The organism is Mesorhizobium sp. Primo-A, assembly GCF_003997175.1.
GTDB lineage: Bacteria > Pseudomonadota > Alphaproteobacteria > Rhizobiales > Rhizobiaceae > Mesorhizobium > Mesorhizobium ciceri.
This window is the reverse complement of sequence record NZ_RZTG01000008.1, coordinates 1-56,499: the sequence shown is the minus strand read 5'-3', so window position 1 is coordinate 56,499 and position 56,499 is coordinate 1. Positions and strand designations below refer to the sequence as shown.

At 64.4% G+C, this 56,499-nt stretch carries 55 protein-coding genes, 2 tRNA genes and 2 riboswitches (1 of these 59 only partly in view); of the genes, 34 read left to right on the top strand and 23 right to left on the bottom strand.

All coding sequences use genetic code 11. The annotated features are described in order from the left end of the window. Both EOC83_RS15780 and EOC83_RS15775 read left to right on the top strand, forming a co-directional pair. Positions 1-736 carry the 3' portion of an endonuclease/exonuclease/phosphatase family protein gene (locus EOC83_RS15780; RefSeq protein ID WP_013531067.1) on the top strand. Its footprint begins 377 nt before the window's first position, so the window shows 736 of its 1,113 coding nt (coding positions 378-1,113); its start codon lies beyond the left edge, outside the window; it ends in the stop codon at positions 734-736. A 3-nt stretch (positions 737-739) separates the two neighbouring features. Next, on the top strand, positions 740-1,456 hold the full coding sequence (locus EOC83_RS15775) for a hypothetical protein (RefSeq protein ID WP_063168256.1): 717 nt from the start codon (positions 740-742) through the stop codon (positions 1,454-1,456). Here the strand turns inward: EOC83_RS15775 and EOC83_RS15770 are convergent. The 4 genes from EOC83_RS15770 to EOC83_RS15755 form a co-directional block, all read right to left on the bottom strand. Next, a complete protein-coding gene (locus tag EOC83_RS15770; RefSeq protein WP_013531069.1) occupies positions 1,453-1,695 on the bottom strand; it encodes a hypothetical protein in 243 nt (80 codons plus the stop codon). The two genes, EOC83_RS15775 and EOC83_RS15770, sit on opposite strands and share 4 nt — an antisense overlap. Before the next feature lie 131 nt (positions 1,696-1,826). Then, positions 1,827-3,044, bottom strand: a complete 1,218-nt coding sequence (locus EOC83_RS15765; protein ID WP_063168255.1) for an ABC transporter permease — start codon at positions 3,042-3,044, stop codon at positions 1,827-1,829. Further along, a complete protein-coding gene (locus EOC83_RS15760; RefSeq protein ID WP_127325957.1) occupies positions 3,041-3,754 on the bottom strand; it encodes an ABC transporter ATP-binding protein in 714 nt (237 codons plus the stop codon). Before EOC83_RS15760 ends, EOC83_RS15765 begins: the two co-directional genes overlap by 4 nt. A 4-nt stretch (positions 3,755-3,758) precedes the next feature. After that, positions 3,759-5,051 (bottom strand): efflux RND transporter periplasmic adaptor subunit, encoded by a 1,293-nt coding sequence (locus tag EOC83_RS15755; RefSeq protein WP_063168253.1) that lies wholly within the window; start codon positions 5,049-5,051, stop codon positions 3,759-3,761. Between the two features lie 101 nt (positions 5,052-5,152). Between EOC83_RS15755 and EOC83_RS15750 the strand changes: the two genes are divergently transcribed. Together EOC83_RS15750 and EOC83_RS15745 are read left to right on the top strand one after the other, a co-directional pair. Continuing rightward, positions 5,153-6,061: a PhzF family phenazine biosynthesis protein gene (locus EOC83_RS15750; RefSeq protein WP_063168252.1), complete on the top strand. Its 909-nt coding sequence runs from the start codon at positions 5,153-5,155 to the stop codon at positions 6,059-6,061. Between the two features lie 106 nt (positions 6,062-6,167). Then, a tRNA-Lys gene (locus EOC83_RS15745) sits at positions 6,168-6,243 on the top strand. Between the two features lie 113 nt (positions 6,244-6,356). On the opposite strand, the gene EOC83_RS15740 is transcribed toward EOC83_RS15745, so the two are convergent. From EOC83_RS15740 to EOC83_RS15705, 8 genes are all read right to left on the bottom strand, one after another. Further along, positions 6,357-6,617 (bottom strand): hypothetical protein, encoded by a 261-nt coding sequence (locus EOC83_RS15740; protein WP_063168251.1) that lies wholly within the window; start codon positions 6,615-6,617, stop codon positions 6,357-6,359. An 89-nt stretch (positions 6,618-6,706) separates the two neighbouring features. Beyond that, a complete protein-coding gene (cobT, locus tag EOC83_RS15735; protein WP_063168250.1) occupies positions 6,707-7,717 on the bottom strand; it encodes a nicotinate-nucleotide--dimethylbenzimidazole phosphoribosyltransferase in 1,011 nt (336 codons plus the stop codon). A 52-nt stretch (positions 7,718-7,769) separates the two neighbouring features. Then, a complete protein-coding gene (cobS, locus tag EOC83_RS15730; protein ID WP_063168249.1) occupies positions 7,770-8,546 on the bottom strand; it encodes an adenosylcobinamide-GDP ribazoletransferase in 777 nt (258 codons plus the stop codon). A 3-nt stretch (positions 8,547-8,549) separates the two neighbouring features. Next, complete coding sequence (locus tag EOC83_RS15725; protein ID WP_063168248.1) at positions 8,550-9,863, bottom strand: cobyrinate a,c-diamide synthase; 1,314 nt, start codon at positions 9,861-9,863, stop codon at positions 8,550-8,552. Further along, positions 9,860-10,678, bottom strand: coding sequence for a uroporphyrinogen-III C-methyltransferase (cobA, locus tag EOC83_RS15720; protein WP_063168247.1), 819 nt, complete (start codon positions 10,676-10,678; stop codon positions 9,860-9,862). Before cobA ends, EOC83_RS15725 begins: the two co-directional genes overlap by 4 nt. Further along, a complete protein-coding gene (gene cobM, locus EOC83_RS15715) occupies positions 10,675-11,439 on the bottom strand; it encodes a precorrin-4 C(11)-methyltransferase (RefSeq protein WP_024501374.1) in 765 nt (254 codons plus the stop codon). Before cobM ends, cobA begins: the two co-directional genes overlap by 4 nt. Continuing rightward, positions 11,436-11,822 carry a cobalamin biosynthesis protein gene (locus EOC83_RS15710; RefSeq protein WP_013531079.1) on the bottom strand — a complete coding sequence of 129 codons (387 nt, stop codon included), beginning with the start codon at positions 11,820-11,822 and terminating at the stop codon, positions 11,436-11,438. Before EOC83_RS15710 ends, cobM begins: the two co-directional genes overlap by 4 nt. Next, positions 11,819-13,048, bottom strand: a complete 1,230-nt coding sequence (locus EOC83_RS15705) for a bifunctional cobalt-precorrin-7 (C(5))-methyltransferase/cobalt-precorrin-6B (C(15))-methyltransferase (RefSeq protein WP_063168246.1) — start codon at positions 13,046-13,048, stop codon at positions 11,819-11,821. Before EOC83_RS15705 ends, EOC83_RS15710 begins: the two co-directional genes overlap by 4 nt. Position 13,049: 1 nt before the next feature. On the opposite strand from EOC83_RS15705, the gene EOC83_RS15700 reads away from it, so the two are divergent. Further along, a complete protein-coding gene (locus EOC83_RS15700; protein WP_063168245.1) occupies positions 13,050-13,826 on the top strand; it encodes a cobalt-precorrin-6A reductase in 777 nt (258 codons plus the stop codon). Here EOC83_RS15700 and EOC83_RS15695 read toward each other — a convergent pair. From EOC83_RS15695 to EOC83_RS15660, 8 genes are all read right to left on the bottom strand, one after another. Next, positions 13,790-14,554, bottom strand: a complete 765-nt coding sequence (locus EOC83_RS15695) for a precorrin-3B C(17)-methyltransferase (protein WP_063168244.1) — start codon at positions 14,552-14,554, stop codon at positions 13,790-13,792. The two genes, EOC83_RS15700 and EOC83_RS15695, sit on opposite strands and share 37 nt — an antisense overlap. Then, positions 14,551-15,309, bottom strand: coding sequence for a precorrin-2 C(20)-methyltransferase (locus EOC83_RS15690; protein WP_013531083.1), 759 nt, complete (start codon positions 15,307-15,309; stop codon positions 14,551-14,553). The genes EOC83_RS15695 and EOC83_RS15690 overlap by 4 nt, the downstream gene beginning before the upstream one ends. Next, positions 15,306-15,938, bottom strand: a complete 633-nt coding sequence (locus tag EOC83_RS15685; protein WP_063168243.1) for a precorrin-8X methylmutase — start codon at positions 15,936-15,938, stop codon at positions 15,306-15,308. Before EOC83_RS15685 ends, EOC83_RS15690 begins: the two co-directional genes overlap by 4 nt. A gap of 2 nt (positions 15,939-15,940) precedes the next feature. Further along, on the bottom strand, positions 15,941-17,434 hold the full coding sequence (cobG, locus tag EOC83_RS15680; RefSeq protein ID WP_063168242.1) for a precorrin-3B synthase: 1,494 nt from the start codon (positions 17,432-17,434) through the stop codon (positions 15,941-15,943). Beyond that, complete coding sequence (cobN, locus tag EOC83_RS15675; RefSeq protein ID WP_063168241.1) at positions 17,431-20,793, bottom strand: cobaltochelatase subunit CobN; 3,363 nt, start codon at positions 20,791-20,793, stop codon at positions 17,431-17,433. Before cobN ends, cobG begins: the two co-directional genes overlap by 4 nt. A gap of 18 nt (positions 20,794-20,811) precedes the next feature. Then, the gene (cobW, locus tag EOC83_RS15670; protein WP_127325955.1) at positions 20,812-21,849 is read right to left on the bottom strand and encodes a cobalamin biosynthesis protein CobW; all 1,038 of its coding nucleotides are present in this window, start codon (positions 21,847-21,849) and stop codon (positions 20,812-20,814) included. A gap of 2 nt (positions 21,850-21,851) precedes the next feature. Further along, on the bottom strand, positions 21,852-22,280 hold the full coding sequence (locus tag EOC83_RS15665; RefSeq protein WP_013531088.1) for a DUF1636 family protein: 429 nt from the start codon (positions 22,278-22,280) through the stop codon (positions 21,852-21,854). 38 nt (positions 22,281-22,318) lie between these two features. Continuing rightward, positions 22,319-22,523, bottom strand: a riboswitch (cobalamin riboswitch). A gap of 30 nt (positions 22,524-22,553) precedes the next feature. Then, complete coding sequence (locus tag EOC83_RS15660) at positions 22,554-23,753, bottom strand: winged helix-turn-helix domain-containing protein (RefSeq protein WP_063168239.1); 1,200 nt, start codon at positions 23,751-23,753, stop codon at positions 22,554-22,556. 331 nt (positions 23,754-24,084) lie between these two features. Between EOC83_RS15660 and EOC83_RS15655 the strand changes: the two genes are divergently transcribed. The 23 genes from EOC83_RS15655 (at position 24,085) to EOC83_RS15545 (ending at position 48,970) form a co-directional block, all read left to right on the top strand. Then, positions 24,085-24,450: an NADH-quinone oxidoreductase subunit A gene (locus EOC83_RS15655; protein ID WP_010910112.1), complete on the top strand. Its 366-nt coding sequence runs from the start codon at positions 24,085-24,087 to the stop codon at positions 24,448-24,450. Beyond that, positions 24,441-25,022, top strand: a complete 582-nt coding sequence (locus EOC83_RS15650; protein WP_013531090.1) for an NADH-quinone oxidoreductase subunit B — start codon at positions 24,441-24,443, stop codon at positions 25,020-25,022. Before EOC83_RS15655 ends, EOC83_RS15650 begins: the two co-directional genes overlap by 10 nt. 4 nt (positions 25,023-25,026) lie before the next feature. Further along, a complete protein-coding gene (locus tag EOC83_RS15645) occupies positions 25,027-25,629 on the top strand; it encodes an NADH-quinone oxidoreductase subunit C (RefSeq protein WP_013531091.1) in 603 nt (200 codons plus the stop codon). Then, positions 25,630-26,820 carry an NADH-quinone oxidoreductase subunit D gene (locus EOC83_RS15640; protein WP_024501361.1) on the top strand — a complete coding sequence of 397 codons (1,191 nt, stop codon included), beginning with the start codon at positions 25,630-25,632 and terminating at the stop codon, positions 26,818-26,820. Continuing rightward, a complete protein-coding gene (locus EOC83_RS15635; RefSeq protein ID WP_063168238.1) occupies positions 26,821-28,101 on the top strand; it encodes an NADH-quinone oxidoreductase subunit E in 1,281 nt (426 codons plus the stop codon). Between the two features lie 10 nt (positions 28,102-28,111). Further along, positions 28,112-29,416, top strand: a complete 1,305-nt coding sequence (gene nuoF / locus EOC83_RS15630; RefSeq protein WP_013531094.1) for an NADH-quinone oxidoreductase subunit NuoF — start codon at positions 28,112-28,114, stop codon at positions 29,414-29,416. Positions 29,417-29,487: 71 nt separating this feature from the next. Continuing rightward, positions 29,488-30,177 carry an NADH-ubiquinone dehydrogenase gene (locus EOC83_RS15625; RefSeq protein WP_063168237.1) on the top strand — a complete coding sequence of 230 codons (690 nt, stop codon included), beginning with the start codon at positions 29,488-29,490 and terminating at the stop codon, positions 30,175-30,177. Between the two features lie 73 nt (positions 30,178-30,250). Beyond that, the gene (nuoG, locus tag EOC83_RS15620) at positions 30,251-32,332 is read left to right on the top strand and encodes an NADH-quinone oxidoreductase subunit NuoG (protein WP_013531096.1); all 2,082 of its coding nucleotides are present in this window, start codon (positions 30,251-30,253) and stop codon (positions 32,330-32,332) included. Between the two features lie 2 nt (positions 32,333-32,334). Then, positions 32,335-33,378: an NADH-quinone oxidoreductase subunit NuoH gene (nuoH, locus tag EOC83_RS15615; RefSeq protein ID WP_013531097.1), complete on the top strand. Its 1,044-nt coding sequence runs from the start codon at positions 32,335-32,337 to the stop codon at positions 33,376-33,378. Then, positions 33,378-33,869: an NADH-quinone oxidoreductase subunit NuoI gene (gene nuoI, locus EOC83_RS15610; protein WP_013531098.1), complete on the top strand. Its 492-nt coding sequence runs from the start codon at positions 33,378-33,380 to the stop codon at positions 33,867-33,869. The genes nuoH and nuoI overlap by 1 nt, the downstream gene beginning before the upstream one ends. A 122-nt stretch (positions 33,870-33,991) precedes the next feature. After that, positions 33,992-34,612 (top strand): NADH-quinone oxidoreductase subunit J, encoded by a 621-nt coding sequence (locus tag EOC83_RS15605; RefSeq protein WP_013531099.1) that lies wholly within the window; start codon positions 33,992-33,994, stop codon positions 34,610-34,612. A 1-nt stretch (position 34,613) separates the two neighbouring features. Continuing rightward, the gene (nuoK, locus tag EOC83_RS15600; RefSeq protein WP_010910101.1) at positions 34,614-34,922 is read left to right on the top strand and encodes an NADH-quinone oxidoreductase subunit NuoK; all 309 of its coding nucleotides are present in this window, start codon (positions 34,614-34,616) and stop codon (positions 34,920-34,922) included. A 10-nt stretch (positions 34,923-34,932) separates the two neighbouring features. After that, positions 34,933-36,906: an NADH-quinone oxidoreductase subunit L gene (gene nuoL / locus EOC83_RS15595; RefSeq protein WP_063168236.1), complete on the top strand. Its 1,974-nt coding sequence runs from the start codon at positions 34,933-34,935 to the stop codon at positions 36,904-36,906. Then, positions 36,906-38,411 carry an NADH-quinone oxidoreductase subunit M gene (locus EOC83_RS15590; protein ID WP_063168235.1) on the top strand — a complete coding sequence of 502 codons (1,506 nt, stop codon included), beginning with the start codon at positions 36,906-36,908 and terminating at the stop codon, positions 38,409-38,411. The genes nuoL and EOC83_RS15590 overlap by 1 nt, the downstream gene beginning before the upstream one ends. 18 nt (positions 38,412-38,429) lie before the next feature. Further along, positions 38,430-39,866, top strand: a complete 1,437-nt coding sequence (nuoN, locus tag EOC83_RS15585) for an NADH-quinone oxidoreductase subunit NuoN (RefSeq protein ID WP_063168234.1) — start codon at positions 38,430-38,432, stop codon at positions 39,864-39,866. A gap of 5 nt (positions 39,867-39,871) precedes the next feature. Beyond that, positions 39,872-40,693 (top strand): biotin--[acetyl-CoA-carboxylase] ligase, encoded by an 822-nt coding sequence (locus EOC83_RS15580; RefSeq protein WP_063168233.1) that lies wholly within the window; start codon positions 39,872-39,874, stop codon positions 40,691-40,693. 117 nt (positions 40,694-40,810) lie between these two features. Further along, a complete protein-coding gene (locus tag EOC83_RS15575) occupies positions 40,811-42,481 on the top strand; it encodes a ribonuclease J (RefSeq protein WP_013531104.1) in 1,671 nt (556 codons plus the stop codon). Between the two features lie 110 nt (positions 42,482-42,591). After that, positions 42,592-42,996, top strand: coding sequence for a methylmalonyl-CoA epimerase (mce, locus tag EOC83_RS15570; RefSeq protein WP_063168232.1), 405 nt, complete (start codon positions 42,592-42,594; stop codon positions 42,994-42,996). After that, positions 42,993-43,277: a DUF1467 family protein gene (locus EOC83_RS15565; RefSeq protein WP_013531106.1), complete on the top strand. Its 285-nt coding sequence runs from the start codon at positions 42,993-42,995 to the stop codon at positions 43,275-43,277. Before mce ends, EOC83_RS15565 begins: the two co-directional genes overlap by 4 nt. A gap of 632 nt (positions 43,278-43,909) precedes the next feature. Then, complete coding sequence (proS, locus tag EOC83_RS15560; RefSeq protein WP_063168231.1) at positions 43,910-45,238, top strand: proline--tRNA ligase; 1,329 nt, start codon at positions 43,910-43,912, stop codon at positions 45,236-45,238. Continuing rightward, on the top strand, positions 45,235-46,521 hold the full coding sequence (locus EOC83_RS15555; protein WP_013531108.1) for a lipoprotein-releasing ABC transporter permease subunit: 1,287 nt from the start codon (positions 45,235-45,237) through the stop codon (positions 46,519-46,521). The genes proS and EOC83_RS15555 overlap by 4 nt, the downstream gene beginning before the upstream one ends. After that, a complete protein-coding gene (locus EOC83_RS15550; RefSeq protein WP_027160544.1) occupies positions 46,518-47,201 on the top strand; it encodes an ABC transporter ATP-binding protein in 684 nt (227 codons plus the stop codon). The genes EOC83_RS15555 and EOC83_RS15550 overlap by 4 nt, the downstream gene beginning before the upstream one ends. A 518-nt stretch (positions 47,202-47,719) precedes the next feature. Then, entirely contained in the window at positions 47,720-48,970 is a 1,251-nt protein-coding gene (locus EOC83_RS15545; RefSeq protein ID WP_024501354.1) for a peptidase M50, read from the top strand. A 20-nt stretch (positions 48,971-48,990) separates the two neighbouring features. Here the strand turns inward: EOC83_RS15545 and lipB are convergent, their stop codons facing one another. Then, the gene (gene lipB / locus EOC83_RS15540) at positions 48,991-49,734 is read right to left on the bottom strand and encodes a lipoyl(octanoyl) transferase LipB (protein ID WP_027160542.1); all 744 of its coding nucleotides are present in this window, start codon (positions 49,732-49,734) and stop codon (positions 48,991-48,993) included. 234 nt (positions 49,735-49,968) lie between these two features. Between lipB and EOC83_RS15535 the strand changes: the two genes are divergently transcribed. The 3 genes from EOC83_RS15535 to EOC83_RS15525 all read left to right on the top strand — a co-directional run bounded on the left by EOC83_RS15535 (position 49,969) and on the right by EOC83_RS15525 (position 52,205). Then, positions 49,969-50,053: transfer RNA gene (locus EOC83_RS15535), tRNA-Leu, on the top strand. Between the two features lie 189 nt (positions 50,054-50,242). After that, positions 50,243-51,661, top strand: a complete 1,419-nt coding sequence (gene mgtE / locus EOC83_RS15530; protein WP_013531112.1) for a magnesium transporter — start codon at positions 50,243-50,245, stop codon at positions 51,659-51,661. 157 nt (positions 51,662-51,818) lie between these two features. After that, complete coding sequence (locus EOC83_RS15525; RefSeq protein WP_013531113.1) at positions 51,819-52,205, top strand: MerR family DNA-binding transcriptional regulator; 387 nt, start codon at positions 51,819-51,821, stop codon at positions 52,203-52,205. An 85-nt stretch (positions 52,206-52,290) separates the two neighbouring features. Here EOC83_RS15525 and EOC83_RS15520 read toward each other — a convergent pair whose 3' ends face one another. Both EOC83_RS15520 and EOC83_RS15515 read right to left on the bottom strand, forming a co-directional pair. After that, complete coding sequence (locus EOC83_RS15520; protein ID WP_024501351.1) at positions 52,291-52,767, bottom strand: isoprenylcysteine carboxylmethyltransferase family protein; 477 nt, start codon at positions 52,765-52,767, stop codon at positions 52,291-52,293. Further along, the gene (locus tag EOC83_RS15515) at positions 52,764-53,762 is read right to left on the bottom strand and encodes a DUF1624 domain-containing protein (RefSeq protein WP_063168230.1); all 999 of its coding nucleotides are present in this window, start codon (positions 53,760-53,762) and stop codon (positions 52,764-52,766) included. The genes EOC83_RS15520 and EOC83_RS15515 overlap by 4 nt, the downstream gene beginning before the upstream one ends. 223 nt (positions 53,763-53,985) lie before the next feature. Here EOC83_RS15515 and EOC83_RS15510 point away from each other — a divergent pair, with 223 nt between their 5' ends. The 3 genes from EOC83_RS15510 (at position 53,986) to EOC83_RS15500 (ending at position 56,448) form a co-directional block, all read left to right on the top strand. Then, positions 53,986-55,185: an MFS transporter gene (locus tag EOC83_RS15510; RefSeq protein ID WP_013531116.1), complete on the top strand. Its 1,200-nt coding sequence runs from the start codon at positions 53,986-53,988 to the stop codon at positions 55,183-55,185. Positions 55,186-55,250: 65 nt separating this feature from the next. Next, a riboswitch (cobalamin riboswitch) is annotated at positions 55,251-55,447 on the top strand. 35 nt (positions 55,448-55,482) lie between these two features. Then, the gene (locus EOC83_RS15505; RefSeq protein ID WP_013531117.1) at positions 55,483-55,662 is read left to right on the top strand and encodes a CbtB domain-containing protein; all 180 of its coding nucleotides are present in this window, start codon (positions 55,483-55,485) and stop codon (positions 55,660-55,662) included. Between the two features lie 15 nt (positions 55,663-55,677). Beyond that, entirely contained in the window at positions 55,678-56,448 is a 771-nt protein-coding gene (locus tag EOC83_RS15500; protein ID WP_013531118.1) for a CbtA family protein, read from the top strand. The last annotated feature ends 51 nt before the right edge of the window (positions 56,449-56,499 follow it).

The following is a 56,499-nucleotide window of genomic DNA, read 5'->3' as shown; positions in this document are numbered from 1 at the left end:
CCAGGGCCAGCCGATCGAATTCGTGCGCATGACCAGCCACGCCTATGTCACCTACGAGCAGTTCGGGCTGCACACGCCGGAACTCGAGGCACTGGGCAATCAGGCCAATGAGCGCATTTTCCGGCGCGACTGCCTGGAGATCGACGTCACCGTGGGCGGCGTGCCGCTGACGCTCTATCTCGTGCATTTCAAGTCGATGGGTTCGCCGCGCAACGGGCTCGACGGGCGCGAGGCGACGATGCCGGTGCGCATCGCGGAGGCGCAGGCCGTGCGGCGCATCATCGAGGAGCGCTTCGGCAAGGACTATGCCGCCGACAAACGCTGGGCAATCTGCGGCGACATGAACGATTACCGCCAGCGTGTGAAGGTGGCCGGCGATGCGATCGACGGCTATCGCTTCGAGGTGGTCGACGAAGCCCTGTCCTGCATCAACGTGCTGACGGCCGGCGGCTTCTGCGAAAACGTCGTCGAGCGGCGGCCGGAGATGAACCGCTGGAGTTTCTACCACACGCGCGGACCGGAAGAGCGGCATCTGTGCCAGCTCGACTACATCCTGCTGTCGAAGGGGCTCGCCGCCAGCAACGCGACGGCTGTTCCCGACATCATCCGCAACGGCCAGCCCTGGCGCACCATTTTTCCGCCGGGGCAGGAGGTCGACCGCTTTCCGCGTGCCGGCTGGGACCGGCCGAAGGCGTCGGACCATTGCCCGGTGGCGATCACGCTGGACATGACCTGACGCATGAGTTTCGACCTGCCACGCAACGTCATCCTGCCGGTCGACGCCATCGACGTCCGGCTCGATCCCGGTCCGCACCCGTTCGCAAGGGACAATGCAGAGGCGATCGCCGAGAACTGGCAGCACGAAATCGCTGCCAATCCGGCGCTGTTCGACGGCATGGTGGTGCTGCTGTCGCAGCTTGCCTACCGCGACAACCGTCTCGCCGGCCGCTGCCATGCGGTCAACTATTCGACTTTCATGCTGTGGCGGAAGCGGCGCGAGAATTCGGGCGCCGAGCATGCCTATGCCCATGCCATGCTGGTGGCTGCCGACAATGCGCTGGTGGCGATCCGCATGGGTCCGCACACGGTCAACGCCGGCCGCGTCTATTTTGCCGCCGGCTCATTCGAGCCGGTCGATTTTCGCGATGGCCTGGTCGATGTCGATTTCAACATGATCCGCGAAGTGCGCGAGGAAACCGGTCTTGACCTGTCAGCCGCGGAACGCGGCAAACGCTACCACGCCATGTCGACCAACAGCGGCACGGTGATCTTCCGCCGCTACCACGCGGCGGCGCCCGCCGACGAGATCGCCCAGCGCATCTCAGCCTTCGTCGCCACCGAAACCGAGCCGGAGATCGACGGGCCAGTGATCATCCGCCATGCCGCCGACCTGCCGGTCGGCCTGTCACCGCACATGAAGCCGCTGATCGAGTGGCATTTCGCAAACGGGAGTTAAGGGCGCGTCTTGTTCTGTGCCGCGTTGCGATCGTTGCGGGCGGCGACGAGGAACAGGATGAAGCCGATGCCGAGCAAACCGCCCATCGCCATTCCCATGGTCTGGCCGACGACTGCCTGAAAATCGGCTGTGACGCGATCGGGATTGGCCATGCCGAAGCGGGCGAGATACCACCAGATGCCTGCAAGGAAGGCCTCGATGACGACCATCGTCAGGATCAGTCGTGCCTTCTTGCTCATTGGCTATTCCTCCACCCAAGCGTGAATTGCCCTAGCATCATGAACGGCGCGGCGACAGTGGCGGGTAGGGTGGAAACGTCTAAGGCTGTGCAAAACCGGTCTGAGCGCCGGCCGCGTTTCGGCCGGTTGCCCTATTCGTGCCTAAGTGCGTCGATCGGGTCGAGCCTGGCGCCGCGCAGCGCCGGGAAGAAGCCGAACACCATGCCGATCAGGGCGGAAAAGCCGACGGCGAGCAGGATCACCGCCGGGCTCGGCGCAAACGGGATGGTCAGCGTCACCGCGGCGAGGCCGGCCAGCGCCAGCCCGATCAGGATGCCGATAATGCCGCCGAGCAGCGACAGCACCGTCGCCTCGACCAGGAACTGGATGAGGATGTGCTTTTCATGCGCGCCGATGGCGAGCCTGATGCCGATCTCGCGGGTGCGTTCGGTGACCGACACCAGCATGATGTTCATGATGCCGATGCCGCCGACCAGCAGGCTGACGCCGGCGACGGCGCCCAGCATGCCGGTCATGGTGGTGGTGGCGCTGGCCATGGCGTCGGCGATCTGGGTCATGTCGCGGATGGCGAAATCGCTTTCACGATCGGGCGTGATGCGTCTGGCGTCGCGCAGAATGTCCTCGACGCGCGGCTGCAACTCGCTGGTCGGCGTGCGGTCATCGGCGGCGATGTAGATGTTGTCGATGTCGCGGTTGCCGGCGATGCGGCGCTGGTAGGCGTGCAGCGGCATCAGCACGACATTGTCCTGATCCTGACCGAAGCCGGTATAGCCCTTGGGCTCGAGCAGGCCGATGATCTTGCAGGAGGTGCGGTTGACGCGGATGATCTCGCCCTCGGGATCGCCAGCGCCGAAGAATTGTTGGCGCACCGTCTCGCCGATCAGGCACACGCCTGTGCCCGAGCGGGTTTCGGAATCGCTGAACGGGCGGCCCGACACCAGTTTCCAGTCGCGCGCATCGAGATAGGCGCTGTCGGTGCCGGTGACGCCCGAGGTCAGGCTCTCGGTGCCGAAGATGACCCGGACCTGCTTTTGCGAAGCCGGCGAAATGGCGCGGGCGCCAGTCAGATGCGCAACCAGCGCCGCCAGCTCCTTTTCGGCCAGCGGACGCACCACCTGGTCGAGCCCGCCCGGGCCACCGGGACCGGCCGGGCGACCGGAGCGGACGACCAGCAGATTGCTGCCGAGCTTGGAGATGTCGGCCTTGACCTTCTGCGTGGTGCCCGACCCGATGGTGAGCATGGCAATGACGGCGGCAACGCCGATGACGATGCCGAGCAAGGTCAGGAACGAGCGCAGCACGTTGCGGCGGATCGAGCGCAGCGACAGGCGGACGGTTTCCCAGATCATGGTTGTGCGATCTCCAGCTTCCTGGAATCGGAGGCGACGTGGCCGTCGAGGAAGCGGATGGTGCGTTCGGCATAGTCGGCGACGTCGGCCTCGTGGGTGACCATGGCGATGGTCAGGCCAAGCTCCTTGTTGAGCCGCGTCAGCAACTCCATGATCTCGTGCGTGCGGGCGGTGTCGAGGTTGCCGGTCGGCTCGTCGGCGACGAGCAGCGTCGGGCGCGTGACGATGGCGCGCGCGATCGCCACGCGCTGCTGCTGGCCGCCGGACAGTTCGGCCGGCGTGTGGTGCTCGCGGCCGACAAGGCCGACCTCCGCCAGGGCCTGCATGGCAAGGTCGCGGCGCTCGCGGGCGGCCACGCCGCGATAGATCAGCGGCAGTTCGACATTTTCGGCCGCCGTGGTGCGGGCCAGCAGATTGTAACCCTGGAAGACGAAGCCGACATAGAGGTTGCGCAGCATGGCGCGGCGGGTGCGGTCGAGGCGGCCGGCGTCGATGCTCATGAAGGAATAGGTTCCGGCCGTCGGCGTGTCGAGGCAGCCGATGATGTTCATCGCCGTCGACTTGCCGGAGCCGGACGGCCCCATGATGGCGACGAATTCGCCACGCCGGATGGCAAGATCGACGCCGGCCAGCGCATGCACCTTGGCCTCGCCCTGGCCATAGCTCTTCCAGACCTTGTCGAAGGTGATGAGGGCAGCACCGGCAGCCACGGTATCAGCTCCGCTGCTGCGACGCGGTGATGACCTGTGCGCCTTCGTCGAGGCCAGAAATGATCTCGGTCAGTTCGCCGTCGGTCGAGCCGATCTTGACGTTGACCGGGTGCGGACGCCCGTTCTCCAGCACATAGAGCGTGCGCGAGCCGTCGGTGGGCACTGTGGCGGCCTGGCGCTGGCGGTTGCCGCCGGGGCGGCCCATGCGGCCGGTGAACAGGTCGCTGAGGCTCCAGCCGCGTGCGGCCTGCTGGACCGGGCGAAAGCGGAAGGCGGTGGCCGGCACGGTGAGCACGTCCTTGGCCTGCTTGGTGACGACCGAAACGGTGGCGGTCATGCCGGGCCGCAGCAGCAGCTCGTTGTTGTCGACCTCGAGCCGCGCATTGTAGGTGACGACGCCGTCGGTGGTGACCGAGGCATAGGAGATGTCGCGGATCTCGGCATCGAACGGCCGCTCGGGGAAGGCATCGACGGTGAAGCGGGCATGCTGGCCGGATTTGACCGCACCGATGTCGGCCTCGTCGACCGCCGCCACCAGTTCCATGTTCCTGAGATCGGCGGCGATGATGAACAGCACCGGCGCCTGCAGCGAGGAGGCGACCGTCTGGCCGGGATCGACCGAGCGCGTCAAAACGATGCCGTCGATCGGCGCATAGATTGTGCTCTTGGCAAGGTCGGTCTGCTGCGCCTTGAGGTCGGCCTGGGCGATGGCGAGGTTGGCCTGCGCACTGTCGAGAGCTGCCTTGGAACGGTCGCGCGTGGCGGTTGCCGCTTCAAGCGACTGGTCGGTCGCCATGCCGCGCCTGGTCAGTTCGGCGGCGCGCACCAGCGCCTTCTCGTTTTCGGCCAGCGTAACCGTGGCGTCCTCGACATTGGCGGCGGCGGCCTTGGCCGAAGCTTCGGCGCGCTCGATCTGGACTTCGAGTTTCACCGTGTCGAGTGTCGCCAGCACGTCACCCTTCTTGACCTGCTGGTTCTCCTCGGCCGAGACCGAGCGGATGATGCCGGACAGTTCGCTTGAAATATCGACCTGGGTGAGTGGCTGCAACGTGCCGGTCGCCGACACCGCGACGGTGAGGTCGGCCTTGGCGGCAGGCACTGTGGTGTAGTCAATCCTGGCCGGCGAGCCCGCATACCATTGATAGAGGCCAAGCGCGGCGGCGAGCACGATCAGCGCCAGCAACGCATAGAGCCACCCACGACGGCGCGATCTGCGCCGGCCTGTCTGGTCGAGCCCAAGCGCCGTCTCGATGGCGGAATCCGATTCCGTCTTTGGCAGATTGACAATCTGGTCCACGCTGGACCCCTATAATGCGCAATGTCCCTATCTGTGCACAGATCAGGCTTACCGGTTCAAATATCAAATTAAATTTCGCCCATGTTGGGATTGAGGCAGGAATGAAAACCCGGAATTACTTGCTTTACGATGTGTTTACGACCGAGCGACTGGCCGGCAATCCTTTGGCCGTCGTGCTCGACAGCAAGGGATTGGACACGGCCGCGATGCAGGCCATCGCGCGCGAATTCAACCTGTCCGAATCGGTGTTCGTCCTGCCGCCGGCCAATCCCAAGCACAAAAACCGCATCCGCATCTTCACGCCCGACTATGAAATGCCGTTCGCCGGCCATCCGACGGTCGGCGCCGCGATCGCGCTGGCCGAACTGGCGGAAGAGGGCGGCGCCGGCATCTTCGTGCTGGAGGAAAACATCGGTCCGGTGCGGTGCGCCGTCAGCAAGCATGACGGCAACACTTTTGCCGAGTTCGACCTGGCCAAGCTGCCGGAGCCGCTGAAGCTCGATGCCGATCCGGAGGCGATCGGTGCCGCGCTTGGGTTGACGCCGCATGAGATCGGCTTCGAGAATCACCGCGTCGCGTTCTGGTCGGCGGGCGTGCCCTATGTCACCATCCCGGTTGCCAATCTCGAGGCGGCGGGTCGCATCCGGCTGGACAACCAGGCCTGGTCGGAACTGGCGCCGCGCAAGAGCGAATGGGCCTTCGCCAGCCCCTATGTCTACTGCCGCGAGACGGTGAACCACGAAAGCGCCTTCCATGTGCGCATGATCGTGCCTGGCACGCCTTCCTATGAGGATCCGGCGACCGGCTCGGCGGCAGCCGCCTTTGCCGGCGCCATCATGCATTTCGACGCGCCGACCGATGGCATTTCACAGCTGTGGATCGAGCAGGGGCTGGAGATGGGCCGGCCATCGCGCATCCGCCTCGAACTGACCGTGCAAGGCGGAAAACTGGCCTCGGCGCGCATCGGCGGCAACGCAATCAAGGTGGCGGAGGGCAAGCTGTTCGTTTGATCGAACGCATGCTCGGTCGATTTGTCGGGAAATGATTCCGGCAGGGCTGGACAGGACCGATGGTGGCGGCTATATGCCCGCCAACGCCGGTTTTTGCCGGCCGAGTGGGTGCGTAGCTCAGTTGGTAGAGCAGCTGACTCTTAATCAGCGGGTCCACAGTTCAATCCTGTGCGCACCCACCAAATTCCTAGAAGAGTTGGTGGAAAGACCCTGAAAGCGAGACGCGTTTGGCGCATCTCGGGCAAGGCTGTCCGACCGTGATTCTTCAAACGCGCTATCCGGATCTTGTGGCGATTTAGCCGAGTTGAAAAATGCGGCTCAGAAACCGGCCGAATCGAAAAGCAAGGCTCTTTTCCCCGGCTGCAGCATCGCTGGCGCCAATTCCGTCTTTTCCCCCGGAGAAATCGCTGATGGGCCACCAGAAGAAGACCAGGAAGACAACGAAAATGCCGGTGTCGATCGGGCCATGACTTGAATAGCTGCTGTGACGGAACACAACAGCGACCGCCCCGGCGATAACACCGCAGCTGCGGCAGGATGAAATTTCTTCATCCACAAAAATCTATTTGAGAATCGCCGTTACGGTAAGATGCCTCCTTTGTCGTGACAACGGCATCTTTGTCGGCCGATACGGGGAATGAATAATTACTTCTCCGAAACGCCAGCCTCGGCAAAACTCGCCATGCGGGCATGGCACTCCAGCGCCGAGCGGACGATGTTGACGGCGAGGCAGGCGCCGGAGCCTTCGCCGAGCCGCATGCCGAGGTCGAGCAGCGGCGGCAGGCCGAGCGCTTCGAGCAGGCCGCGATGGCCTGACTCAGCGGAGACATGGGCTGCGATGGTGTGGGCGAGGCCGGTCGGGTGCAGCTTCGACAGCGGGGCTGCGGCGGCGGTGCAGACGAAGCCGTCGAGCAGCACGGGTATGCCGAGATGTCGGGCGGCGAGCGTGGCGCCGAAGATGGCGGCCAGTTCGCGTCCGCCGAGCACGGCAGCGATAGCAAGCGGGTCGGCGAGGGCTGCGGCATGGCGCTTCAGGCCGGCTTCGATGGCGACCACCTTGCGCTTCAAGCCGGCGTCATCGACGCCGGTGCCGCGCCCTGTCCACTTTTCCGCGCCGCCGCCGAACAGGGCTGCTGAAACGGCCGCTGCCGGCGTGGTGTTGCCGATACCCATTTCGCCGAAGCAGATAAGGTCCAGATCCTTCGTCACCGCATCATAGCCGGCCGAGACCGCCGCCAGAAAGGCCGCTTCGTCCATTGCCGGACCTTGGGTGAAGTCGCCGGTCGGATGGTCGAGATCGAGCGGGATGACGTCGAGTTCGGCGCCGGCCATGCGGGCAAGCTGGTTGATGGCGGCACCGCCGCCAGCGAAATTCGCCACCATCTGCACGGTGACTTCCGAGGGATAGGCCGACACACCTTGCGCGGTGACGCCGTGGTTGCCGGCGAAGACGAAAACCTTGACGCGGTCGAGTTTCGGCATGTCGCGGCCCTGCCAGCGCGCCAGCCACGCGGCGATGGTCTCGAGCCGGCCGAGGCTGCCTTGCGGCTTGGTCAGCGTGTCCTGGCGGCGGGCGACCGCATTGGCCGCGGCATCGCTGCCAGCCGGCAGGTCGAGGCAGGCGGCGCGCAATTCACTAAGGGATTTGAAGGGCATGGGGGCAAAGTCTCCGAAAAGGAATCAGGCCGCGAGAATCAGGCCAAAGGGATCAGGAAAGCGCTACGGAAGCGACGAGCAGCACCGCGATCTCGCTTGCCTGCTGCAAGGCGCCGATCGTGTCGCCGGTCTGGCCCTCGATCTGGTTGAAGCAAAGGGCGCGGAATGCGGCAAACAGCAGGCCAAGCAGGATCAGCGCGAAGACGGCGCCGCCCAGCCCGAGCAAGAGAAGCGGGATCGCGCCGAGCAAGGCGCCGGCTATGGCGGTTTCCTGCGAGACGGTGCCGGCGTCGACCGAGAGGCCGTCGACGCGCGCTGGAGGCAAGAGATGCATGAAGGCGCCAAGCAGGCCGCGCGAGGCCGCGTGTGCGGCCAGGAGGGCAAACAGGGCCTGTGTGGGATCGACGAACTCCGACAGCGCGCTCCAGCGGACCAGCAGCGACAGAGCCAGCGCCGCCGCACCATAGGCGCCGATGCGGCTGTCGCGCATGATCTCAAGTTTGCGGCCGCGCGATTTGCCGCCGCCAAAACCGTCGGCGACGTCGGACAGGCCGTCCTCATGCAGGCAGCCGGTGGTGAGCAGGGTTGCCATAAGGGCAAGTGCGGCCGCCGGCCCCATGGCAAGGCCGAACCGTTCCGCCGTGGCAAAAACGATGGCGCCGATCAGGCCGACGACGAGACCGGCGATGGGGGCGGCCCAGATCGCCGCGGCAAGGCTGCGGCCGCGAAAATCGAAGACGGGCAGCGGCAGCCTGGTGAAGAAGACCAGGCAGAGCGCGATGTCGTCGACGGCCTGCCGTGGTGAAAGGGCCAGATTCCCGAATTTCATGCTCTAGCCCCTCGCGATCGCATGGAAGAAGGTGCCGCTGACATGGCCGCGCCGGTAGCCCGAGGCGCCGATCGGATTGCCCTGGCCGTCGGCAAGGTCGGCCAGCGGCTCGTCATTGCCGGTGGCCGTCATCTGCGCATAGTGGAATTCGTGGCCCCGGATCAGCGCGGCCTGTGCACCCAGCGGACAATCGGCACGCAGCCGCGCCTCGCGGTAGCCGAGGTTCATCTTGCGCCTGGCGAAGCTGGTGGCATGGCCGAGCAGGCCGAGCATCGCATGCGTTTCGCCCGACGCGTCCTCCAGGGCTTCGCCGAGCACCATGAAGCCACCGCACTCGCCATGGATGGGCTTCGTCGCGGCGAAACGCGCCATGCCGGCGCGGAAAGTCGCGGCGGCGGCGAGCTTGCCGGCGTGAAGCTCGGGATAGCCGCCCGGCAACCAGCAAACGTCGCAGGTCCCGTCGGGCGCTTCGTCGACGAGCGGCGAGAACGGGACGATTTCCGCACCCGCCTTGCGCCAGTAGGCGGCGACATGCGGATAGAGGAAGGTGAAGGCGGCATCCTCGGCCAGCGCGATGCGTTGGCCGGGCGGCGCCAGCGCGTCGTCGAAACCGCCGGGCGCGGGGGTGAGGGGCGTCGCCAGGGCCATGATCGCATCGAGATCGAGCGACTTTTCCGCCATGTCGGCCAGCCGGTCGAGATGCGCCATCAGGTCGTCATATTCGCCAGCCTGGACAAGGCCGAGATGCCGCTCGGGCAGGTTCAGAGTGGGATCGCGCAGGATGGCGCCGACGACCGGCAGGCCGATCGCCTCGATGGCCTCGCTGCACAGCTTGCGGTGCCGCTCGCTGCCCAGCCGATTGAGCGCGACACCGGCCATGCGCACGTCAGGATCATAGGTGGCAAAACCCTTGGCGACAGCCGCCGCCGTGGTCGACTGGCCGGAGACGTCGAGCACAAGCAGCACCGGCAGGCCATAGAGCCGCGCCAGGTCGGCCGCCGAGCCGGTTCGGCCGGGAGCCGCGGGTATCCCGTCGAACAGGCCCATGGCGCTTTCCAGGATGACGAAATCGGTGTCATCGGCGGCTTGCGCGGCAAGGGCGTTGAGCAGCGATGGCGGCATCGCCCAGCTGTCCAGATTGACACCGGAGAGGCCCGTGGCGGCGGTGTGGAAGCCGGGGTCGATATAGTCGGGGCCGGATTTGGCGCCGCGCACCTTCAGCCCGCGCCGGGTCAGCGCCCGCAGGATGCCGATGGTGACGCTGGTCTTGCCGGAGCCGGAGCGCGGCGCGCCGATGATGATGGCGCGGGCCGTCATGCTTGCCCCGCCAGGGCCGCGCGCATGGCAACGATGCCGCCAACGACGATCAGCGCCGGCGAGGCCAGACCGGCGGCCGCAGCTTCCTCGGCAATGGTGGCGAGCGTGGCGACGACGGTCCGCTCCTGCGGCGTCGTCGCGGCGACGATTACAGCCGCCGGTGTCGACGGCGCCAGCCCGCCATCGAGAAGGGCGGCTGATATCAAGGGCAGATTGGCCATGCCCATATAGACGACGACAGGCTGGCCGGTGCGGGCGATCGCCGCCCAGTCGAGATCGTCATCGGTGCCGGCGGCGTGGCCGGTCGCCAGGATCACCGCCTTGTTGATGCCGCGCATAGTGGCGGGGATGCCGGTCGCGGCCAGCGCACTGAGGCCCGAGGTCAGGCCGGGCAGGACGCGGAACGGGATACTTTCCCGCGCCAGCGCCAGAGCTTCTTCGCCGCCACGGCCGAAAATATAGGGATCGCCGCCCTTCAGCCTGACGACGCGGCGGCCTTCGCGTGCGAGCCGGACCAGCAGGGCGGTGATGTCGTCCTGTTTCATCGACGGTTTGCCGCCGCGCTTGCCGGCAAAGAAAAGCTCGGCATTCTCCGCAACTGCGACAATGTCAGGGGACACCAGTGCGTCGTAGACCAGCGCATCCGCCTCGGCCAGCGCCGCCAGCACTTCCAGGGTCAGGCAGCCGGGGTCGCCGGGGCCGGCGCCGGCCAGCCAGACATGGCCCGGCTCCAGTTGGCGCGGCTTGAAGTTCAGCCGGGACAAGGCTTTTTCGAGCGTGGCGTTTTCGCCGGTGTTTTTGGTGCTGCCGCTCACAATCCGTCCCGTCCGCGAAAACGCCGCTGATAATGGGCGTCGTATAATGAACTCTCGCCAAAACCTCGCGCCGCCAGCGAGCGGCCGACGAAGATGATCGCCGTGCGCTCCATCGGATCGGCGGCGAGCTGTGCCTCGATGGTCGCCAGCGTGCCGGTCAGCACGCGCTCGTCCGGCCAGGAAGCGCGGAAGACGACCGCCACCGGGCAATCGCCGCCATAGTGCGGCGTCAGTTCGGCGACGACGCGATCGATGGCGTGGATGGCCAGATGAATAGCGAGCGTGGCGCCGGTGCGGCCGAAGCCGGCCAGCGTCTCGCCGGGCGGCATTTTTGAGGCGCGCCCGGAAATGCGGGTCAGCACCAGGCTTTGCGCCACTTCGGGAATGGTCAGCTCGCGGCGAAGTGCGGCGGCGGCGGCGGCGAAGGAGGGGACGCCCGGCGTCAGCGTATAAGGGATGCCGTGCTTTTCCAGCCGGCGGATCTGTTCGGCGACCGCGCTCCATACCGACAGGTCGCCGGAATGCAGGCGGGCGACATCCTGGCCTGATTTGTGCGCCTCGAGATAGGCGGCCTCGATCTCGTCGAGCGACATCGGCGCGGTGTCGACCAGCTTTGTCCCCGGCGCGCAGTGCTGCAGCAATTCGGGCGCGACGATCGAGCCGGCATGCAGGCAAACCGGGCAGTTTGCCAAAAGCCTTGCGCCGCGCAGCGTGATGAGGTCGGCCGCACCTGGACCGGCGCCGATGAAATGAACGGTCATGGCGCATCTCCGCTGATGGCGATGGCACAGGTGACCGGGCCGAGCACGGTGCGGGGGCCAAGCAGTTTTGCGCCTGTGCCGGCCACGGCGAGGGCGGACGCCTCGGAGACCGATGGTGTGCCGGCAACATCCTGCGAGAGATCGGAATGGCTGAGCGTATCCGACGAGGCAGCTTGAAGTGCTGAGTCGTCGACGACGATGACGGGAAGACTCAGCGTGCGGCCAGCGGCGGCGATCGCTTCTTCATCCTTCTTGAACGCGGCAGTCGCCAGTGCCGACAGCGCCGTCATCGCCAACCCATGCGCCTCCAGCGCCGTTTCGATCGCCGCAAGCACCTCTTCGACGCCCACGCCCTTTCGGCAGCCTATGCCTGCGACCATCATGGCTTCATCCAGCTCCATTGCGTCACTGGCATGGCCGGCCGCCAGGCCGGCATCGAGCCGACCGGCGAGGCCCGGGAGATGTTTATCCGCGTGAGATCGCCGCCGAGCTTCGTATGTTGGGCAAGAAGCAGGGCTTCCATCTCCAGCGTCACCGCGTTTGCCACGAGACGGCCGCCCGAGCGAAGCACCTTGATGGCTGTGCTCAAGACGCCGGTGTCGCTGCCGCCGCCGCCGATGAAGATCGCGTCAGGCGTATCCAGTCTGGCTAGCGCCTTGGGCGCGGCGCCTTCGACCACGACAAGGCCGGGAACGCCACAAGCGGCGGCGTTGTGGCCAATACGGGCAGCGCGCACCGGATCGGCCTCGATGGCAAAAGTGCGCATCGAAGGGTGGGCCAGCATCCATTCGATGCCGATGGAACCGGAGCCGGCGCCGATGTCCCACAGCAACTCGCCGCGCCGCGGCGCCAGCGCCGACAGGGTAATCGCGCGGATTTCGCGCTTGGTGATCTGGCCGTCATGGTCGAACAGGTGATCGGCAAGGCCTGATGTGAGCGGCAGCACGCGCGCGTCCGGACCGGATTCAACTTCGACCGCCAGCACGTTGAGCGGATTGAGGTTTTCGAGGTCGAAGGCATCGGCGCGGACCGAGCGCTGGGTCTCGCTTGGCCCACCCAACGCCTCCAGGATCGTCAGCCGCGATGCGCCGAAGTCGAGTTCCGCGAGCAGGCGGGCAATCGCCGCGGGGGCTTCTGCATCCGAGGTCAGCGCCAGGATGCGCGCGCCTGGCTGCAGCAGTGGCCGGATCAGGTCGAGCGGCCGGCCGTGCAGCGAGACGGTTTCGATATCCTGCAGCGCCCAGCCGAGCCGGGCGGCCGCCAGTGAAACGGCTGAAGGCGCGGGGATAACGTGCATCTCTTGCGCCTTGACCTTGCGGGCGAGCGTGGCGCCGACGCCGTGGAAGAAGGGATCGCCGGAGGCGAGCACACAGACGTTCCTGCCGGCGAGCGCCAGCACGTCAGCCATCTCGGCATCGAACGGAACCGGCCATGGGCGCGGCTCGCCCTTGGCGAAGGAAGCGACAAGGGCGAGGTGCCGCTTGCCGCCGAAGATGATCTCAGCCTGGGCAATCCGCTGCTTGGCCTCGTCGCCGAGACCCGCTAAACCGTCCTCGCCGATGCCGACGACTGTCAGCCAGGCGGCTCGCGATTGACGCTCAGCAGGCATAATGACCCACCGTATCCTGATCCTCGGCGGCACCACCGAAGCGCGGCAACTGGCCGGAAAACTGGCGGCGCGTGCCTCGGTCACACTGTCGCTGGCCGGCCGCACCGAAAGCCCGGTCGCGCAAGGCGTGCCGGTGCGAAGCGGAGGCTTTGGCGGCGCCGACGGGCTGGCCGCTTACCTCACGGAAACGGCCACCGATCTGCTGATCGACGCCACGCATCCCTATGCGGCGCAAATCTCCGCCAATGCCGCACAAGCCGCGCGCATGGCCGGCGTGCCGATCCTTGCCCTGCGGCGTCCCGGCTGGGAGCCTGTCGAAGGCGACCGCTGGACGTTGGTCGGTACGGTCGGCGATGCCGCGCAAGCGCTTGGACCGGCGCCGCGCCGCGTTTTTCTGGCACTGGGCCGGCAAGAGGTTGCGGCTTTCGAAGCAGCGCCCCAGCACCACTATGTCATTCGCAGTGTCGATCCGGTCGAGCCGAAGCTGGCCGTGCCCGACGCCGAATATCTGTTGGCCCGTGGCCCGTTTCGCGACGCGGAGGAACGCGCGCTGCTCGAAAGGCACCGCATCGATGTCGTGGTGTCCAAGAACAGCGGCGGCGAGGCGACCTTTGGCAAGATCGCCTCGGCGCGGGCGCTTGGCATCGAGGTGGTCATGATCCGCAGGCCTGATCTGCCGGACGTGCCCTCGGCTGAAACCGTCGAAGCGCTGGCCGCCATTGTCGATCGATTTGGGATCGATCATTTTGTCCGTCCCGTGGACGAGCGCGGCGTGTAGACCAGCGCCGGCTTCTCCGTGCGCTTGATAATCCTGGTTTCCGGCGAGCCGATGATGATGCAGGTCGCCATGTCCGCCTTTTCAGCCTCGACATCGGCCAGCAGGTAGACCTCGATACGCTCGTCCGGGCGACCGGCGGCGCGGCCGAAGATTACCGGCGTGGTGCCCGGCAGGATGGCGGTCAGGCACTCGAAGGCGCGGCCGAGTTGCCAGGGGCGGGCCTTGCTGATCGGGTTGTAAAGCGCGATGACGAAGCCGGCACCGGCCGCCGCCAGCAGGCGCAGTTCGATCAACTCCCATGGCTTTAGATTGTCGGAGAGCGAGATGGCGCAGAAATCATGGCCGAGCGGCGCGCCGATGCGGGCGGCAACCGCAAGCATGGCGGTGATGCCGGGCACCACGGCGACATCGACTGCGCGCCATTCGACCGGACCGGCCTCGATCGCCTCGCAGACGGCCGCCGCCATGGCGAACACGCCGGGATCGCCGCCGGAGACCACGGCGACGTCATGGCCCTCTGCAGCCTTGCTCAATGCGTCCTTGGAGCGGGCGAGTTCCTCGCGGTTGTCGGAAGCGACGCGGGTCTGGTCCGGGCGCAGGTCCAGCCGGTCGAGATAGGGTTTGTAGCCGTAAAAGAATTTCGCCTCGGCGACAGCGCGGCTGGCCTCCGGGGTGACCTGATCGGCATTGCCGGGGCCAAGGCCGATGACGATGAGACGGCCACTCATACCTGCGCTCCCACGGCGCCGGGGCGGCCGGACCAGCCGGCGACCAGCACGATGGCGAAGTAGGGCGCCTTGTCGTCCTTTTTGTCGGCAAGCTTCATCGAGACGCTGCCGGCCATGGTGCCGCGCTCGACATAGACGGCGCGCGACAGCTTGGCCGTAGCCTCCAGCGCCCGCCTGATCTTGGGCAGGTTGCGGCCGACCTTCATTATGACGGCGGCATCGGTGTCGGCCAGCCGGCGGGTCAGCTCGAACTCGCTCATCGTGCCCGGCAGCACGGTGAGCACGTCGTCGCCCTGGACGATCGGAATACCGGTCTGCGACCAGCAGCCGGACATGGCGGTGACGCCGGGGATGACTTCGGTCGGAAAACGATGGGCGAGGCGCACATGCAGATGCATGTAAGAGCCGTAGAACAGCGGGTCGCCCTCCGACAGCACCGCAACCATTCTGCCGGCTTCGAGGTGCTCGGCGACCTTTTCGGCCGACTCCTCGTAGAAAGCCGTGATCTGCGAGCGGTAGTCGTCGTGGTCCCTGGCGATTTCGGTTGTGACGGGATAGAGCAGCGGCAATTCCGTCATTTCGGGCCGGAACTGCGCTTCGACGATGGCGCGGGCGTTGCTGTTGTTGCCGCGCTTGGCGAAATAGGCCACGACATCGGCCTCGGCCAGGATGCGGGCGGCTTTTAGGGTCAGCAGTTCGGGGTCGCCAGGACCGGTGCCGACGCCAACGAGGCGGCCTTTGAGAAAGGCGTTCACAGGCCAGGCCTCGCCAATGAATTGAGCGCGGCGGCGGTCATGGCACTGCCGCCAAGCCGGCCACGCACGATGGCGTAGGGAACGCCGTAGGAATTCTCGGCCAGCGCATCCTTGGATTCGGCCGCACCGACGAAGCCGACCGGCATGCCGATGATGGCCGCCGGCTTCGGTGCGCCATCGCGCAGTTTTTCCAGGAGATAGAATAGCGCGGTCGGCGCATTGCCGATGGCAACCACAGAGCCGGCCATGCGCTCGCCCCAGAGGTCGATGGCGGCCGCCGAACGGGTGTTGCCGATTTGCCTGGCAATTTCGTGCGTACGCGGGTCGCGCAAGGTGCAGATCACCTCGTTGCCCGCCGGCAGCCTGGCGCGGGTGACGCCATGCGAGACCATTTCCGCGTCGCAGAAGATCGGCGCGCCGGCCGCCAAAGCGGTGCGGGCGGCGGCAACGAAATCCTTGGAGAACACAAAATGATTTGAAGCTTCGACCTGGCCGCAGGCATGGATCATGCGAATGGCGACATCGGCCTCAGCTTCGGAGAAGCGCGACAGATCGGCCTCGGCGCGGATGATGGCGAAGGAGCGCTCGTAGATCGCCGTGCCGTCATGGATGTAGTCGTAGGCGGCCATGCTCATTTCCGTTTTTCAGTTTGGGCCTGTCGGTAGGCCTCGGCGATACCGGCCGGCCCGAGCCTTGTCAGGCAAGCGGCGGCGGTTTCACCTTGATATCGTGTGCTGCGGATCATCGCCGCGACGCGGCCGATGCCGCGCGCGGCGTCATAGCCCGGCCTGTAGCCGGCAGGAAGGGCCTTTGCCGTCGCGTTCACGACAAGTCCGGCTCCATTTTCGCCGCCGACGATCGTCAGCGCTGCCGGACCGGGGTGGGCGCAGCCTTTGGCACAGCCGGAAATGTGAAGGGTGAAGTCGAGGATGTCGGCTGTTTCAGCGGCGATCGTCTCGGCGATGTCGCGTGTGGCGATGCGGCCGGAGGCGCAGGCCGGCATGCCCGGGCAAGCGGCAATGCGCGTGCGCGGGTCGGCGGGGGCGGTGACGAAGCCGAGGATGGCGGCGGTGTGTTGGAGCGATGGGTTGGCGGCGGTTGGTTGCCCGAGGAACAGCAAGGCACGACCGGGGGCGAGGCGGATTTCGGTTGTGCCGAGGGCGATGGCGGCTTGCGCGAGGGCGATGATCTTGTCGGCCGGCATGCTGCCGTAGGGCAGGGCGATGCCGAGGGCGGTGGCGTGGCCGGCTAAGGGGAAAAGGCCGATAGGTTTGCGCGAGGCGCCCCCCTCTGTCCTGCCGGACATCTCCCCCTCTAGGGGGGAGATTACGCCGTCACCGATGGTTTCGCCAATCTCCGGTGCTGTTAAGGAAAAGCCGGCGTCGAAGCTGCCAATCTCCCCGCCTGAGGGGGAGATGTCCGGCAGGACAGAGGGGGGCGCCTCGCGCAAACTCGTCGAGCACAGCCAACCCGCCAAAGACACTAATTGCCTCTCCGATAAATCCCTTGCGTGGGCCTCGCGGCCTTTCTCTGCAACCATCCTTAGAGCTGCAACGGCAATATCGCGCGCCGCACCTTGATCGGCAAACGCCAGCGGCCTCGCATTCCTCCCGTCACCCGCGACAGACACGCGCCACCGAACTCCCGCATCGGTGCGCGTTGCAGCAAGCCGCACGTCGGCCGTGACCGCATCCATGGCGAGTTGCCCGCAGCCGTCCACAACGACCGACACCTTCGGTCTTAGGCGCTGTACGAGCCCAGCTTCTTCGATCGCAGCCCTGATACGTTCAGCCAGCGGCCGGGGATCGGCAATCTCTTGCGGATCAATGCCTGCCAGCGGCCCGGTCTCGACCGGCACGCCGGTGCGAACCGCGATATCAAGCGCATCGACCTCCGCCGCCAGCAGCGCAGCACTTTGCGCCGTCAGGCCGCGTATCTGCAAACTGCCGCGCGCGGTGACTTCCATGATGCCATTGCCGTGCCGCAAAGCGGATTCGGCTAGTCCGATCAACGACTCTGGCGACATTCCCCCAGCAACCGGGTTGAGCCGCACCAGCAGGCCGTCGCCGGTTTGCATCGGTGCCGACAAAGCCGGACAGGCGCCGCGGCGCGAGAAGGCGCTCATGCCGCCACCCCAAGTGCTTCTGCCTCGGCAATCAGGGCCGTCAAATCGTCGTCGATGGAATTGCGCAGGGGATGCCAGAGGCCGCGCCGGCGCGCCGACAGGAAACGCTCGGCGATGATTTTTGCGGCGGCGGGGTTTTCGCGCAGGATGAAGGCGCGGACCATGGGATCGCCGACATAGGCGTCATGCACCGCCTCGATCAGCGTTCCCGGAATGGCGTGCGTGGTTTCGGCGAAGCCGACCAGCCGGTCGACGGTTTCGGCGAATTCGGAGGCACCGCGCGGGCCGTGCCGCATCTGGCCAGCGATGAAACGGGCATTGACGGCGCGGGCACGCACGACGCGCGCTACGGCCTCACTGATCGAGCGTGGCTTCGGCTTTTGCGGGTCCGTGGTGTCGAGCACGATGACGTCGGCATTCCTGCCGAGCGCCGCAAGTGCTGCGGAAAAGCCGCCGATGAAGGCCACATCGGCGGAGCCCTCGAGGATGTCGCGGCCGGGGTCGTCGCCGGTGTGGACGAGAAGATCGGCTTCGGCGATGCGGCCCTCGAAGGCGCCGGGCGCGGAGATGCCTTCGCCCCCGGCGCCGCCATAGGCGTGCGATGTAGCGTCGAGATAGGCGCGGCCGATTTCGTCGCGTGCCGCCCAGTCGCCGGAGGACATGAGATCCTCGACGCCGGCGCCGTATGTGCCCGGCGAGGTGCCGAAGATGCGCGGGCTGATCTTGCCGTCGGCGCGGGTTTTGGCCGCGAGCGGGTTTTCCGAATCGTCCTCGTCGCGCGCGGCAACCGCGTTGGCTGCGGCATCGATCAGCGCGATCTGGGTCGGGAACATGTCGCGGAACAGGCCTGATATGCGCCATGTGACATCGACGCGTGGCCTTCCGAGCGTGGCCGGCGGCAGCACTTCGATGCCGGTGATGCGGCCGGTGGCCAAATCCCATTGCGGCCGGCAGCCCATCAGCGCCAGGCCTTGAGCGATCTCCTCGCCGCCGGTGCGCAGCGATGCCGAGCCCCAGAGATCGATGACTAGCGAGCGTGGCCAGTCGCCATGCGACTGCATGTAGCCGCGCACGACTTCCTCCGCCGCTGCCCTGCCCAGATCATAGGCGGTCGGCGTCGGCATGGTGCGCGGGTCCGAGGTGAACAAATTGCGGCCGGTAGGCAAGACGTCCGAGCGGCCGCGCGCAGGCGCGCCGGCCGGCCCAGCCTTGACGTGGCGGCCATCGAGCGCGGCGATGAGCGCCGTCTTCTCGGCTTCAGCACTTTGCCGGCGCATGGCGTCCGGCTCATCCTCCGGAGCGCGGCCATAGATATGCAGCCCGTCCTTGATGGCGAAATCCTTGAGGTCGCAGAGCCAGGCATCGATGCGGCGCAAGGCCTCGTCGGGCGCGTCGGTTCTGGCAACGCCGGCTTCGGAGGCGAGACCGGTTTTTTGCGCGGTGTCGACGATCAGTTTCGCCAGTCGGTCACGGCGGCGACGGTCGAGCCCGTCGGCCTGCGCATATTCGTCGACCAGCCGCTCGAGCTTGTGCTGGTTTTCGTCCAGCCCGGCGCCGGTCAGCGGTGGCGGTAAATGGCCAAGGGTGACGGCGGCAATGCGCCGCTTGGCCTGCGCCGCTTCGCCCGGGTTGGAGACGATGAAGGGATAGATGACGGGCAGGGGACCGGTGACGATCTCCGGAAAGCAGTTTTCCGACAGAGCAACGGTTTTGCCCGGCAGCCATTCAAGCGTGCCATGGGCGCCGACATGGACCAGCGCGTGGACGCCGAGCGACTTGCGCAGCCAGAGGCCGAAGGCGATCAGCGCATGGCGCGGGGGCAGCGTCGGGTCGTGGTAGTCGGCGCGGCGGTCGACGGAGCGGCCGCGGTCGGGGGCGAGGGCGATGGTGACGTTGCCGAAGGTGGCGGCGCGGAAGGGGAAGCTTCCGCGCAAACCTGTTTCGTCTTCCGCTTTGCCCCAAGCGGCTTCGACCGCAGTAATTGCCGCAGTCGGCAACTCCGTCGAGAAGGCAATGTAGTTATCTAAGGCCAATCCAGTATCGCTGGCTTCCAGCAAATCCAGCAACCCACGCGGCGTCTGCGGAATCCCCTCAATCACATAGCCCTGCTCCTTCAGGTCATGCAGCATGGCGAGCACGCTGGACGGCACGTCGAGGCCGACGGCATAGCCGGTTCGACCAGGAGCGCTAGGGTAATCCGGGATTAGGATGGCCAGCTTGCGCCCGGCGCGGGGTGTCTCCTGCAACTTGATGAAGGCCGCGACGCGGTCAGCGACCTGCGCCACGCGATCCGGTTCCGGCCGGTTGGCGAAGGCGCGGTGGCCGAGTGCGGGATCGGTCTCGGTCTCGCCCTTGAAGGAAATGGCGCCGGCGAGGACGCGGCCGTCGAGTTCGGGCAGCACGACATGCATGGCGAGGTCGGCGGGTGCCAGGCCACGCTGGTTGTTTTGCCAGATGTCGCGGCGGGTGGTGGCGACGATGACCTGGAAGACAGGCACGCCGGCGCGGTCGAACAGCGTTTCGATGCCGGGTTCGGCGCCTGAGGCGAAAGCGGTCGCGGTGATGATGGCGGCGGGCTTCAGCGCCGTCAGTGCTGTTTCCACGAAGGCGAGGGAGGTTGGGTCCTTGAGGCTGGAGACGAAGATCGGGACTGGGTCGATGCCGCGCTGCCGCAGCGCTTCAACAAGCGCATCGATGGGCGCGACATCGGCGGCCAGCAGCATCGAGCGATAGAACAGGATGGGGATGATAGGAGCGTTGACGTTGTAAGCGCCAGCATTCGATAAGTCCGGCTTCTCCACAACTCCACATCCGGGCACGTAAAAACCAGCTTTCGGCACCACCACCGGGCCGATCACTTCCGCATCCTGTCCCGCCAAGCCCGCCAGCCTGCGCACCAGCGCGCTCATATTCGCCGGGCCGCCCTCGCGGAAATAGTCGAGCAGGCCGTCCAACTCCTCGCGCGGCAGCGTCGAGGCTTCGATCAGGCGCAGATCCTCGTCGCGGCATTCGCCGGGCAGCAGCGCCAGTTTTATGCCGCGTTCGCGGGCGGTCGAGGCAAGCTGGTCGCAGCCGTAGCGCCACCAGTCGTAGCCGCCGAGGATGCGCACGAGGATGATCTTGGCATGGCGGGCGACGCTGTCGACCCAGAGGTCGACGGACATGGGATGGCGCAAGTCGCGCAGTGCGGCCAGCCGCATCGAGGGCAGGCGGTCGGCATCGGTCCTCCACGCCGCCGCCAGTCCGGCGAGGTCGCTGTCGGTGAAGGACAGGGCCACGATATCCGCCGGCGTCTGCCGCAGATCGACCGGCTCGGCGAGGTCGTCGAGCGAGGCGGATGTCGTGGTTAGGATGTGCATCGCAATCCGTGTCCGAAATCAGCCGGCGAGTATACGCTCGATCGCCGGGCGGTTCAGCCCTTTCAGGCCGATGACGACGAGGCGCGAGCGGCGGTCATCCTCAGCGGTCCAGGCGCGGTCATAGTAATGATTGACGCGCGGCCCGACGGCCTGCAGCAAGAGCCGCATCGGCTTGCCGCCGACCTCGACGAAGCCTTTTACGCGCAGCACGTTCTCTTCTTCGGCGACGGTGGCGACGCGCTTTGCCAGCTCGTCCGGATTGGCGATCGAGGCAATGTCGACGATGAACGTGTCGAAGTCGTCATTCTCGTGGTCGAATGCGCCGTCATGATGGGACTTGCGGTTTTCGATGTCGTCCTCGACGGCCAGACCGAGCCCGAGCAGCACGGAGGGATCGACCTTGCCATGCGAGGTCGGCACGATCTTCACTGCGCGGGCGGAGTGTTCGCCAACGATGGCATTGGCGCGGGCGGTGCCGGCGGCGTCCATCAGGTCGCTCTTCGACAGGATGATCAGGTCGGCGCAGGCGATCTGGTCCTCGAACACTTCTTCCACCGGATCGTCGTGGTCGAGCGTCTCGTCCCCGGCGCGCTGCGCCTGGAGGGCCTCCATGTCGTTGGCGACGCGGCCTTCGGCCAATGCCGGTCCGTCGACCACGGCGATGACGCCATCGACGGTCACCCGGCTTTTCACGCTGGGCCACTGAAAGGCCTGGACCAGCGGCTTGGGCAGTGCCAGGCCCGAGGTTTCGATCAGGATATGGTCGACCCTCGGCGTCAGCGACAGGATTTGGTCGAGCGCCGGGACGAAGTCGTCGGCGACAGTGCAGCAGATACAGCCATTGGCCAGTTCGACGATGTTTTCCTCGGGGCAGGTGTCGATACCGCATCCCTTGAGGATCTCGCCATCGATGCCGATGTCGCCGAATTCGTTGACGATGATGGCGATGCGCTTGCCGCCGGCGTTTTCCAGGAGATGGCGGACCAGCGTCGTCTTGCCGGCGCCGAGGAAGCCAGTGACGACGGTGCAGGGAACGCGGGATACGGAAGTGGTCATGGTCAATCCTTCAGCATGTCGATGGGTGGAATGCGGGCCACGAGGCCGCGCTTGAGGCTATCGGGGCGGCCACGCCACGGGATCAGGCCATCTTTCGAGGTGGCGAAGAGCTTTGCGCCTGTCACGAGGTCGGCGCCGCTGGTCGCGGTCAGGTCGCCGAAGACATAGCTCCAGCAACCGTCGCGCAGGATCGCGGCGCTGAGGCGCCGCTTGCAATTGCCAAGGCATTCGACGCTGCGGATGCGGATATCGTCGCCAGCGGCGGCGCGGCGCGTGTCGTCCGTCAGCAACTCGCCGGCGCGGGGATGAGCGTCGGAGCCGGTCTCATTGCGGCAGGAGCCGCAGACGATGATGGTGACGCCGGCCAAGGCATCATCATGGCCGGACGAAATATCCGCTGTGCCAGCCGAAAAACTGCTGTCGTGGTCCAAAGATCGGGCTCCTTGCCCGGAAACCCGCCGGGCGATCGGATTCTACAGTCGCAGACGGCAGGTCTCCTGGCTCGCGAGTCATCGCCTTGGGTAGCCGCCTTCCCGGGAATTCCCAGTGGTTTTCGGCCTTGGCTCTTCGCTTACAGTTGCGGGGACAGCCGCGGATTTGGGATTTTGCCCCGCACCGCATTCCCTCTTAGCCCTTGCCGTTGCGGGCAAGGGACCATCTGGAACCGGATTTAGGCTTTTGCGGGCGGCGGTGTCAACGCGAGCTTACGACACGGCTATGTCGGCCAGCGCCGCGCCCAAATCGCCGGCAGGCGTCACTTCGATGCGTTCGAGCCCGAGCCAACCTTGCATCTGCTTCAATTCCTCGAACAGCTCCGCAGCGGTTTCAGGCGGCGCACCGGGCTCGGCATAGGCCGCATGGACCCGCAGTATGCTGGCCGGGCGATCGGCCTTGAGGTCGACGCGTGCCACGATCCTGTCGCCGAGCAGGAACGGCAGGACATAATAGCCATACTGCCGCTTGTCGGCAGGTGTGTAGATCTCGATGCGGTAGTGGAAATCGAACAGCCGCTCGGTGCGCGAGCGCTCGAAGACGACCGGATCGAAGGGTGCCAGCAAGGCGCGGGCCTCGACTTTGCGCGGCAGACGGGCGTCCCGGTGAAGATAGGCCGGCTTGTCCCAGCCTTCGACACGCACCGGCAGCAACTCGCCCGTTTCAACCAGTTCCTCCAACCGGCCTTTCATATCGGCCGGCGACAGGCGGAAATAGTCGCGCAAATCGCTTGAAGTCGCCACGCCGTGGGCGCGGGCGGAAATGCGCAGCAATTCGCGGTGCGCGTCCTCAGGCGTCGGCACCGGCAGATCGAGGATCGCCTGCGGCAGCACGCGCTCGGGCAGGTCATAGAAGCGCTCGAAACCGCGGCGGTGCGCCGTGGTGATGCGGCCGGCCCAGAACAGCCATTCGAAGGCGTGTTTGGCATCGCTCCAGCCCCACCAGCCGCCCGAACCTTTCTGGCCCTCCAGCGCGGAAGCGGCGATCGGGCCGCGCTCGGCGACCTCGCGGTAGATCTCTTCGATGTAGGCGGCGTGCTCGCGGCCCCATTTGGCGAGACCCAGATACATTTCCTCGCCCCGCTCGGCGCGCTGCATGCGCCAGCGCATCAGCGGGTATGTCTCGACCGGCAGGAAGGACGCCTCGTGCGCCCAGTATTCGAAAACCGTGCGCTTACGCGTCACGGCCGCGTTGTCGAGCAGCGAGAACGGGTAGGGGCCAAGGCGCGAATAGAGCGGCATATAATGAGCGCGCACCACCGCGCTGACGGAATCGATCTGCAACAGGCCGGTGCGGGAGAGCGTGCGGGCAAAATGCCGGCGGTCGGGCGTGCCGGTCGGGCGAGGATCGAGGAACCCTTGGGCGGCAAGGGCGATGCGCCGGGCCATCGGGAGCGAGATCTTTTCCTTCATGCAGGTATCACTTTGACGTGTTTTGACCGAGGGTCGAATGGCTGATTCCAACCCATGCTAGCAGGGTTTTGGCAGCATTCATGTCAGGAGAGAAAAGTGGAGTAAAAAGCGAAGGAAATCAAACAGGAGCGGATCGGACCAGTTTGCCGCGATATGCCGTCCAGGTCGATGTTTTGAACAAGGTTTGACTTGCTTCGCTGGAAGTGCTGCGCTAACCCTCGCCGCGTTGCAGCATAGGCCCTTAAAACGGTTCAGCGGTTAAACTGTCACGCTTCCGCATTAGGGTCCGGTGCTGTAATCAACGTGGATTGGCGCCAACGGAAAGCCGAGCATGAACGCACTCTTGAGCTCATACCTGCCCATCGTCCTGTTCATAGGCGTGGCGCTGGTTGTCGGCCTGGCGCTGCTGGCCGCGCCCTTCCTGGTGGCCTACCGCAATCCCGATCCCGAAAAGCTTTCCGCCTACGAGTGCGGTTTCAACTCGTTCGACGACGCCCGCATGAAGTTCGACATCCGTTTCTACCTGGTGTCGATCCTGTTCATCATCTTCGACCTGGAAGTAGCCTTCCTGTTTCCGTGGGCGGTGTCGTTTTCGAAGATCGGCATGCTCGGTTTCTGGTCGATGATGGTTTTTTTGGCGGTGCTGACCATCGGCTTTGCCTATGAATGGAAAAAAGGAGCGCTGGAATGGGATTGAACGACAGTTCAGGCACCCTCGTCGCGCCGAAGCCCAAGGGCATCATCGATCCCAACACCGGCAGGCCGGTGGGGGAGGACGATCCCTTCTTCCTCGAGATCAACAACGAGTTGGCCGACAAGGGCTTTCTGGTCACTTCGACCGAGGCGCTCATCACCTGGGCGCGCAGCGGGTCGCTGATGTTCATGACGTTCGGCCTCGCCTGCTGCGCGGTCGAGATGATCCACACCTCGATGCCGCGCTATGATTCGGAGCGGTTCGGCGTCGCGCCACGCGCGTCTCCGCGCCAGTCCGACATCATGATCGTCGCCGGCACGCTGACCAACAAGATGGCGCCGGCGCTGCGCAAGGTCTACGACCAGATGCCGGAGCCGCGCTACGTCATCTCGATGGGCTCCTGCGCCAATGGCGGCGGCTATTACCACTATTCCTATTCGGTGGTGCGCGGCTGCGACCGCATCGTGCCGGTCGACATCTATGTGCCCGGCTGTCCGCCGAGCGCCGAAGCGCTGCTCTACGGCATTCTTCTCTTGCAGAAGAAGATCCGCCGCACCGGCACGATCGAACGGTAAATCCATGACCGCATCCCTGAGCGAACTGTCGACCTATCTCGGCGAGAAGCTGATCGGCCGCGTGAACGAGGCTGATATCGCCTATGGCGAACTCACCATCCATGTCGAGCCGCGCGATCTGGTCGAGGTGATGACCTTCCTGCGCGACGATGCGCGCTGCCAGTTCATCTCGATCATCGATGTCTGCGGCGCCGACTATCCGTCGCGGGCCAAGCGTTTCGACGTCGTCTATCACCTGTTGTCGCCGAAGCAGAATGTGCGCGTCCGCGTCAAGGTGCAGGCCGACGAGGAAACCATGGTGCCGTCGATCACCGGCGTCTATCCCGGCGCCGACTGGTTCGAGCGCGAGACCTACGATCTCTACGGCGTTTTGTTCTCCGGCCATCCCGACCTGCGCCGCCTGCTGACCGACTATGGCTTCGAAGGCCATCCCTTGCGCAAGGATTTCCCGCTGACCGGCTTCGTCGAGGTGCGCTACGACGACGAGGCCAAGCGCGTTATCTATGAGCCGGTCGAGCTCAAGCAGGAATTCCGCAATTTCGATTTTCTGTCCCCGTGGGAAGGTACGGATTACGTGCTGCCGGGTGACGAGAAGGCAAAGCAGTAAATGGCTGAAACCTCCGTCCGCAACTTCAACATCAATTTCGGCCCGCAACACCCCGCGGCGCACGGCGTTTTGCGCCTTGTGCTGGAGCTGGACGGCGAAGTCGTCGATCGCGTCGATCCGCATATCGGACTGCTGCATCGCGGTACCGAAAAGCTGATCGAAGCCAAAACCTATCTGCAGGCGGTACCCTATCTCGACCGGCTCGACTATTGCGCGCCGATGAACCAGGAACATGCCTTTGCGCTGGCCGCCGAGCGTCTGCTCGGCATCGAGGTGCCGAAGCGTGGCCAGGTGATCCGCGTTCTCTACAGCGAGATCGGCCGCATCATGTCGCACATCCTCAATGTGACGACGCAGGCGATGGACGTCGGTGCGCTGACGCCGCCGCTGTGGGGCTTCGTCGAACGCGAAAAGCTGATGGTGTTCTATGAGCGCGCCTCCGGTTCGCGCATGCATGCCGCTTATTTTCGGCCCGGCGGCGTCCATCAGGACCTGCCGCGTCAACTGGTCGAGGACATCGGCAAGTGGATCGACCCGTTCCTGAAGTCGATCGACGACCTCGACCGGCTGCTGACCGGCAACCGCATCTTCAAGCAGCGCAATGTCGATATTGGCATCGTCTCGCTGGCGGATGCCTGGGCCTGGGGTTTTTCGGGCGTGATGGTGCGTGGCTCGGGTGCAGCCTGGGATCTGCGCAAGTCGCAACCCTATGAATGCTATTCGGAGATGGATTTCGACATTCCGATCGGCAAGAACGGCGACTGCTTCGACCGCTACCTCGTGCGCATGGAAGAAATGCGCCAGTCGGCGAAGATCATGCGCCAGTGCGTCGACCTTTTGCTCGGCAAGGAGAGCACCGGCCCGGTGTCGAACCTCGATGGCAAGGTGGTGCCGCCCAAGCGCCAGGCGATGAAGCGCTCGATGGAAGCGCTGATCCATCACTTCAAGCTCTACACCGAGGGTTATCGCGTGCCGGCCGGCGAGGTTTACGCCGCCGTCGAGGCGCCGAAGGGCGAATTCGGCGTCTATCTGGTCTCCGACGGCTCCAACAAGCCCTACCGCTGCAAGCTGCGCGCGCCGGGTTTCGCGCATCTGCAGGCGATGGATTTCCTCTGCCGCGGCCACATGCTGGCCGACGTCACCGCCGTTCTCGGCTCCCTCGACATCGTGTTTGGTGAGGTCGATCGCTAAATGTCAGTCCGCCGTCTCGCAGAAGCCAGCGTCCAGCCAGCATCCTTCGCCTTCAACCGGGCGAATGCCGCGGCTGCGAAGCAATGGATCAAGAAGTACCCGAAGGGCCGTGAACAGTCGGCCATCATCCCGCTTCTGATGATAGCACAGGAGCAGGAAGGCTGGGTGACGAAGGCGGCGATCGAGACGATCTCCGACATGCTCGGCATGCCCCGCATCCGCGGGCTGGAAGTCGCGACCTTCTACACGCAGTACCAGTTGAATCCGGTCGGCACGCGTGCGCACATCCAGGTCTGCGGCACCACGCCCTGCATGCTGCGCGGTTCGGAAGCGCTGATGGATGTCTGCCGCTCCAAAATCCATCACGACCAGTTCCACACCAACGACAAGGGAACCTTGTCTTGGGAAGAGGTGGAATGCCTCGGTGCCTGCGTCAACGCGCCGATGGTGATGATCTTCAAGGACACGTTCGAGGATCTGACGCCGGAACGCCTGGCTGAAATCATCGATCTCTATGACGCCGGCAAGGGTGCTGCGGTGGAACCGGGGCCGCAGAATGGCCGCACCGGCTCGGAGCCGGCCTCCGGCCTCACCACGCTGAAGAGCGAAAAGGCGATCCTCAAGTCGACCCGCGACAGGGAAGCCAGGGAGGCGGCCAAGGCCGCCAGGGCGGCACCCGACGCGATCGTCGCAGCGCCGGTGCCGGCGCCGGCCGCGGCCCCTGTCGCACCGTCCAACACCAGCAAGCCGAAGACCGACGCCCCTGAAACCAGCCCGGCGCTGAAGACGCCTTCAAAAACCAAGGTCGCGCCGGCGGCTGAAAAGGCGGCGAGTGTTGCCGCTCCACTGCATTCGGCCGCCAATGCCAACAAGGCAGACTCCAAAGTCGAGCAGGTTTCCAAGCAGCGCAGTGGCCCCATCACCAAGGCCGAGCCGGCCTCCGCCTTCAAGGCGCCAGAGGTCAAGGTACCGGCCGCCAAGCCGGCCAAACCGTCGCTCGGGGACAAGAACCGCCCGGCCGGCATCGACAGGCCGGCACAGGTCGATGACCTCAAACTGATCTCCGGCGTCGGCCCCAAGATCGAGGGCATCCTGCATACGCTGGGCATCTTTACCTTCGCGCAGGTCGCGTCGTGGAAGAAGGCCGAACGCGAGTGGGTGGATGGCTATCTCTCTTTCCAGGGCCGCATCGATCGCGACGACTGGGTCAAGCAGGCCAAGGCGCTCGCCAAGGGTGGCGTCGCCGAATACATCCGCGTCTTCGGCAAGAAGCCGGTCTGAGGGACGAAAAATGCTCGGGGATAAAGACCGCATCTTCACCAATATCTACGGCCTGTTCGACAAGTCCTTGGCCGGCGCGATGGCGCGCGGCGCCTGGGATAACACGCCCGGCATCGTCGCCAAGGGCCGCGAGTGGATCGTCAACGAGATGAAGGCGTCGGGCCTGCGCGGCCGTGGCGGCGCCGGCTTCCCGACGGGCCTCAAATGGTCGTTCATGCCCAAGCAGAGCGACGGCCGGCCGAGCTACCTGGTCATCAATGCCGACGAATCGGAGCCCGGCACCTGCAAGGACCGCGACATCCTGCGCAACGACCCGCACACGCTGGTCGAGGGCGCGCTGCTTGCCGGTTTCGCCATGGGTGCGGTTGCCGCCTACATCTATGTGCGCGGCGAGTTCATCCGCGAGCGCGAGGCGCTGCAGCGCGCGATCGAGGAGGCCTATGAGGCCAAGCTGATCGGCAAGAACAACACCTCCGGCTACGATTTCGACATCTACATGCACCACGGCGCCGGCGCCTATATCTGCGGCGAGGAGACAGCGCTCCTCGAAAGCCTCGAAGGCAAGAAGGGCCAGCCGCGGCTGAAGCCGCCATTCCCGGCCAATGTCGGCCTCTATGGCTGCCCGACCACGGTCAACAATGTCGAATCGATCGCGGTTGCGCCGACCATCCTGCGCCGCGGTGCGGCCTGGTTCTCGTCCTTCGGCCGGCCGAACAATGTCGGCACCAAGCTGTTTTGCATCTCCGGCCACGTCAACAATCCGTGCACGGTCGAAGAGGCGATGTCGATCCCGTTCCGCGAACTGATCGAGACGCATTGCGGCGGCATTCGCGGCGGCTGGGACAATCTTTTGGCGGTCATACCGGGCGGCGCTTCGGTGCCGCTGGTGCCGGCCGAGCAGATCATCGACGCGCCGATGGATTTCGACGCGCTGCGCGACCTCAAATCCGGCCTTGGAACCGCGGCTGTCATCGTCATGGACAAGTCGACCGATGTCGTGAAGGCGATCGCGCGGCTTTCCTACTTCTACAAGCACGAGAGCTGCGGCCAGTGCACGCCATGCCGCGAAGGTACCGGCTGGATGTGGCGGGTGATGGAACGGCTGGTGCGCGGCGAGGCGCAGAAGCGCGAGATCGATATGCTGCTCGACGTCACCAAGCAGATCGAAGGCCATACGATCTGCGCGCTGGGCGACGCGGCGGCATGGCCGATCCAGGGCCTGATGCGGCATTTCCGCGGCGAAGTGGAGCGGCGCATCGACGAGTTTTCGCGCAATGCGCACCGGGCCGAGCCTGTGATGGTGGCGGCGGAATAGAAGAACGTTTTACGCGGACGAAAGTCCGCAGCGAAGGGCGGGGCGAACGACGAAACGACCAGGAGAACTCTATGGCGCCGTATTCGAACCCGCTGATGCCCAATTTGGACCAGATCGAGCAGATGAACCAGGACTTGACCAGGATGATGCCGAAGGAGATGGCCAGTGCCGTCAACCTTTTCGTGCATCCTGTGGCGGGTGCGGCCGCGATGTCGGCGCTTGGCCTCGGGCTTGCCAATCATGCTTTTGGCGTCTGGCTGGGCGCGTTTTCAGGCGCGGCAGAAGCCTCGCAACGGCTGCTGCAGCCGATCGTCGATGATTTCGAGGCGCGCGTCGCCCAGTTCGATGAACCGAGTCCTTCCTCCACCAAGGCACGGGCAACGGCGAAAACAATGATCGCCGAGGCGCAGTCCTTCGCGCAGGAAGTCACCGATATTGCCGCCAAGGAAGCCGCCACCATGACGCCGGTGGCAAATGCCGTTCCCGCAACGGGCGGCGTCGGCGATGCGCTGTTGCCCGAGGATTTCAGGCAGCCCAAGGCCATGGAGAAGCCGGCGAAACCGGCGGATCTCAAGGCGATATCCGGCATCGGGCCCAAGCTGGAAAAGGTTCTCAACGGCCTCGGCATCTGGACGTATGCCCAGATCGCGGCATGGACGCCGCAAGAGGTTGCCTGGGTCGAGGACTATCTGTCGCTCGGCGGCCGCATCGGCCGCGACGATTGGACAGCTCAAGCGGCGGCGCTCGCCGTCAAGAAGTGAATGAAGTGCTCGACGTGGTCTCGACCGCGTCCGGAAAAAGAGATTGCGGGAACTCCGCAGGGGTTTGAGGCGAATGGCAAAGCTCAAGGTCGACGGGAAAGAGATCACTGTACCCGACCACTACACGCTGCTGCAGGCGGCGGAAGACGCTGGCGCGGAAGTGCCGCGCTTCTGCTTCCATGAGCGGCTGTCGATCGCCGGCAATTGCCGCATGTGCCTGATCGAGGTGAAGGGCGGGCCGCCCAAGCCGCAGGCTTCCTGCGCCATGAACGTGCGCGACCTGCGTCCCGGCCCGAATGGCGAGGCGCCGGAAATCTTCACCAACACGCCGATGGTCAAGAAGGCCAGGGAAGGCGTGATGGAGTTCCTGCTGATCAACCATCCGCTGGATTGCCCGATCTGCGACCAGGGCGGCGAATGCGACCTGCAGGACCAGGCGATGGCTTTCGGCGTCGATTCCTCGCGCTATCACGAGAACAAGCGCGCGGTCGAAGACAAATACATCGGACCGCTGGTGAAGACGGTGATGAACCGCTGCATTCACTGCACGCGCTGCGTCCGCTTCACCACCGAAGTCGCCGGCATTTCCGAACTGGGCCTGATCGGCCGTGGCGAGGATGCCGAGATCACCACCTATCTCGAACAGGCGATGACCTCGGAGCTGCAGGGCAATGTCATCGACCTTTGCCCGGTCGGCGCGCTGACCTCGAAGCCATTCGCCTTCCAGGCGCGGCCGTGGGAGCTGACCAAGACCGAATCCATCGACGTGATGGATGCGGTCGGCTCGGCGATCCGCGTCGATAGCCGGGGCCGCGAAGTGATGCGCATCCTGCCGCGCGTCAACGAGGCGGTGAACGAGGAGTGGATCTCCGACAAGACCCGCTTCATCTGGGACGGCCTGCGCACGCAGCGCCTTGACCGCCCCTATGTGCGCAAGGACGGCAGGCTGGTTGCTGCCAGCTGGGCCGAGGCCTTCGCCGCGATCAAGGACGCGGTGTCGAAGACGGCGCCCGAAAAGATCGGCGCTATCGCGGGCGATCTCGCCGCCGTCGAAGAAACCTATGCGCTCAAGCTGCTGATGGCTTCGCTCGGCTCGAAGAATACCGATTGCCGCCAGGATGGCGCCGCACTCGATCCGGCGCTGGGCCGTGCGAGCTATATCTTCAACCCGACCATCGAAGGCATCGAGCAGGCCGATGCGGTGCTGATCATCGGCGCCAACCCACGTTATGAAGCCTCGGTGCTCAATGCGCGCATCCGCAAGCGCTGGCGGACCGGCAATCTGCCGGTCGGCGTCATCGGCGATGTCGGCGATACCCGCTACGATTACGAACAGCTGGGCGCCGGGCCGGATTCGCTTGGGGATTTGGCCAACGGCAATGGCAAGTTCTTCCAGACGCTGAAGAAGGCGACACACCCGCTGATCATCGTGGGACAGGGCGCGCTGGCGCGTGCCGATGGCGCGGCCGTGCTCGGTCAGGCGGCCAAGCTCGCGGCCGCCGTCAACGCTGCTCGCGCAGACTGGAACGGCTTTGCCGTGCTGCACAATGCGGCCGGGCGCGTCGGCGGTCTCGATCTCGGCTTCGTGCCGGGCGAGGGCGGCAGAAACGTTGCCGGCATGCTGGGCGAAATGGAGCTCTTGTTCCTGCTCGGCGCCGACGAGATCGACATGGCCAAGACCGGCGGCGCCTTCGTCGTCTATATCGGCACGCATGGCGACCAGGGCGCGCACCGCGCCAATGTCATCCTGCCGGCGGCCGCCTACACGGAAAAATCGGCCACCTATGTCAACACCGAAGGGCGTGTGCAGCAGACCAACCGCGCCGGCTTCGCGCCGGGCGAGGCGCGCGAGGACTGGGCGATCCTGCGGGCGCTGTCGGATGTGCTGGGCAAGAAACTGCCGTTCGATTCGCTGCCGCAGCTGCGCGCCAAGCTTTATGGCGAATACCCGCATCTGGCCCGTATCGACCAGGTCGCGGCCGGCAATGCCGAGGATATCGCCGAGGTGGCGAAGCTCGGCGGACGGCTGAACAAGGGCACCTTCACCTCGCCGGTGAAGGATTTCTACCTGACCAACCCGATCGCGCGGGCATCGGCCGTGATGGCGGAATGCTCGGCACTGGCCAAGAGCGGCTTCAAGCAGGCGGCGGAATAAGCATGGACACTTTCTTCTCCTTCTACGTGCTGCCGGCGCTGCTGATCCTGTTGAAGTCAGTCGTGCTGATCGTCGTTCTTTTGATCTTCGTCGCCTACATCCTCTACGCCGACCGCAAGATCTGGGCGGCGGTGCAATTGCGCCGTGGCCCGAACGTCGTCGGCCCCTGGGGCACGCTGCAGGCTTTCGCCGATCTGTTGAAGTTCGTCTTCAAGGAGCCGGTCATCCCGTCCGGCGCCAACAAGGGCGTGTTTCTGCTGGCGCCGCTGGTGTCGGCCGTGCTGGCGATCTCGGCCTGGGCGGTCATCCCGGTCAGCCACGGCTGGGCGATCGCCAACGTCAATGTCGGCATCCTCTATGTCTTCGCCATCTCCTCGCTCGAGGTCTACGGCGTGATCATGGGCGGCTGGGCGTCGAACTCGAAATATCCGTTCCTCGGCGCGCTGCGCTCGGCCGCGCAGATGGTGTCCTACGAAGTCTCGATCGGCTTCGTCATCGTCACCGTTCTGCTCACCGCCGGCTCGCTCAACCTCACCGATATCGTGCTGTCGCAGCATGATGGAATTGGTACGCGGCTTGGCCTGCCCAACACCTTCCTCGACTGGAACTGGCTGGCGCTGTTCCCGATGTTCATCATCTTCTTCATCTCGGCGCTGGCCGAGACGAACCGCCCGCCCTTCGATCTGGTCGAAGCCGAATCGGAACTGGTCGCCGGCCACATGGTCGAATATTCGTCGACCCCGTTCCTTTTGTTCTTCCTCGGCGAGTATGTCGCCATCGTGCTGATGTGCGCGCTGGCCACCATCCTGTTCCTCGGCGGCTGGCTGCCTCCGTTCGACTTCGCGCCGTTCACCTGGGTGCCGGGCGTCATCTGGTTCGTGCTGAAAGTCTGCTTCGTGTTCTTCGGCATCTCCATGGTGAAGGCCTTCGTGCCGCGCTACCGCTACGACCAATTGATGCGGCTTGGCTGGAAAGTGTTCCTGCCGATCTCGCTGTTCATGGTGGTCGCCACCGCGGCCTTCCTCAAGATCACGGGGTTTGCGTGATGTCCGCTCTTTCCCAAGCCGCCAAATCGCTGCTGCTGCAGGATTTCGTCAGCGCCTTCTTCCTGTCGATGCGCCAGTTCTTCGCGCCGAAGGAGACGATCAACTATCCGCACGAGAAGGGGCCAACCAGCCCGCGCTTCCGCGGCGAGCATGCGTTGCGCCGTTACCCGAACGGCGAGGAACGCTGCATCGCCTGCAAATTGTGCGAGGCGATCTGCCCCGCGCAGGCCATCACCATCGAGGCCGGCCCGCGCCGCAATGACGGCACGCGCCGCACGGTGCGCTACGACATCGACATGGTGAAGTGCATCTATTGCGGCTTCTGCCAGGAAGCCTGCCCGGTCGACGCCATCGTCGAGGGGCCGAATTTCGAGTTCGCGACGGAGACGCGCGAGGAACTCTACTACGACAAGGACAGACTGTTGGCGAATGGCGACCGGTGGGAGCGCGAGCTGGCGCGCAACATCTCGCTGGACTCGCCCTACCGCTGATATTTGACGCATGGACGGGGCGAGGGGCCTCGTCTAAGGACACAACGAAACTTGCGGCCTGAGGCGGCAAACATCGAAACAGGACGGTTGTCCTGTTTGTACAGGAACCCGGGGGATCCCCAATGTTGAGTGGACTAGAGGCGGCCTTTTTCTACCTCTTCGCCTTTGTCGCGGTGGCATCGGCGTTCATGGTCATTTCGTCGCGCAACCCCGTGCATTCGGTGCTGTTCCTGATCCTGACCTTCTTCAACGCCGCCGGCCTGTTCATGCTGACCGGCGCCGAGTTCCTGGCGATGATCCTGCTCGTCGTCTATGTCGGCGCGGTGATGGTTCTGTTCCTGTTCGTCGTCATGATGCTCGACGTCGATTTCGCCGAACTGAAGAGCGGCGCCCTGCAATATGCGCCGATCGGCGCGCTGGTCGGGCTGATCCTGGCGGCGGAGCTGATCGTGGTTCTCGGCGGCTACACCTTCGCGCCGCAGCTCGCTTCGACGGTCTCCAAGCCCATTCCGGATCTTGCCACGCGGACCAATACCGCCGCGCTCGGCGACATCCTCTATACGGACTACCTCTACTACTTCCAGATTTCGGGCCTCGTGCTGCTGGTCGCCATGATCGGCGCCATCGTGCTGACGCTGCGCCACAAGCCAGGCGTCAAGCGGCAGTCGATCGCAGCCCAGGTCGGCCGCACACCGGCGACCGGCATGGAAATCCGCAAGGTCAAGACAGGCGAGGGACTCTGAGATGGTTGTCGGCATCGCACATTATCTGACCGTATCGGCTGTTCTGTTCACGCTCGGCGTGTTCGGCATCTTCCTGAACCGCAAGAACGTCATCGTCATCCTGATGTCGGTCGAGCTGATCCTGCTGGCGGTCAACATCAACTTCGTCGCCTTTTCGGCAGCACTCGGCGATCTGGTCGGCCAGGTGTTCGCGCTGTTCGTGCTGACGGTCGCGGCGGCCGAAGCCGCCATCGGACTTGCCATTCTCGTCGTCTTCTTCCGCAACCGCGGCTCGATCGCGGTCGAAGACGTGAACATGATGAAGGGTTGACGGAACCACCATGTATCAGGCCATCGTCTTCCTTCCCCTGCTCGGCTTCCTGATCGTCGGCCTGTTCGGCACGTCGCTCGGCGCCAAGGCGTCCGAATACATCACCTCGGGTTTCCTGGTGATCGCGGCCGTGCTGTCGTGGGTCGCGTTCTTCACCGTCGGTTTCGGCCATGGCGAGGTGTTCACCGTGCCCGTGCTGCGCTGGATACAGTCGGGTGGGCTGGAAGCGTCCTGGGCGCTGCGGATCGACACGCTGACGGTGGTCATGCTGGTGGTGGTCAACACCGTGTCGGCGCTGGTCCACATCTATTCGATCGGCTACATGCACCACGATCCGAACCGGCCGCGCTTCTTCGCTTATCTGTCGCTGTTCACCTTCGCCATGCTGATGCTGGTGACGGCGGACAACCTCGTGCAGATGTTTTTCGGCTGGGAAGGGGTGGGGCTGGCGTCCTATCTGCTGATCGGCTTCTGGTACAAGAAGCCGTCGGCCAATGCCGCGGCAATCAAGGCCTTTGTCGTCAACCGCGTCGGCGATTTCGGCTTCGCGCTCGGCATCTTCGGCGTGTTCGTGCTGTTCGGCTCGGTCAATCTGGGCACCATCTTCGCCAATGCGGCGACGTTCATCCCGGCCGAAGGTGCACCGCAGGGTGCCGCGGTGCTGACTTTCCTTGGCCATGCGCTGGACAAGCAGGCGGCCATGACGATCGTCTGCCTGCTCCTGTTCATGGGCGCCATGGGCAAGTCGGCGCAAGTGCCGCTGCACACCTGGCTGCCGGACGCCATGGAAGGCCCGACGCCGGTTTCGGCCCTGATCCATGCCGCCACCATGGTGACGGCGGGCGTGTTCATGCTGGCGCGGTTGTCGCCGCTGTTCGAACTGTCGCATTCGGCGCTGACGGTCGTGACCTTCATCGGTGCCTTCACGGCCTTCTTCGCGGCCACCGTCGGTCTCGTCCAGAACGACATCAAGCGCGTCATCGCCTATTCGACCTGCTCGCAGCTCGGTTACATGTTCGTGGCGCTCGGCGTCGGCGCCTATGGCGCGGCGATCTTCCACCTGTTCACGCATGCCTTCTTCAAGGCGCTGCTGTTCCTCGGCTCGGGCTCGGTCATCCACGCCGTGTCCGACGAGCAGGACATGCGCAATATGGGCGGCCTCAGGAAACTGATCCCGACCACCTACTGGATGATGGTGATCGGCACGCTGGCGCTGACCGGCGTCGGCATTCCGGTGACGGTCATCGGCACCGCCGGCTTCTTCTCCAAGGACGCCATCATCGAGAGCGCCTTTGCCGGCCACAATTCGGTTGCCGGCATGGCCTTCGTGCTTTTGGTCATCGCCGCCTGCTTCACCTCCTTCTACTCCTGGCGGCTGATCTTCATGACCTTCCACGGCAAGCCGCGGGCGAGCCATGAGGTCATGCACCATGTCCATGAATCGCCGCCGGTGATGCTGGTGCCGCTGTTCATCCTGGCTGCGGGTGCGCTGTTTGCCGGCGTCATCTTCCACAACGCCTTCATCGGCGAGGGCTATGCCGAGTTCTGGAAGGCATCGCTGTTCACATTGCCTGACAATCACATCCTGCACGACATCCACGAATTGCCGCTGTGGGTCGAACTGTCGCCCTTCATCGCCATGCTGATCGGCTTCGCGCTGGCCTGGAAATTCTACATCCGCTCGCCGGAAATGCCGGTCAACCTGGCCGCGCAGCATCGCGGGCTCTACGCCTTCCTGCTCAACAAGTGGTATTTCGACGAGCTCTACGACTTCCTGTTCGTGCGGCCCGCCAAGCGCCTTGGCCATTTCCTGTGGAAGACCGGCGACGGCACCGTCATCGACGGCCTCGGCCCCGACGGTATCTCGGCGCGTGTCGTCGATGTCACCAACCGCGTCGTCAAGCTGCAGACCGGCTATCTCTACCACTACGCCTTCGCCATGCTGATCGGCGTTGCCGCACTCGTCACCTGGATGATGCTCTGATGACCGCCTGGCCAATCCTCTCGCTGGTCACCTTCCTGCCGCTGGTTGGTGTGCTGCTTATCCTGTTCATCAATGACGACAGCGAAAATGCACGCCGCAACATCCGCGCCATCGCGCTGTTGACGACGACTTTCACGTTCATCATCTCGCTGTTCATCTGGACCGGATTCGACAATTCGCAGTCCGGCTTCCAGTTCGTCGAGAAGGTCGCCTGGCTCGATTCCGGCATTTCCTACCATATGGGCGTCGACGGCATCTCGATGCTGTTCGTCATCCTGACGACCTTCCTGATGCCGCTCTGCATCCTGGCCTCGTGGGAATCGATCGAGAAGCGCGTCAAGGCCTACATGATTGCCTTCCTGCTGCTCGAAACGCTGATGATCGGCGTGTTCTGCGCGCTGGACATCGTGCTGTTCTACGTCTTCTTCGAAGCCGGCCTGATCCCGATGTTCATCATCATCGGCGTCTGGGGCGGCAAGCGGCGCGTCTACGCCTCGTTCAAGTTCTTCCTCTACACGCTCGCCGGTTCGGTGCTGATGCTGCTCGCCATCATGGCGATGTTCTTCCAGTCCGGAACAACCGACATCCCGACGCTGCTGACCCACAACTTCCCGGCCAACATGCAGACCTGGCTATGGCTTGCCTTCTTCGCCTCCTTCGCGGTGAAGATGCCGATGTGGCCGGTGCACACATGGCTGCCCGACGCGCACGTCGAGGCGCCGACGGCGGGCTCCGTCATCCTGGCCGGCATCCTGTTGAAAATGGGCGGGTACGGCTTCCTGCGCTTCTCCTTGCCGATGTTCCCGCTGGCGTCGGAAATGTTCGCGCCGCTGGTCTTCGCGCTGTCCGTCGTCGCCATCATCTACACCTCGCTGGTGGCGCTGATGCAGGAGGACATGAAGAAGCTGATCGCCTATTCGTCGGTTGCTCATATGGGCTTCGTCACCATGGGCATCTTCGCCATGAACCAGGAAGGCGTGCAGGGCGCGATCTTCCAGATGCTCAGCCACGGCCTCGTCTCCGGCGCGCTGTTCCTGTGCGTCGGCGTCATCTACGACCGCATGCACACACGTGAGATCGCGGCCTATGGCGGGCTGGTCAACAACATGCCGAAATACGCCACGGTGTTCCTGATCTTCACCATGGCCAATGTCGGCCTGCCCGGTACCAGCGGCTTCGTCGGCGAGTTCCTGACCATGCTCGGCGTGTTCCGGGTCAACACATGGGTGGCGTTCTTCGCCGCCACCGGCGTCATCCTGTCGGCCGCCTACGCGCTCTGGCTCTACCGCCGGGTGATCTTCGGCGCACTGACCAAGGAGAGCCTTAAGGGACTGCTCGACCTGTCGCCGCGCGAGAAGGTGATCATCTACCCGCTGGTCGTGCTGGTCATCTTCTTCGGCGTCTATCCCGCCCCGGTCTTCGACGCGACGGCCCAATCGGTCAAGTCGCTCGTCACCAATGTCACTGCATCCATCGGCACCGCGCAGACCGCGGCGGCGAACTGACCAGAGGTTTTGCGAACCATGACGCCGGACCTTCTCTCCAGCCTGTCGCTCTCGACGCCAGAGCTGATCCTTGCCGTCGGCGCGCTGGCGCTGCTGATGGTCGGAGCCTGTTCGCGCGCCAACACGGCCAACACGGTAACCGGCCTTGCGGTTGCCGTGCTGGCGATCGCGGGCGCCTGGCTGATCTTCCGAACCGGGCAGGGCAGCGCTTATGGCAATGCCTTCATCCAGGATTCCTTCGGCCGCTTCATGAAGGTGCTGGCACTGGTTGGCTCGGCGGTGACGCTGGTGATGTCGATGCGCTTCGCCAAGGCGGAGCGTTTCGACAAGTTCGAATATCCGGTGCTGATCCTGCTGTGCACGCTCGGCATGATGCTGATGATCTCGGCCAACAGCATGATCGGCCTCTATCTCGGCCTCGAGCTGCAGTCGCTGGCGATCTATGTGCTGTGCGCGATCAACCGCGACAATCTGCGCTCGACCGAAGCGGGCCTCAAATATTTCGTTCTCGGTGCGCTGTCGTCGGGCATGCTGCTCTATGGCATCAGCCTGGTCTACGGCTACACCGGCAACACCGGCTTCCAGGAAATCGCCACGGCACTCGGCAGCGGCGAGCGCCAGCTTGGCCTCGTTTTCGGCCTCGTCTTCGTGCTGGCCGGCCTTGCCTTCAAGATTTCCGCGGTGCCGTTCCACATGTGGACGCCTGACGTCTATGAGGGCGCGCCGACTCCGGTGACGGCCTTCCTGGCGGCGGCGCCGAAAATGGCGGCGATGGCACTGATCGTGCGCGTCACCATGGGCGCGTTCAAGCCAATCGCCGCCGACTGGCAGCAGATCATCGTCTTCATCTCGATCGCCTCGATGGCACTCGGCTCCTTCGCCGCAATCGGGCAGACCAACATCAAGCGCCTGATGGCCTATTCCTCGATTGGCCATATGGGTTACGCGCTGGTCGGCCTTGCCGCCAACAGCCAGGCCGGCGTGCGCGGCGTTGCCATCTACATGCTGATCTATCTGGTGATGACGCTCGGCACCTTCGCCTTCATCCTCGCCATGCGGCGCAAGGAAGGCAATGTCGAGCAGATCAGCGACCTGGCCGGCCTGTCGTCGACCAATCCGGTCATGGCGACGATCCTGACCATCCTGATGTTCTCACTCGCCGGCATTCCACCGCTCGCCGGCTTCTGGGGGAAATGGTACGTCTTCCTCGCCGCCATCAACGCCAATCTCTACGCGCTGGCGATCATCGGCGTGCTGGCCTCGGTGGTGGGCGCCTATTACTATTTGCGCATCATCAAGATCATGTGGTTCGACGAACCGGTCGGCGGCTTCGTGCCGATGGCGACGGAATTGCGTGTCGTGCTCGGCGTCTCCGGCGCCTTCGTGCTGTTCTACGTGTTGATCGGTGGGCCGATCGGCACCTATGCCGAAGCCGCCGCCAAGACGTTTTTCTAGACGGCATGGCATTTCGGCTGGCTCCAACCTCGGCGTCGGAAGGGTTCCGGCTCGAGGCGCATGAGAGCGTCGGCTCCACCAATGCGCTGGCACTGGACCACGCAAGGGCAGGCGACGCCGGCAAATTGTGGGTCGTTTCCAAGAAGCAGGAAAGCGGGCGTGGCCGGCGCGGCCGCGTCTGGGCGACCCCGGAAGGCAACCTGGCGGCGACGCTGCTCGTCATCACCAAGGCAGAGCTTCGCCTTGCCGCGACATTGGGCTTCGTCGCAGGACTGGCGCTGGCCGATGCACTCGATGCCGTGGTGCCGAAGGGCCGGATCGCCATTGGCCTCGACGGTGGCAGCGAAGGAAAAAACCGTTTCGAGCTGAAATGGCCGAACGACGTGCTTGCCTCCGGCGCCAAGCTGGCCGGCATCCTGCTGGAATCGGCAATCCTCGAGGGCGGCCGTTTCGGAGTGGCGGTCGGCATCGGCGTCAATGTGGTGGCATACCCTGAGGATTTGCCGTATCCCGCAACTTCCTTGCGCGCGCTGGGCGCGGCATGCGATGCGGAAACACTGTTCCTGGCGCTGTCGGATGCCTGGAGCGAGAATGCCCGATTGTGGGATGAGGGGCGCGGACTTGCCGCCGTCAGGCGACGGTGGCTTGATCGTGCCGCGGGGCTCGGCGGCGAGGTTGCCGTCAGAATTGACGGTAATGTGGTGCGCGGGGTGTTTGAGACCATTGACGAGGACTGCCGTTTCGTGATCCGCGACGATGAAGGTTCGGTTCGGACGATCGCCGCCGGCGATGTGCATTTCGGCGCGGTCGCTTCGGCCAGGGCATAGGGCCGTTCATGAACGGTTCTAACTGTTTGTTTTTGCGCAACTCCGGTGGGAAAACCGTTACACACTTTTCCCGGAATTGCTTTTGAGCTTGGCCTGAGGGCCAGGAAGGGAAAAATCATGGCGAAAGCGGAAAACGCCGAACTCGTCTTCGTGCCGCTCGGCGGCGTCGGCGAGATCGGCATGAACTTCGCTCTTTACGGCTACGGGCCGCCCAGCGCGCGCGAATGGATCGTCATCGATGTCGGAGTGACCTTCCCCGATGCCAGCCTGCCGGGCGTCGACCTGGTGCTGCCCGACACACGCTTCATCGAGGAGAACCTCGCCAATCTGCGCGGCATCATCATCACGCATGCGCATGAAGACCATTACGGCGCGCTGCTCGACACATGGCCGAAGCTGAAGGCGCCGGTCTGGATGACGCCGTTCAGCGCCGGCCTGCTGGAAGCCAAGCGGCAAGGCGAGCAGGGCGCACCGAAAATACCGGTCACGATCTACCGGGCGGGCGAGAAATTCACCGTCGGCCCCTTCGAGATCGAAGCCATTCCGGTCGCGCACTCGATTCCCGAGCCGATGTCGCTGGCGATCACCTCGCCGGCAGGCACCGTCATCCATACCGGTGACTGGAAGATCGATCCGGAGCCGACGATCGGGCCGAAGACCGACGAGGCGCGTTTCCGCGCCTATGGCGACAAGGGCGTTCTGGCGCTGATCTGCGATTCGACCAATGCGCTGCGCGAAGGCGAGTCGCCTTCGGAAGTGGCTGTGGGCGAGGGCCTCAAGGGCGTCATCCAGGCTGCCAAGGGCCGTGTCGCCGTCACCACGTTCTCCTCCAATGTCGGACGTATCGTCTCGATCGCCAAAGCGGCGCGCGATGCCGGACGCCAGTGCCTGGTGCTTGGCCGTTCGCTGAAGCGGGTCATCGATGTGGCCGGAGAACTCGGCTACATGGACGGTCTGCCGGAGTTCATCGCCGAGGAGGATTTTGGTTTCATCCCGCGCGAAAACCTGGTCATCATCTGCACCGGCAGCCAGGGCGAGCCGCTGGCCGCACTGGCCAAGCTGTCGCGCGAAGAGATGAAGTCGGTGTCGCTGACGGCAGGCGACACGGTGGTGTTTTCCTCGCGTACGATTCCCGGCAACGAGAAGGCGATCCTCGAGATCAAGAACCGTCTCATCGACCTCGGCGTCAAGATCATCGAGGACGGCGATGCGCTGGTGCATGTCTCCGGCCATCCGCGGCGCAGCGAATTGCGCAAGATGTATGAATGGGTGCGCCCGCAGATCGGCGTTCCCGTGCATGGCGAGGCGGCACATCTGGTGGCGCAGGGCTCGCTGATGTCGACATCGGGCATCGGCCAGGTGGCGCAGGTGCGCGACGGCGACATGCTCAGGCTTGCTCCCGGCCCAGCCACCATCATGGATCAGGTGCCGTTCGGCCGTATCTACAAGGATGGCAGACTGATCGGCACCGATCAGGCGATGGGCATCCGCGACCGGCGCAAATTGTCCTTTGCCGGCCACGTGGCGGTCAATGTCGTGCTGGACGACAAATATGAGCTTGCCGGCGACCCCGATCTGGTCGCCATCGGCGTCGCCGAGGCCGATGGCCGTGGCGAGTCGCTGGAAGATCTGATGATCGATGCGGCAATCGGCGCGGTGGACTCGATCCCCCGTCAGCGCCGAAAAGACCTCGACCTGGTGCAGGAAGCAGTGCGGCGCGCCGTGCGCGGCGCCGCCAACGAAGCCTGGGGCAAGAAGCCGCTGGTGACGGTGTTCGTCACTCGCTGAGGGGAGTGGGGCAGTAAGGGAGTAGGGCAGTAGGGATTTCGATACGAGGCAGGTCAGCTTTTCCCCTATTGCCATACTGCCCTATTGCCATACTGCCCTGAGGAAAACCTATGCTCGGACGTCTGAACCATGTCGCGCTTGCCGTGCCGGATCTGGCTGCTGCCGTAGCGGCCTACCGCAACACGCTCGGCGCGGAGGTTACGGCGCCGCAGGCACTGCCGGAGCACGGGGTGACGGTGGTGTTCGTCAATGTCGGCAACACCAAGGTCGAACTTCTGGAGCCTTTGGGCGAGGGATCGCCGATCGCCGCCTTCCTGGAGAAGAACCCCTCCGGCGGCATGCATCACCTTTGCTATGAGGTCGACGACATCCTGGCCGCGCGCGATCAGCTCAAGGCCGCCGGCGCCCGCGTGCTGGGCGACGGCAATCCGAAGATCGGCGCGCACGGCAAGCCGGTGCTGTTCCTGCATCCGAAGGATTTCTTCGGCACGCTGATCGAACTGGAGCAATCATGAGCTGGGTTTCGTTCACCGCCCTGTTTTTCGCGACCTGGTGGGTGGTGCTGTTCGCCGTGCTGCCGTTCAGCGTGAGGACGCAGGACGACGATCACGACGTGACGCTCGGCACGGTTCCGAGCGCGCCGCGTGGGCCTCACATGCTACGCGCCGTGATCCGCACCACCATCGCCACCGCGATCCTGATGGGCATTTTCTATGGCCTGACGCATGGGCTGGGATACAGCCTCAACGACATCCCGCACATCGTGCCGGAATTCAGCCAGACGCCGGCTAAATAGACTGTCCAGCGACGGCGTTTTCATATGTCGGACCGGGCGGGTTTCGGCGGGGAACGTCGTGCCGTTTTGCGGCCTGACGAGCGCTGACGCTGGGTAAGGTGGTTTGGCAACGCGTTGCGCTAAGCAGATGATTGCACAAAAAAAATGCAAGGCACGAGGCCTTGCAATTTAAACGCGTCCGATCTGTTTCCGGTTTCCGGCGGCAGCGAGTAACCGCGCCTAGATCGCATCCTCCCAAGACTTTGACCGCGTAGGAGAGCAGATTTTTTTCTGCCCTCTCGGTTATCGAGGTACATTAGCCTAAGGCGAATGAAAATGTCACGAAGAATTTTGCCTTGAAACGGGCATTCTCGTGCTGCACTGCACAATAGTGTGGCAGGCGTTGCTTGGCGAACGATCACCAAGACGCGCACAGTGACCGGGAGGCCTTGCAGCGCCATGGGTCTTCTGGACGGGCGAACGGCGGTGCGACGCTTCTGATCCCGGCTACCCATGTTTTTTGGAAATCGATTCCGCTTTTCGGGCCGAAGCGTCCGGGTTCCCATTCCGCCTTGAAATGGCTATGAAGCCGGGTCAAGCAAGCCAAAGTCGCGCCGATTCTGACGCGACCCTCCTCACTCACGGACCTGCCCATGCGTTTGTCGCGCTATTTCCTGCCGATCCTCAAAGAAAATCCGCGCGAGGCCGAGATCGTCTCGCACCGGCTGATGCTGCGCGCCGGCATGATCCGCCAGCAGGGGCAGGGCAGTTTCTCGTGGCTGCCGCTCGGCAAGCGGGTGCTGGACAAGGTATGCCGCATCATCCGCGAGGAGCAGGATCGCGCCGGTGCGCTGGAAATCCTGATGCCGACCATCCAGTCGGCCGATCTGTGGCGCGAAAGCGGCCGCTATGACGACTACGGCAAGGAGATGCTGCGCATCAAGGACCGGCAGGACCGCGACATGCTCTACGGCCCCACCAATGAGGAAGTGGTCACCGAGATCGTCCGCGCCTATGTGAAGTCCTACAAGGACCTGCCGCTCAATCTCTACCACATCCAGTGGAAGTTCCGCGACGAAGTGCGGCCGCGCTTCGGCGTCATGCGGTCGCGCGAGTTCCTGATGAAGGACGCCTATTCCTTCGACCTCGACTTCGAAGGCGCCAAGGCGGCCTACAACAGGATGTTCGTGTCCTATCTCCGGACTTTTACGCGCATGGGGCTGCAGGCTATACCGATGCGGGCCGACACCGGGCCGATCGGCGGCGATCTCAGCCATGAATTCATCATCCTGGCCGACACCGGCGAGAGCCAGGTCTACTGCCACCGCGACTATCTTGCGCTCGATGTGCCCGGCGCCAACACCGATTTTGCCAACGACACCGAGATCGCCGACATCGTCAAAACATGGACGACGCCCTACGCCGCCACCGACGAGATGCATGACGAGGCGGCGTGGGAGAAGATCGGCGAGAGCGACAAGGTTTCGGCGCGCGGCATCGAGGTCGGCCACATCTTCCATTTCGGCGACAAATATTCCAAGCCCATGGGCGCCAAGGTGACCGGACCCGACGGCAAGGATCATTTCGTCTCCGGCGGCTCCTACGGCATCGGTCCGTCGCGGCTGGTCGCGGCGATCATCGAAGCCAGCCATGACGACAACGGCATCATCTGGCCGGACGCGGTGGCGCCGTTCGACATCGGACTGATCAACATGAAGGCGGGCGACGCCGAGTGCGACGGCGTCTGCGACGAACTGCATGCCGCTTTCGTCGCCGCCGGCAAGGACGTGCTCTACGACGACACCGACCAGCGGCCCGGCGGCAAGTTCGCCACCGCCGACCTGATAGGTCTTCCCTGGCAAGTGATCGTCGGACCGCGCGGTGTCGCCGCCCGCGAGATCGAGATCAAGAACCGCAAGACCGGTGAGCGCGAGACGCTGCCGATCGCGGATGCGAAGAAGCGCTTCGGTGTCGCCGCATGAGCGAGGCGGTGGCGGCAAGATCGGTCGGCGCCGGACCCTTTTCCATCTTCGAGCGCATGGTCGCCTGGCGCTATCTGCGTTCGCGGCGCAAGGAGACGGTGATCTCGGTGATCGCCTCGATCTCGTTTCTGGGCATCATGCTGGGCGTCGCCACGCTGATTGTGGTCATGGCGGTGATGAACGGTTTCAGGGCAGAGCTTTTGACGCGCATCCTCGGCGTCAACGGCCACCTGATCGTGCAGCCGCTCGATTCGCCGCTGGAGGACTATGCGCAGGTCGCCAGCCGCATCAACGGTGTAGCAGGCGTTAAATACGCCATCCCGCTGATCGATGGCCAGGTGCTTGCGCAAGGCAATGTCGGCGGCGGAACCGGAGCGCTGGTTCGCGGCATACGCGGCGAGGATCTGAGCAAGATCGCCATCGTTGCCAGCAACATCAAGCAGGGTTCGATCGCCGATTTCGATTCTGGCGAGGGCGTTGCCATCGGCAAGCGCATGGCTGAGAATCTCGGCCTGACGCTTGGCGATACCATCACCTTGATTTCGCCCGACGGCGACGTGACGCCGATCGGCACCACGCCGCGCATGAAGGGCTACAAGATCGCGGCGATCTTCGAAGTCGGCATGTCCGAATATGACACGTCCATCGTCTACATGCCGTTTTCCGAAGCGCAGCTTTATTTCAACATGGACGGGCGGGCGCAAACGATCGAGATTTATGTCGACAATCCAGACGATGTCGATGCGCTGAAACCGAAAGTGGAGGCGGCGGCGCAGCGGCCGATCGACATGGTCGATTGGCGCCAGCGCAACGAGACCTTCTTCTCCGCGCTGCAGGTCGAACGCAACGTCATGTTCATGATCCTGACGCTGATCGTGCTGGTGGCGGCGCTGAACATCATCTCCGGCCTGATCATGCTGGTGAAGGACAAGGGCCACGACATCGCCATCCTGCGCACCATGGGGGCGTCGCGCGGCGCCATCCTGCGCATCTTCCTGATGACGGGTGCGGCGATCGGCGTGACCGGCACGCTTGCCGGTGTGCTGCTCGGCGTACTGATCTGCACCAACATCGAATCGATCCGCCAGTTCTTCTCGTGGATGACCGGTAAGGTGCTGTTCAATCCTGAACTCTATTTCCTCAGCCAGTTGCCGGCGAAGATGGATCCGCGCGAGACGACCTATGTCGTCCTGATGGCGCTCGGCCTGTCCTTCCTGGCAACGGTGTTTCCGGCATGGCGCGCCGCGCGTCTCGATCCGGTCGAAGCCTTGAGGTACGAATAGTGGCCGAGGTCATTATCGAGCTGAAGAGCGTCGAGCGGCACTACGTCCAGGGACCGCGAAAACTCACCATTCTCAATGGTGCGGACTTCTCGCTGAAGCGCGGCGAGATGGTGGCGCTGGTGGCGCCGTCTGGCACCGGCAAGTCGACGCTGCTGCACACCGCCGGCCTGCTGGAGCGTCCCGACGCCGGCGACGTCATCCTGGCCGGCCGCGCCTGCGGGCGGCTGTCCGACGACGAGCGCACGGCGATCCGCCGCAACGATGTCGGCTTCGTCTACCAGTTCCATCACCTGCTGCCGGAATTCTCGGCGCTGGAAAACATAATGATGCCGCAGCTCATCAAGGGGCTCAGCCGCAAGGACGCGGCCGAGCGCGCGGCGCAGCTGCTCGATTACATGCAGATCGGCAAACGCGCGGCGCACCGGCCGTCCGAGCTCTCCGGCGGCGAACAGCAGCGCGTCGCCATTGCGCGTGCGGTCGCCAATGCGCCGCTGGTACTGCTGGCGGACGAGCCGACCGGCAATCTCGACCCGGTCACCGCGTCCTATGTGTTCGAGGCGCTGGCGGCGCTGGTCAAGCAATCGGGCCTCGCGGCGCTGATCGCCACCCACAATCACGAGCTGGCATCGCGCATGGACCGTCGCGTCACGTTGGCCGACGGTAAAGTGGTGCCGCTCTAGGGCACGGCGATACTGGGGGAGGCCGGCCTGCGAAAGGCGGCTTCCTGCGCTTCCCGTTCTACCCCGTCGCGGTAGAACGGTGCTCACGTACCCAAAAGTACGCTCCGCTCCGGTTCTCGAAATCCACCATTCTCGGCTCGGCCTGACCCCAGTCTCGTCGTGCCCTGGTCGGCGCTGGGCAACCGTCGTTCGCCCGTCAACCTTTTCTTAACCCTGCCGATTTGATCGCCCGGAAATTCGGACACGGCCGGATTGTGTCCGTTGACTTTGAAACAAAATTAGAACAAAATACGAACATATCAACAACAGGAGAGAGTTATGACCGATCTGGTTCAGGATGTCATCTCACTGGTTTGCATGAGCACCTTTCTCGTCTCCATGGCGATCTGGATTGGAGCCATGTGATTTGGCGGCGTTCGCCGCCGTGGGTCCCATGCGGTCGAAGACCGCTCCGCCGTTAAGCTTTTCTTGCCGCAGCGACGTTAGAGTGCCCCGGCAAGACAGGGAGCAACGTCCAGGTGTCGCCCATCGTCACGGCCATTCTGGTGGCCAGCAATCTCGGGCTGATCTTTCTGTTGATGACGGTGCCGCTTGGTTTGCGCACGGTCCGGCTGACCCGTCTGGTGGCGATGGATCGGCAGCGCCTCTGGCAGGCGCTGTGGCCGCTCGGCAGCGATGCCGGCTGGTCCGGTGAGATCCTGTCCGCCGAGGCCCCGGACGGCGAGGGCGTGGCCCGCATCACGCTGTCCTGGGAAGGTCGCGACGGCAAGCCGATCGAACGCAAGTCGCGGTTTGAAGACGTCGTCGAAGGCAGCCGCTTCTCGATGCGTGTCATCGAGGATACGGCACTCGACGCTTCGTTCTGGAAGGATTTTCGCGAAACCGCCGAACTCGTTTCGGAAGGCAACAGCACGCGGGTGACGCTCAGCCAGACCGATCGCTATCGTGGCGTTGCCTTCCTGGTGTTCCGCTATTTCGCCCTGCGCCGCGAACTCTCCAAGCTGCAGCGCTGGGCGCGGACCGGAAAGTATCGCAAGGGCGGCTGGTTCGAGCATCCGCTCAGCCAGGTCGGCTTTGCCGGGCTTTCGGCGCTGATCCTGTGGCCATTCTTCGGCCTTCACTTCGGCGGTCTGGCACTGGCCGCGATCCTCACATCGGTGGTCGCCCTGCATGAGCTTGGCCATATGGCAGCGTTCCGGCTGATGGGCCACAACCGTGCACGGATGATCTTCATTCCGCTGCTCGGCGGCATTGCCATTGGCGGGCGGCCCTATGACAGCCGTTTCGAAGTGGCTTTCGTGGCATTGATGGGCGCCGGCTTTTCGGCCTTCCTGGTGCCGATCGCCATCGCCGCAAGCACCTTTGCCGGCGCGGAAGGTCACCGGCTGGCGGCGGCCCTGCTGGCGACCCTGGCGGGCTTCGCCGCACTGTTCAACATCGCCAATCTGGTGCCGGTGTGGAAGTTCGACGGCGGCCAGGTGCTGCGCCAGATCTGTCCGGGACCGGTCGCGCTGGCGCTGGCTTCCTTCTTCCTGCTCTCGGCTTTCCTGGCCGTGGGTTGGCAGGCCGGCTTTTCCGCCACCTTCCTGCTCGCGACGGGAGCGGTGTTTTCGCTCCTCAGCCTGCTGACGATGAGCAGTGGGGTGAAGCCGCGTCACGAGCTGAAGCCGATCCGTACCATCGACCGGCTGGCCATGGCGGCGGCGTTGCTGGCGGTGTTCGCCATCCATGGCTATGGCGTGTTGTGGGCCTCTGCCCAACTGATTTGAGCCGTACCGGATCCGGAAGATCAGCCGGCTTTGCGCTCGGCTTCGACAGGCAACGCCGTGGCGGGACCGAACACATCCTCGAAGGCGGATTTCAACGCCAAGTCAAGATCGGCCATGGTCAGGGGAAGGCCTAGGTCGACGAGGCTGGTGACGCCGTGGTCCTGCACGCCGCAAGGCACGATGCCGCTGAAATGGTCGAGATCGGGCTCGACATTGATGGCGATGCCGTGAAAACTCACCCAGCGCCGCAGCCGGATGCCTATGGCCGCGATCTTGTCCTCCGCCGGCGAGCCGTCCGGCAGAGCAGGGCGATCCGGCCGCACGACCCAGACGCCGACCCGGTCCTCGCGGCGCTCGCCCCGCACATTGAAAGCGGCAAGCGTGCCGATGATCCACTGTTCGAGCGCCGCGACGAAGGCGCGGACATCCTCGCGCCGCCGCTTCAGGTCGAGCATGACGTAAGCGACCCGCTGGCCCGGCCCATGATAGGTGTATTCGCCGCCGCGTCCTGCCGCGAAAACCGGGAAACGGCTGGCGTCGATCAGATCCTCGCCACGGGCGCTGGTGCCGGCCGTGTAGAGCGGCGGGTGTTCGACCAACCAGACCATTTCGCCGGCAGCGCCGCTGCGGATCGCCTCGGCGCGCGCCTCCATGAAGGCAAGTGCCTCGGGATAGGCGGTAAGGCCGGGCTCGATCAGCCATTCGACCGGTGCCGAGCCGGGAAGCGGCAGGAACGATGTGGCGATCTGGCTGCGTTCGGTCATGGCGTATCGTCTTTTCGTTTGTCCATGGCGCGCCCAAAAACGCCTCGCACCTTTGGGCGACATCAACTTGCCTTCCATATGGCGATATCAGGCGCAAACGTCCAGTTCCGGCGCTGCGTTCGGGCCCTGTGGAGCATTATGCCAATCGCCTGACATTATTGCTTGCCGTGCACTTGTTTCACCGGAAACGATTTGCTACACGCCGCGAGCCGGTCGGTTCCGGCTCTACCACGTGCGGTCGTGGCGGAATTGGTAGACGCGCAGCGTTGAGGTCGCTGTGGGGCAACCCGTGGAAGTTCGAGTCTTCTCGACCGCACCATTCTCTTCCCAGAATCCGATTTGTGCCGGTCTCGCCCGCTGCGGGCCGGACGCATTTCGTTGATATTCCCGCACTTTACGCCACTTTCTTTTTGAGCGTCGGATTCTCCCAAAACCGGTTTCCCCCTTGGGTCCGATGCTCTAGACCTGATTTGCACCTTTTCCGGGATTCTTGTGGCGGGAGGCGCTGGTGGAAGGCGAGCACGAACGGACGACCGGCGCCGGGGCCGCCGAGGACAACCACGCCGACATCTATGGCGAGGACGGCGCCGTGCTTTCGTCCTTCCTGGCGCGGATCGGCGCGGCGATCGCCGACCGCGACACGCTGACCCTCAAGCATGAAGTCGACGACCTGCACCAGTCGGAGCTCGGCGATCTGCTCGAGGCGCTGCATCCCGAACAGCGCCGCGCGCTGGTCGAACTCCTGGGCGCCGATTTCGACTTTTCCTCGCTGACGGAGGTCGACGAGGCGATCCGTATGGAGATCGTCGACAATCTGCCCAATGCGCAGATCGCGCAGGCGGTGCAGGAGCTCGATTCCGACGACGCCGTCTACATTCTCGAGGATCTCGACCAGGAAGACCAGGACGAGATCCTGTCGCAACTGCCGTTCACCGAGCGGATCAGGCTGCGCCGCTCGCTCGATTATCCCGAAGAGACGGCCGGCCGCCGCATGCAGACCGAGTTCGTCGCGGTTCCGCCGTTCTGGACGATCGGCCAGACCATCGACTACATGCGCGAGGACAACAATCTTCCCGAGCGCTTCAGCCAGATCTTCGTCATCGATCCGAGCTTCAAGCTGCTCGGCGCCATCGACCTCGACCAGATCCTGCGCACCAAGCGTTCGGTCAAGGTCGAGGAGGTGATGCACGAGACGCGGCACGCCATTCCGGCCACCATGGACCAGGAAGAGGCGGCGCGGGAATTCGAGCAGTACGATCTTTTGTCGGCCGCGGTCGTCGACGAGAACGAACGGCTGGTTGGCGTTCTGACCATTGACGATGTCGTCGACGTCATCCAGCAGGAGGCCGAGGAAGATCTGATGCGCATGGGCGGCGTCGGCGACGAAGAGCTTTCCGACAGCATCTTTTCGACCTCGCGCTCACGCGTTCCGTGGCTGCTGATCAACCTTCTGACCGCGTTCCTGGCGGCGTCGGTGATCAGCCTGTTCGACCGCACGATCGAACACATCGTGGCACTGGCGGTGCTGATGCCGATCGTCGCGGGCATGGGCGGCAATGCCGGCTCGCAAACCATGACCGTCACCGTGCGGGCGTTGGCGACCAGGGATCTCGACATCTACAATGCCGGCCGCATCATTCGCCGCGAGATGGGTGTCGGCTTCATCAACGGCATCGTCTTCGCCATCCTGATCGGCATCGTCGCGGCAGCCTGGTTCCGTGATCCCAATCTGGGCGGGATCATCGCGGCGGCGATGATCATCAACATGTTCGTGGCCGCCCTGGCCGGCATCCTGATCCCGCTGCTGCTCGATCGTTTCAAGGTCGATCCGGCGGTCGCTTCGGCGGTCTTCGTCACCACGGTTACCGACGTCGTCGGTTTCTTTGCATTTCTCGGCATTGCCACGTGGTGGTTCGGCGTGCCCTGAAGGCACGCCTTTTGGCTCAATTGACTTTTACGTAAATGCCGTGCGAGGCTCGCGCGGGGCGCCATGTCGATTCCGGCATGGCATGGGTTTTGGTTCGGGACAGAAGGGTGACGCCGCCATGGCGATCGCCCCGGTGTTTCGGCGTGTGGGAGTGGCAATGCGAGAATATTATTCGATCACCGAGTTGACCCGCGAGTTCGACGTGTCGACGCGGACGCTGCGCTTTTATGAGGACGAAGGGCTGGTGCAGCCGGTGCGGCGCGGCCGCACGCGGCTGTTTCGCCCCTCCGACCGGCAGCTCATTCGCCAGATCATGCGCGGCAAAAGGCTTGGCTTCTCGATCAACGAGATTCGCGAAATCATCCAGATGTACAAGGAGCCGCCCGGCGAAGTCGGCCAGCTCAACCTGATGATCAAGCGCATCGAGGAAAAGCGCGAGGATCTCCGGCAGAAACGCCGCGACCTCGAGGAGACGCTGGCTGAACTCGACCAGGCCGAGGAGTCTTGTGTGGAGCGGCTGGTGGAGCTTGGCGTGAATACGTAGGCAGAGAGTTTGAGGGACAGCGCCCCCCTCTCTCCTGCCGGACATCTCCCCCACGAGGGGGGAGATTGGCCGCTTGAAAGCCAGCTCAAATCCAGCGGCGCACGCGTTTGGCGTAGTCGCGGTATTTCTTGCCGAATTTTGCCGCCAGCACCTTTTCCTCGCCTTCGATCGCCACCTTCTGCGTGGCATAGGCGGCGATGAACGCCAGCGGCAGGAACCACACGATGCCCGAGACAAAGGCGACGCCGATCAACAGCAGCGTGTTGGCCAGATACATCGGATTGCGGGTGACGCCGAAGGGACCCGTGGTGACCAGGTGATCGGGTACAGCGTTGGGGTTGAGCGTGGTCTTGGCCCGGATCATGGTGCGGATCGCGGTGAACCAGAGTGCGGCGACGGCAAACAGCGCCACCCAGCCGGCCGCGAACAGGATATCGCCCAGCAGGTCGCCGATCCAGGGCAGGGGATAGAGCAGGCCCAGTGCGATGCTGACGGCGATGGCGGCGATGTAGATCAGCGGCGGCCACGGTATGAGCCCCGGCTTCGGCTGGTTCTCGGTCATTCGGCCCCTCCCTCCATCAACTTGCTGTCGGTCTTGGCGGTGCACATGCCGGCGAGATCGGACAAATGCGCTTTCCACTCCGCAGTCTGATCGTTGTTGTAGAGCCTATCAAGCGTGGACTCGCCCTCGAGTGTATCGAGCATGCAGACACAGTAGCTCGTACAGAACTCGGTGTCGCGCGACTGCTCGCAGGACAGCTGGCAGGTTTTGAGGAAATTCACCTGCGGGGTTTCGACCTGCGCCGGCATGATCTGCGAGAACAGCCAGACGCAGCCGATCAGCAGCGGCTGGTGGATCAAATAGAAAGCCAGGCTGTGCCGACCGATGAAGACCAGCGGGTTGGCCAAGCGACCGGGCGCCAGATTGGCAAGCCTGGCAAGCAGGCCGGCACCTGCGGCGAGTTTCGTCACCGCGATGCCCGCAAGCACGGCGCCGAACCACGGAAACAGCGGAACGTAGTCGTTGGAGCGCGGATTGGTCGCCGACAGGCCGACCCACCACAGCCATGGGTGATCGAAGGCCTCGAAGCGCAGATAGACGGGGGCGGCGATAACGAGCGCAGCGACGACAAGCGTCAGCAGCGCCGGCAGGCGCAGGAAGGCGAGACCGAGCAGGCTGGCCAGCGCGATCTCGTGCAAGATGCCGAAGAAGATGAAGCCGTCCGGAGTGGCTATGCGGGTGACGACCGAAATCGCGATCGCGGCTCCGGCGACCATGGCGAACCGCTTCCAGAAGCCGTTCCAGCGGATTTGTCGGCCGTGGGCGAGATACAGGCTGACGCCGACCAGGAACAGGAAGGTCGAGGCGATGCAGCGCGCGTAGATCTTCCACCAGCCGAAGGCGGTCAGGCCGGGATCGGTGTAGCCGAAGAACTCCAGATCCCAGGTGAAATGGTAGCTTGCCATGGCGATCAGCGCGATGCCGCGCACGATGTCGATGGCGACGATGCGCTTTGGTCGATCCTGAACGGGTGCGGTCGGCGTTTGGATGCTCATGGTCTCGCATTCTGATTCAGCCCCGCTGGAGGACTATCACGGTTGCCCGGGACAAAAGAAGACCGGCAACCCTGCCGATAGCGCCGGATCAGCCGCGGCATTGGGCCAGTGCCGGAAAGCCTTTGGCCGGCTTCGCTTTTGCCGGATGCACGTCGGTTTCCTCTTATTGGCGCTGAGGTCGCCACGGCAGATTTGACCCGGTGAATCTGCTTCGGGGAAAGCAATGTCCACCCATGTGCGCCATCCGATCTGGCTACCGGCCCTCAAGGCCGCGGACGCGCGCACCTTCGCTTCGCTCTATGCGGTCGAATCCTTCGCCCGCGCCACGGTGTCGAGCGTCATCCCGATCCAGGCTTACGAGATCCTGCACAACGAGCAGATCGTCTCGATCCTCTACACCGTCGTGGCGATGCTCGGCCTGTCGGTGACATTGTTCATGCCGATGCTGATCCGCCGTTTCGCCCGGCGCTGGGTCTACACGGCGGGCGCCTGCCTGCTGGCCATTGGCTCGCTGTTCTTCGTCACCGACACGCTTGCCGGGCAACTGGCCGGCATGCTGTGCCGGGTGATGGGCGCCAGCGCGCTGTCGATCACGCTCAACCTCTACATCATGGACCACATCCGCAAGACCGACTTCATGCAGGCCGAATCGCTGCGCATGGCGTGGTCGATGCTGGCCTGGACCGGTGGGCCGACGCTCGGCATCTTCCTCTACACGCGCTTCGGCGTCTATGCCGCGCATGGCGCGGTGGCCGTGTTCGCGTTAGCCTTGCTGGCATTGTTCTGGACCTACCGGCTCGGCGACAACCCGTCGATCCGTCCCGGCAAGACGCGACCAGCCAATCCGCTCGCCAATATCGGCCGCTTCATCGCCCAGCCCAGGCTCAGGCTGGCCTGGCTGATCGCGTTTGGGCGCTCCTGTTTCTGGACGACGTTCTTCGTCTATGGGCCGCTGTTCATGGTCATTACGGGTGAGGGCAAGCTGGCCGGCGGCCTGCTGGTTTCGGCCGGCAACGCGCTTTTGTTCATGGCGATTTTCTGGGGCAAGGCGGGAAAGCGCTTTGGCGGCCGCAGGACCATGACATTTGCCTATTTCGCCATGTCGGTCGCGCTTCTGGCGGCGGGCTTCGTCGGCGAAACCGTGCCGCTGCTCACCGGCGCCTTCCTGCTCTGCGGCGCCTTCTTCACCATTGCACTCGACGCGCTCGGCTCGACCGCCTTCATGCGCTCGGTGCGCTCCTATGAAAGATCGCAGATGGCGGCAGTCTATCGCACCTATCTCGACTTTTCCGAGCTGACGCCGCCGCTGGTCTATTCGGTGGTGCTGGCCTTCTTCGGCCTGGGCTCGGTGTTCGTCACGCTCGGCCTGCTGGCGGCGGTCTGCGGCTTCGTGACGTGGCGCTATCTGCCGAAATCGCTTTGACCTTCATGGCGCATTCGCAACGGTCGCCGGCGGAATTTGGTTTGCCGGACGCGAGGATTCTGCCTATAGTCGCCGGTGTCGCCGGTTCCATTTTGGAGCCAAGAGGGAATGCGGTAAGGGCGGATTTCGCCCAATGCCGTGGCTGCCCCCGCAACTGTGTGCGGTAGTCCTCTCCATATGCCACTGAAGATTTTTCTTCGGGAAGGTGGGGAAGGACGCTGATCCGTGAGCCAGGAGACCTGCCGGCGACAGGAAACTGACTTCGATGCCCTCGGGTGGAGGGCGAAAGGACAAGACATGACTACCGCTTCCGTCTCCCTCGGCGCTTCCGTCTCCTCGCAGTCGCGCTTCATGCAGCTTGCGCTCGCCGCGCTGCTCGGCATTTTCGTGATGGGCTTTGTCGGCTTCTCGCATATCGATGCGGTCCACAATGCGGCTCACGACTATCGCCATTCGATGGCGTTTCCCTGCCACTGACGAGGGGCTGACATCATGAACCTGTTTCGCAACGTCGTGTTCATCGCGGCGATCGCAGGGCTCGTGGCCGGCGTCGTTCTCGCCTGCATGCAGGCCTATGCGACCGTGCCGCTGATCCTGAAGGCGGAAGTCTACGAACAGGCGGGCGGCGGGCATCACCATGACCATGCCGCTCCGGCAGCAACGGATAGCAATGCCATGAGCACAGCCGCTCCGGCCCCTGCCGAAGCGACTGCTGCGGCGGAAGACGAGGGCTGGGCGCCGGCAGACGGTTTCGAGCGTTTCGCCTTCAGCGTGCTTGCCAACATCGTCACCGGCATCGGCTTCGGGTTGATCCTGGTCGCGGTTTCCGAATTCGCCGGCGGTATCGGTGGTTGGCGCCAGGGCGTGTTCTGGGGCTTGGCCGGCTTTGCCGTGTTCACGCTGGCGCCGGGCCTCGGCCTGCCGCCGGAACTGCCGGCCATGCCGGCCGCCGATCTCACCCAGCGCCAGATCTGGTGGTGGGCAACGGTGGCGGCAACCGCTGCCGGTCTCGGCCTGATCGCGTTCCGCAAGTCGCTGCCGCTGGCGATCCTTGCCGTCCTTTTGATCGTCGCACCGCATGTTGTCGGGGCACCGCAGCCCGACAGTTACGAGACGGCGATTCCGGAAGGGCTGCATCACCAGTTCGTGGTGGCGGTGACCGTGACCAATCTGGTGTTCTGGCTGGTGCTCGGAGCGGTCGTCGGTGTGGTGCGCGGTCGCTTCACCGGCACCGCGACCAGCCTGCGCGACAGCTTTGCCTGATCGCAAGACACTGACCTTTCTCATCGGCGGAGGGCGCTCCCGCGAAAGAAC

Coding starts and splice junctions, on each gene's coding strand:
- EOC83_RS15775 (WP_063168256.1), top strand. CDS start 740: ATGAGTTTCGACCTGCCACGCAACGTCATCCTGCCGGTCGACGCCATC.
- EOC83_RS15770 (WP_013531069.1), bottom strand. CDS start 1,695: ATGAGCAAGAAGGCACGACTGATCCTGACGATGGTCGTCATCGAGGCC.
- EOC83_RS15765 (WP_063168255.1), bottom strand. CDS start 3,044: ATGATCTGGGAAACCGTCCGCCTGTCGCTGCGCTCGATCCGCCGCAAC.
- EOC83_RS15750 (WP_063168252.1), top strand. CDS start 5,153: ATGAAAACCCGGAATTACTTGCTTTACGATGTGTTTACGACCGAGCGA.
- cobT (WP_063168250.1), bottom strand. CDS start 7,717: ATGCCCTTCAAATCCCTTAGTGAATTGCGCGCCGCCTGCCTCGACCTG.
- cobS (WP_063168249.1), bottom strand. CDS start 8,546: ATGAAATTCGGGAATCTGGCCCTTTCACCACGGCAGGCCGTCGACGAC.
- EOC83_RS15725 (WP_063168248.1), bottom strand. CDS start 9,863: ATGACGGCCCGCGCCATCATCATCGGCGCGCCGCGCTCCGGCTCCGGC.
- cobM (WP_024501374.1), bottom strand. CDS start 11,439: ATGACCGTTCATTTCATCGGCGCCGGTCCAGGTGCGGCCGACCTCATC.
- EOC83_RS15710 (WP_013531079.1), bottom strand. CDS start 11,822: ATGATGGTCGCAGGCATAGGCTGCCGAAAGGGCGTGGGCGTCGAAGAG.
- EOC83_RS15705 (WP_063168246.1), bottom strand. CDS start 13,048: ATGCCTGCTGAGCGTCAATCGCGAGCCGCCTGGCTGACAGTCGTCGGC.
- EOC83_RS15700 (WP_063168245.1), top strand. CDS start 13,050: ATGACCCACCGTATCCTGATCCTCGGCGGCACCACCGAAGCGCGGCAA.
- EOC83_RS15695 (WP_063168244.1), bottom strand. CDS start 14,554: ATGAGTGGCCGTCTCATCGTCATCGGCCTTGGCCCCGGCAATGCCGAT.
- EOC83_RS15685 (WP_063168243.1), bottom strand. CDS start 15,938: ATGGCCGCCTACGACTACATCCATGACGGCACGGCGATCTACGAGCGC.
- cobG (WP_063168242.1), bottom strand. CDS start 17,434: ATGAGCGCCTTCTCGCGCCGCGGCGCCTGTCCGGCTTTGTCGGCACCG.
- cobN (WP_063168241.1), bottom strand. CDS start 20,793: ATGCACATCCTAACCACGACATCCGCCTCGCTCGACGACCTCGCCGAG.
- cobW (WP_127325955.1), bottom strand. CDS start 21,849: ATGACCACTTCCGTATCCCGCGTTCCCTGCACCGTCGTCACTGGCTTC.
- EOC83_RS15660 (WP_063168239.1), bottom strand. CDS start 23,753: ATGAAGGAAAAGATCTCGCTCCCGATGGCCCGGCGCATCGCCCTTGCC.
- EOC83_RS15655 (WP_010910112.1), top strand. CDS start 24,085: ATGAACGCACTCTTGAGCTCATACCTGCCCATCGTCCTGTTCATAGGC.
- EOC83_RS15650 (WP_013531090.1), top strand. CDS start 24,441: ATGGGATTGAACGACAGTTCAGGCACCCTCGTCGCGCCGAAGCCCAAG.
- EOC83_RS15645 (WP_013531091.1), top strand. CDS start 25,027: ATGACCGCATCCCTGAGCGAACTGTCGACCTATCTCGGCGAGAAGCTG.
- EOC83_RS15640 (WP_024501361.1), top strand. CDS start 25,630: ATGGCTGAAACCTCCGTCCGCAACTTCAACATCAATTTCGGCCCGCAA.
- EOC83_RS15635 (WP_063168238.1), top strand. CDS start 26,821: ATGTCAGTCCGCCGTCTCGCAGAAGCCAGCGTCCAGCCAGCATCCTTC.
- nuoF (WP_013531094.1), top strand. CDS start 28,112: ATGCTCGGGGATAAAGACCGCATCTTCACCAATATCTACGGCCTGTTC.
- EOC83_RS15625 (WP_063168237.1), top strand. CDS start 29,488: ATGGCGCCGTATTCGAACCCGCTGATGCCCAATTTGGACCAGATCGAG.
- nuoG (WP_013531096.1), top strand. CDS start 30,251: ATGGCAAAGCTCAAGGTCGACGGGAAAGAGATCACTGTACCCGACCAC.
- nuoH (WP_013531097.1), top strand. CDS start 32,335: ATGGACACTTTCTTCTCCTTCTACGTGCTGCCGGCGCTGCTGATCCTG.
- nuoI (WP_013531098.1), top strand. CDS start 33,378: ATGTCCGCTCTTTCCCAAGCCGCCAAATCGCTGCTGCTGCAGGATTTC.
- EOC83_RS15605 (WP_013531099.1), top strand. CDS start 33,992: ATGTTGAGTGGACTAGAGGCGGCCTTTTTCTACCTCTTCGCCTTTGTC.
- nuoK (WP_010910101.1), top strand. CDS start 34,614: ATGGTTGTCGGCATCGCACATTATCTGACCGTATCGGCTGTTCTGTTC.
- nuoL (WP_063168236.1), top strand. CDS start 34,933: ATGTATCAGGCCATCGTCTTCCTTCCCCTGCTCGGCTTCCTGATCGTC.
- EOC83_RS15590 (WP_063168235.1), top strand. CDS start 36,906: ATGACCGCCTGGCCAATCCTCTCGCTGGTCACCTTCCTGCCGCTGGTT.
- nuoN (WP_063168234.1), top strand. CDS start 38,430: ATGACGCCGGACCTTCTCTCCAGCCTGTCGCTCTCGACGCCAGAGCTG.
- EOC83_RS15580 (WP_063168233.1), top strand. CDS start 39,872: ATGGCATTTCGGCTGGCTCCAACCTCGGCGTCGGAAGGGTTCCGGCTC.
- EOC83_RS15575 (WP_013531104.1), top strand. CDS start 40,811: ATGGCGAAAGCGGAAAACGCCGAACTCGTCTTCGTGCCGCTCGGCGGC.
- mce (WP_063168232.1), top strand. CDS start 42,592: ATGCTCGGACGTCTGAACCATGTCGCGCTTGCCGTGCCGGATCTGGCT.
- EOC83_RS15565 (WP_013531106.1), top strand. CDS start 42,993: ATGAGCTGGGTTTCGTTCACCGCCCTGTTTTTCGCGACCTGGTGGGTG.
- proS (WP_063168231.1), top strand. CDS start 43,910: ATGCGTTTGTCGCGCTATTTCCTGCCGATCCTCAAAGAAAATCCGCGC.
- EOC83_RS15555 (WP_013531108.1), top strand. CDS start 45,235: ATGAGCGAGGCGGTGGCGGCAAGATCGGTCGGCGCCGGACCCTTTTCC.
- lipB (WP_027160542.1), bottom strand. CDS start 49,734: ATGACCGAACGCAGCCAGATCGCCACATCGTTCCTGCCGCTTCCCGGC.
- EOC83_RS15525 (WP_013531113.1), top strand. CDS start 51,819: ATGCGAGAATATTATTCGATCACCGAGTTGACCCGCGAGTTCGACGTG.
- EOC83_RS15520 (WP_024501351.1), bottom strand. CDS start 52,767: ATGACCGAGAACCAGCCGAAGCCGGGGCTCATACCGTGGCCGCCGCTG.
- EOC83_RS15515 (WP_063168230.1), bottom strand. CDS start 53,762: ATGAGCATCCAAACGCCGACCGCACCCGTTCAGGATCGACCAAAGCGC.
- EOC83_RS15510 (WP_013531116.1), top strand. CDS start 53,986: ATGTCCACCCATGTGCGCCATCCGATCTGGCTACCGGCCCTCAAGGCC.
- EOC83_RS15505 (WP_013531117.1), top strand. CDS start 55,483: ATGACTACCGCTTCCGTCTCCCTCGGCGCTTCCGTCTCCTCGCAGTCG.
- EOC83_RS15500 (WP_013531118.1), top strand. CDS start 55,678: ATGAACCTGTTTCGCAACGTCGTGTTCATCGCGGCGATCGCAGGGCTC.